We start from the raw sequence: 50,910 nt of genomic DNA, 5'->3' as shown, positions 1-50,910 counted from the left end.
TCCGGCAGGGTCCAGCTGGCGGGCTCGCCCCGGTCGGGATCGGGGCCCCGCAGGACGTGGTGGACCAGCACCGCCTGCTCGCCCTCGCTCAAACGCTCTGGTCGGCGGCCGGGCGGGCGGTCGACCAAGCCGGCCAGCCCCTCGGCGTTGAAGCGCTTGACGGCGTCGCACAGCGCCTGTCGCTCGATGCCAACGGCTCGCGCCGCTTCCGCCCGGCTCATGCCGTCGAGGGCGTTGGCCACCGCCAGCAGGCGCAGAGCTGTCCGCCGACGCGGCTCCCGCTTGGCCTGCCGTCGCAGATCGGCGGCCGTGGCGATGTCGGTCCGGATCTCGACGGCACGCGTCACAGGCTCCTCCCCGGTTCAGGCAAGCAGTGAATCACCTCCACGAACCGGTGAAAACCCTCACGAGTCAAAATATAAGCGCGGCGGTATCAGACGCTTCATGGTTCAATCTCCTGACCGCTCGAACAGCGATCACGGGAACGTTGCTCGAAGCGTTGCGCTTAGCCCGACCGCCCCGCACGGCAGAACGGAGGGCTGTATTTGCGGCATCATACTTTGTGTTGACTGCTCGACTTGATCGTACGAGACGGGCTCATCGGGCGCAGACCTGTCCGGTGGCGCTTGCGGACGGCCATATCCTTATGGAGAGAACCGGTTTTTCAGCTTCGAAAGGCGTTGTCCTGGTTCGGAGCACGGCGGTCGCGACGATAGTGCGCACGTGCGTTTCGCCCCTGGCGCCCACATCGCCCGATAGCCGTTCGTGACCGTGCGCTGGAGCAGCGCCGGACGCAGGTCGCGCTCGCAGGCGTTGTTGGTCACCGCGACCTGTCGAGGGAAGGCGACGAAAGCCAGGAACTGGTCGCGCGCCCGGCGCATCTGGTTCACCGATGCCTATGACGCCGCTTGCGAGGAGCATGAGCCTTGGGCGCAATTGCTGTGCGACACTCTGGGCTCAGGCTCGCTCTCCTGCTCAGGAGACACGCTCTGACCCGCCCGGGATCCGGGATGAAAGCACCGCAGAAGCTCATTGCGTCGGGCGTGCAGGCTTGTTGCTGCTCCGGTGTCCCCCTGTCCAGAGACATCGCCAAACATTCGAGTGTCAGGACAGTCAGCCCGATGCAGGTCGCGATGGACTTGATGATCATTGTCCCTCCTCGCTCGCGCCCTCGACGGTTCGGGGCAGGATACGAAGCTTGAACCTGCGAGCGCAATGCCCGATCGTTGCCCCCGCGGTGGGGGGAACCTCGGTCCTCCTGAAGCGCGGCCTGCACCACCACCGGAACTCGACCACGATCGCCTCCTCGGCCGGAGTCGGGACCGTGCTCCTGGGCGTCTTCGGCCCGATCGGCGCAACGGTCGTCACCGTCCGCTTGCGCCATTTCGCGACCGTCTTCGGGTTCAATCCGTATCGGGCGGCAAGGGCGCGGCTCCTGTCTTGCGACGCTTGGAGCTCGCCGCGACCACGCGGCATCGTGCGGGCGCTGCGGTGAAAAACCCCGCCATCATGCATCCTCCGACTGACGCGTCAGGCGGAGGATGCACCATCACACTCCGGAACTGCACTTAGGGCGCCGCCGCTCCCGATCGTCGTTATGCGCACATGCTGAGATCAGGAGCATGCAGGACATGAGGAATCATCGACCTGCCCACGCCCCGTGACCGAGACGCAACTCCATAACGCCGGCCAATCAGATCTCCGGCTAATGCTTGAGCCAGAAGCGGATCATCATGCTCACCGCAAGAACGGCGCCGACGCTCGCGGCCCAGAGGCCGACGAACCAGAGCCAGCGATGCAGCGTCGAGCCGGTACGCATGTCATCGCTCCTCAGTGGTAACCCTCATGGCCGGTCTTGCCGCGAAATACCCAGTAAGAGTACCCAGTGTAGGCCAGGATGATCGGGATCAGAACGCTCGCGCCAACGAGCATGAACAACAGGCTCGAGGGCGGAGCAGCGGCCTGATGGATGGTCACGGCGTTGGGCACCACGTCGGGGAAGATGCTCACGCCAAGGCCGAGCAGACTGAGAGCAAACAGGCCGAGCGTGAGCAGGAAGGGCCAGCGCTCCCGACCGCGGGACAAGGCGAGCAGCAGCAGCGCGGCGCAGATGCACACCAGCAGCGGCACCTGGGCGGTGAACAGCACCTGTGGCCACGCGAACCAGCGCGTGTAGTAGGCGCCGCTGAGGAGGGGGGTCACCGCGCTCACGGAACCGATGCAGAGGATCAGCCCGATCGCCAGTGGGCGCGCCAGCCGGTAACTGTGCTCCTGCAGAGGCCCTTCGGACTTCATGATCAGCCAGGTGGCACCAAGGAGCGCGTAGCCGACAACGAGACTGGCCCCGACCAGCAGGCTGAACGGCGTCAGCCAGTCCCACCATCCGCCGGCATAGGACCGCCCCTCCACCACAATGCCTTGAAGCAGAGCACCCAGGGTGATCCCCTGCGCCAGCGTGGCGACCATTGAGCCGGTCGTGAAAGCCAGATCCCAGTAGCGGCGGTGGGCCGGATCACGCCAGCGGAACTCGAAGGCGACCCCCCGCAACACGAGTGCCAGCACCATCGCGATCAGCGGCGCGTAGAGGGCCGGCAGGATGATCGCGTAGGCCAGCGGAAAGGCGGCCATCAGCCCGCCACCGCCGAGAACCAGCCACGTCTCGTTGCCGTCCCAGACGGGAGCCACCGAGTTCATCGCACTGTCCCGCTCCGGCCCCGGTCGGAAGAACGGGAACAGCAGGCCGATGCCGAGATCGAAGCCGTCCATCACCACGTAGGCGAACACCGCGAACGCGATGATGAAAGCCCAGAGCGTCGGCAGATCGAGGAAGGGGGGCATGGCTCAGACCTCCGCTCCGAGAGTGCGGGCCGGATTGACGGCTGGGGCCGGTGTGATGCCCGCCGTCCGGATCAGCCCGTCCGGGCCTGCCTCCGGGCCGCTCTCACCGGAATGCGGGGCATGCCTCATCAGCTTGAGAATGTAGCCGGTCCCGGCCCCGAACACGATGAAGTAGACCACGATGAACGCCAGGAGCGAGGCTGCAACCGCCGGCGCCTCCAGCGGCGATGCGGAAGCCGCAGTACGCAAGAGGCCGTAGACGGTGAAGGGCTGGCGACCGGCTTCTGTCGTCACCCAGCCGGCGATCACGGCCACGAACCCGGCAGGAGCCATGGCCAGGGCAAACCAGTGCAGCGGGCGCCACGTATAGAGCCCGCCACGGAATCGTGCGAGCAGACTGAGCGTCCCCAAGGCCAGCATCAGCATGCCGAGACCGACCATGATGCGGAACGACCAGAACACCACCGGCACATAGGGCCAGTTGGCCCGATCGATCGTGTCCAGGCCCTTCATCGGCGCGTTGAGCTCGTGCCTGAGGATCAGGGAGGAAACCTTGGGGATCGAGATCGCGTCACGGACGGTTCCGGCCTGCTGATCGGGAATGCCGAACAGGATCAGCGGCGCGCCCTCCGGGTGGCTCTCGAAGTGTCCCTCCATGGCCATGACCTTGGTGGGCTGGTGCTCCAGGGTGTTGAGGCCGTGCATGTCGCCGGCCAGGATCTGAAGCGGCGCGACCAGGGCGATCATGCCCATGGCCATCGAGAACATGACCCTGGCACCGGGATTGGACCGCTCCCGCAGCAGGTGCCAGGCGCCGACCCCCCCGACCACCAGCGCCGTGGTGAGATAGGCAGCGAACACCGTATGGACGAGCCGGTAGGGGAACGAGGGGTTGAAGATGATCGTCAGCCAGTTCTCCGGCACGAACTGGCCGGCCGCGTTGACCGCGTAGCCGACCGGCGTCTGCATCCAGGAATTGGCCGAGAGGATCCAGAACGCCGAGATGAAGGTGCCGGTAGCCACCGCGAGCGTGGCGACAAAGTGCAGCCGAGGACCAACGCGGGTCATGCCGAACAGCATCACCCCGAGGAACCCGGCCTCCAGGAAGAAGGCGGTCATCACCTCATAGGCCATGAGTGGGCCGATGACGGGGCCGACCTTGTCGGAGAACACCGACCAGTTCGTACCGAACTGGTAGGACATGACAATTCCGGAGACCACGCCCATGGCGAAGGCCAGCGCGAAGATCTTCAGCCAGTACTTGAACAGGTTCAGGTAGACCTCGTGCTTGGTCCACAGCCACAGGCCCTCGAGCACGGCAAGATAACTCGCGAGCCCGATCGAGAACGCGGGGAAAATGAAGTGGAACGAGACGGTGAAGGCAAACTGGAAGCGGGCCAGCAGCAGGGCGTCATATTGATCAAACACGACACGCATCTCCCACGGTGAAGCCGGCCTTCACGTCTCTTGGTGTGGTTTTTCGCGCGCTCATCGAGGGAGGTTCATAGGCTTTGCTGCCGGTCCAACCCCCGACTGACGGCCGAGGCTGAGGCTTCTGCAGCCTGAACCGGGTCTCTTCGGCTTGTTGGGCGTACCGACTGGCGATCAGCATGCCTTTGAGGGGCCGGACCTGCGTGATGCAGAACAACAGCAGGAATTGCCGGGTCGTCACCAGATGGACCCGGAAGGCGGGTTCATAGCCGAACAGGCTGGTGGTGGTGTGGCCGAAGACCTTGTCGGCGAGTTGCCTCTTGCGGTTGCTTCTCTGGCAGACGGAAGAGTCGCCGCGCTTGGCCTGATCGCCCTCGCCGCAGAGGTGAACGGCACCACGACGCGGTCGCCCTTCTCCAGCTCGCCATTGAGCCCGCGCCGCGTTTCGACGACCTCGCCCATGGTCTCGTGACCCACGACGTCGCCGGGGAGCATGGCGGGGATGAAGTTGTGGAACAGGTGCAGGTCCGAGCCGCAGATCGCGCAGCTCGTGAGCGTGATGACGTGGCGGCCATCCTCGATGTCCGGATCGGCGACGGTGTCGCAGCGGATGTCTTCCTTCCCATGTCAAACCAGGGCTCGCATCGCCTTCTTCTCCCGTCGGCTGAGGTGCGAGAGCCGGCCTCGAAGCGGGACAGCCCTGCCGGCCTCACGCTCTCGCGGTGATGATGGTCGGGACTGCGATGAGGCGAACCGGGACGACAAAGGCCGCGTTCCCGCGGATGAATCCGTAGGACACTTCCGATGGCGCGGCGACATGGTGCTGGCCCTGGTGGAAGCTGGCGGGCGGGCGAGCAGCAGGAGGCAGTGAGGGGACTCATCGGGCGATATTCGAGCGCACCGGCGAACCAGGCAACGCCACGACTGGGTGCTATCAGGTGCTCTCAACTCCGAGCAGACGGAGCGGTGGCAATCCGCCTGCATTCGAGCCTCGTGTGTGCTCGCGTCTCTCACGCTCGCGTCTCTCGCTCGGAGAAGCTCGGCCCCTCCGCGGTGGTCGTCGTCGATCACGTCCGGGCCTTCGACGCGGAGGCGGTCCCATCCCTCGGCCGCGAACTCCCGGGCGGGCGAGCGCGACGCCGGAGCTGGCCCCACAATCGCCAAGGTCTCACCGCCCGTGACGCAAGAGATGTGATCGATCGAGAACTGTCGTAAAAACCGGGCGACAGGACTGGTGAAAAGTGGTATTCATTCATCAGCCACGCTCGAAAGCTCGACAGCAGACCTGAAATCGAAGCGAATTCAGGTGAGATTGCGCGTCGGGTCTTCCCTTTCGGAGGATGCGCGATGGCACTATCCCATGCTGCGTCCACACGCTTGGTGGTGGCGCGACCGAACCTACGAAGGATCGAGGTCACCGACCTCAAGGCAGCCTTGCTGAAGGGGGTCGAGGACTTCATGGTCCTGCCGACGCACGTGCTGTTCCTGATCGCGATCTACCCGGTTGCCGGCGTCATCATCGCGGCGGCAACCTTCGAAAGCGACCTCCTCCCGATCATCTTCCCGCTGGCCTCCGGTTTCGCGCTGATAGGCCCGTTCGCGGCGATCGGCCTCTACGAGTTGAGCCGGCAGCGGGAGCGAGGCCTTCCTCTGGCTGGAACCCGGCCCTTCGCCCTGCTGACCGGTCGCCACGCGAGGTCGATCCTTGCGGTCGGACTTGTCCTGATGCTGATCTTTGTCGCCTGGATCATCGCCGCCATGGAGCTGTACTGGGCGCTGTTCGGATCGGAGACATATCATTCCGCATTTGCCTTCGCCGAGGCGGTACTGACCACGCCGCGCGGATGGATGCTGATCGTGATCGGCAACCTGGTGGGCGCGGCCTTCTCGCTGATCGCGCTCGCGGTGAGCGCCGTGTCCTTCCCGCTGATCATCGACCGCGGCGTCGATGCCGGGACGGCGATCGAGACGTCGGCGGCGCTGCTCCGTGAGAACCCGCGCACCATGATCACCTGGGGGCTCGTCGTCGCGGGTCTCCTGGTGCTCGGGATGGTGCCGCTCTTCGTCGGCCTCGCGCTCGTGTTGCCGATCCTCGGCCACGCGACCTGGCATCTCTATCGGCGGGCGGTCGCGCCCTGACGCCGCCGATTGCGTCTCACCCCTGCGCGCAGGAGACGACAGATGGCGCTCATCCTCGTGCTGATCGCCCTCGGCTCGATCGCTTTCCATCTCCTGAGCCCGTGGTGGTGGACCCCGATCGCATCGAACTGGGGTTACATCGACACGACGCTGATCATCACGTTCTGGATCACCGGCGCGGTCTTCACGATCCTGGTTCTGTTCGTCGCCTACTGCGTCGCCCGCTTCCGGCACCGTCCCGGGCAGCAGGCCGCCTACGAGCCGGAGAGCCGGCGGCTGGAGGGCTGGCTCACGGCCGTCACCGCAATCGGCGTCGCCGCGATGCTGGCCCCGGGCCTCGCCGTCTGGGCGCAGTTCGTGCAGGTCCCGGCCGATGCCGCGGAGGTTGAGATCGTCGCCCAGCAATGGCGCTGGAGCTACCGCCTACCGGGCGCCGACGGGCGCCTCGGAGCCGCCGCAACGGAGTTCGTCAGTGACGAGAACCCGCTGGGTCTCGCCCCGCACGACCCGGCGGGCAAAGACGACGTCATCATCGATGGCGATGACCTGCACCTGCCCCTGGGGCGGCCGGTGAAAGCCCTGCTGCGCTCCTTCGACGTGGTGCACGACTTCTACGTTCCCGAGTTCCGGGCCAAGATGGACATCATCCCGGGGGTGGTGACCTACTTCTGGTTCACGCCGACCCGGACCGGCACCTTCGAGGCGATTTGCAACGAAGTGTGCGGCGTCAACCACTACGCGATGCGGGGCCGCGTCGTCGTGGAGCCGGAGCCCCAGTACCGGTCCTGGCTCGACCAGCAGAGAACTTTCTCGAACTTCGCCGCCCGCCCGGAGCGGGCGCCCCGCGACGCTGCCCTTCGCCGTCACGTCGCCGACGACCGCTGAGAGGACGGTGCCATGGTCGACACGCCGATCGGGGCCGCCGGCCCCTTCCCAGGTTCGGAGCCGGACGAGGCAGAACTCTACCATCCGCACAGCTGGCTGACGCGCTACGTCTTCAGCCAGGACGCCAAGGTCATCGCCATCCAGTACTCCGGCACCGCCCTGGCGATCGGCTTCGTTGCCCTCATCCTGTCCTGGCTGATCCGGCTCCAGCTCGGATTTCCGGGCCTCTTTTCGTTCATCGGGCCGGCCGAATACTATCAGATCATTACCATGCACGGGATGATCATGGTGGTTTATCTCCTCACCGCCGTATTCCTCGGAGGCTTCGGCAATTACCTCATCCCGCTGATGATCGGCGCGCGGGATATGGTGTTTCCGTATGTGAACATGCTGAGCTACTGGATCTATCTTCTCGCCGTGCTGGTGCTGGTGGCGAGCTTCTTCGCGCCGGGAGGGCCGACCGGGGCCGGCTGGACCCTCTATCCGCCGCAGGCCATCCTCTCGGGCACCCCGGGCCAGGGATGGGGCATCGTGCTGATGCTCGCCTCGCTCATCCTGTTCATCATCGGCTTCACCATGGGGGGCGTGAACTACGTGGTGACCGTGCTGCAGGCGCGCGCGCCCGGCATGACGCTGATGCGCATGCCCCTCACGATCTGGGGCATCTTCACCGCGACGGTCCTGGCGCTGCTCGCCTTCCCGGCCCTGTTCGTCGGTGCCGTCATGATGCTCCTCGACCGGCTGCTCGGCACCAGCTTCTTCATGCCGATGATCATCGAGGCTGGCCAGCGCCTGCACTACGGCGGCGGCACGCCGATCCTGTTCCAGCACCTGTTCTGGTTCTTCGGTCATCCCGAGGTCTACATCGTCGCGCTTCCCGCCTTCGGCATCGTCTCCGATCTGATCAGCACCCATGCGCGCAAGAACATATTCGGGTACCGCATGATGGTCTGGGCGATCATCGCCATCGGCGCGCTCAGCTTCGTCGTCTGGGCGCACCATATGTACGTGAGCGGCATGAATCCGTATTTCGGATTTTTCTTTGCAACCACGACATTGATCATCGCAGTTCCGACCGCCATCAAGGTTTACAATTGGGTGTTGACGCTCTGGCGCGGGGACATCCACCTGACCGTTCCGATGCTGTTCGCGATCGCCTTCATCGTCACCTTCCTGAACGGGGGACTGACTGGCCTCTTTCTCGGCAACGTGGTGGTCGATGTGCCGTTGTCGGACACGCTGTTCGTCGTCGCCCATTTCCACATGGTCATGGGGGTCGCCCCGATCCTCGTGATCTTCGGTGGGATCTATCACTGGTACCCCAAGGTGACCGGCCGGATGCTCGACGAGCGGCTCGGCCGGTTGCACTTCTGGGTGACGTTCCTGGGCGCCTACCTGATCTTCTTCCCGATGCACTATCTCGGACTGCTCGGCGTTCCGCGGCGGTACTTCGAGATCACAGGGCTCGGCTTCATCCCGGCCTCGGCCGCGTCCCTCAACGCCTTCATCAGCGTGGTGGCCCTCGTCGTCGGCGCGGCCCAGGTGGTGTTCGTGGTGAACCTGATCCGCAGCCTCTGGCATGGCGTGCCGGCCGGCGGCAATCCGTGGCACGCCACCACCCTGGAGTGGCAAACTCCCGACACGCCGCCGCGGCACGGCAACTGGGGCGCTCGCCTGCCGGTCGTCTATCGCTGGCCCTACGATTACAGCGTGCCGGGGGCAGCGGAGGACTTCGTGCCCCAGAATCAGCCGAGCCACACCGCGGGAGTTGCGCCGTGAGTCTCGTCCTCCTCTACCTCGCGGGCCTCGGCGCCGTTTCGGGGCGCTGGCTCGCCCGGCAGCACCTGGCCGCCAAGCCCTGGCTGAGCGCGGGCCCGTCCCTCACCCTGCCGCCGGATGGAGGGACCGAGCTGGCGGCGAAGCTAGCCCTCGGGATCTTTCTTGCGGTAGTCGGCCTGCTCTTCGCGCTGCTCGTCGCGGCCTACGGCATGCGCGTGCCGCCGGGCAGCACCGGAATCCCTCTCGATCCGCGGCTCCTCTGGCTCACGACCGGCTTTCTCGGGCTGGCGAGCCTTCTGCTTCATCGGGCCGGCCGGGCGGCGCGCCGTGGGGCGGAGGACGAGGCGCACGCGACTCTGCTCGCCGCCGTGGCGGCAAGCCTCGTCTTCCTCGGCGGGCAGGGCCTCGCCTGGAGGCTGATCTGGGAGGCGGAGGCCGGCCGTACGGCCGATGCGGCCGGCTCCTTCTTCGTCTTGATCACGCTGCTGCATGGGCTGCACCTCGCGGGCGGGCTCGCGGCCCTCGCGCGGATCGCCGTCGGCGCGGCGTGGACGGGGTCGCCCGCGCGCCTAGCCCGGAGCATCGGGCTGTGTACCCTCTACTGGGATGCCCTGCTGGTGATCTGGCTCGTTGCCTTCGGCATCCTGTTCCGGACGCCGTGGTCGGGTCTGATCGATGTCCTGTGCCGGCCGCCGGCCTGACAGAATCGGGACGACGCATCATGACAGAGACCGTTCTCCGCCCCCTCTCGACCGCCAATGGCCCGCCGAGCCGATGGCGGCGCTTCTCCGGCGAATGGGCGGCCGACCGTCAGGCCTTCGCGGGGGCCTCGTGGCGCAAGGCCATGATGTGGATCTTCCTGCTCAGCGACACCTTCGTGTTCGGCTGCTTCCTGGTCGGCTACATGACCGTGCGCATGTCGACCACGGTGCCCTGGCCGAACCCCAGCAAGGTCTTCGCCTTGGAGATCGGCGGCACCGAGCTGCCCCTGATCCTGATCGCGATCATGACCTTCGTTCTCATCTCGAGCAGCGGCACGATGGCGATGGCGGTCGCCCACGGCTACAGGCGGAACCGCCGCGCCACGGCCCTGCTGATGCTCGTGACAGCTTTCCTCGGCGCGACCTTCGTCGGCATGCAGGCCTTCGAGTGGACGAAGCTGATCCACGAGGGCGTCCGGCCCTGGACGAACCCCTGGGGGGCACACCAGTTCGGCTCGACCTTCTTCATGATCACCGGCTTCCACGGAACCCACGTCACCATCGGCGTCATCGTCCTGATCACCATCGCCCGCAAGGTGTGGCGGGGCGATTTCGACGTGGGACGGCGCGGTTTCTTCACCAGCCAACGCGGACGATACGAGAATGTCGAGATCGCTGGCCTCTATTGGCACTTCGTCGATCTTGTCTGGGTTTTTATCTTTGCGCTGTTCTATCTTTGGTAGGAGGACGGCATGCACCCCGTCGCGGGCCACGGGACCGATCACGGCCACTCGATCCGGCTCTACCTGCTCGTCTGGGGCTGGTTGTTCGTGCTGAGTGCCTGCTCCTATCTCATTGACTATTTTCACGTTCAAGGCGCCGTGCGCTGGTCTCTGATCCTGCTTTTCATGTTCGTGAAAGCGGGATTGATCGTGGCGGTGTTCATGCATCTCGCCTGGGAGCGGCTGGCGCTGATCTACGCGATCCTGGTTCCGCCGACGGCGATCCTGATCTTCGTCGCGATCATGACCGCGGAGGCGAGCTACACGCTGCTCACCCGATTGAGCTTGCTCGCGGGCCCTTGATCCGCTTCGCCGAGGCCTGTCCCGCCGACCGTGAGGACGACGATCTCCGGATCCTGAACCGCTCCGGGTTTCTCGAGGATTGCTTGTCCTGGGTCAGACGGCCAGGGCTTGGTCGCCGAGGTTGGCCCGATAACGCGCTTCGGCCACGGCGGGAGGGACGATTGCCGATCGGCGCGAGCAGGCGATGGTGGTTGGGCCCGTCGACCCCCTCCACGGTGGCATACTCGACCGCCTCGAAGGAGAGCCACGGCCCGCGCGATGGATCGCTTGCGCCTCGAGCAGGCCGTCGATCGTTTCCGCGAGGGCATTGTCGTAGCTGCCGGCGGACGGCTCGATGCCTGCTCGGGCTGGCGTACCCAGTTCCTCAACGTCTCGCCCGAGCAACCGATCGTGGCCGAGATCGACTGGATCGCCGACCATTACGAGCCGTGCTCGCTCTCATGGTGATGCACCGCATGGTTCTGGCCGCCTGATCCACGCAGAGTGAGCAAGACCCACGGAAACGGGGCAATCCCACTCCCATCACGATCGAGCAATCCTTGCGGCCGCGGCATCCCGCAATCGGTTATACCCTCGCGCCTTCGCATCGACACGGTCGATGCGAAGGCGACCGGCGCATCAGCGCCGGCGCCCGTTCGGGCTTGCCTGGCGCCTTCGAACGCGTCCGTTCGAAGGTGCGGCGGTATTATTGCGGCTTTGCCTCCCATGGCCGAGGTCCCGCCGCTCACGCGTGATCCGCGACCCAGACCCGCGTGTCCTCCAAGGCCTGTGCGAAGCGTGCGACGACCACGTCGACCTCGTCCTCGGTGATGATCATCGGCGGGCAGAAGGCGATCGTGTCCTGGATCGCCCGGACGATCAGGCCGTGCTCCTGCGCGCGCTCGAACAGGTGGAACGCGACCCGGCCGGGCGGATCGAACTTGCGCTTCGTCGCCTTGTCGGCGACGAGCTCGACCGCGGCGATCAGCCCGACGCCGCGGACCTCGCCGACGAGCGGGTGGTCGGCGAAGGGAGCGAGCCGCTCCTGGAGCCGGGCCCCGGAGCGGGCCGCGTTGGCGACGAGGCCGCGCTCCTCGATGATCGCCAGGTTCTCGAGGGCCACCGCCGTCGCCACCGGGTGTCCGCTGCCGGTGAAGCCGTGGCCGAAATTGCCGAGCGCCTCGGTGTGGTCGGCGAGCCCCTGGTAGATCGCGTCGCTGAACAGGACCGCGGCGAGGGGCTGGTAGGACGAGGTGATCTGCTTCGAGACCACCATCAGGTCGGGGCGGATACCGTAATGCTCGCACGCGAACAGGGTGCCGAGGCGCCCGAAGCCGTTGATGACCTCGTCGGCGACGACCAGCACGTCGTGGCGCCGGCACACCGCCTGCACCTTCTCCCAGTAGGTGCGGGGCGGCGGCAGCACGCCGCCGGCGCCCATCAGCGGCTCGCCGATGAAGGCCGCCACCGTCTCCGGCCCCTCCTCGAGGATCGCCGCCTCCAGCTCCGCCGCCAGCCGGTCGGCGAAGGCCTCCTCGGTCTCGCCGGGAAGCGCGTTGCGGTAATGATGCGGGCAGGTGACGTGGCGCACGAAGGGCAGCGGCAGGTCGAAGCCGCGCTGGTTGGTCGGCAAGCCCGTCAAGCTCGCCGCCGCGATGGTGATGCCGTGATAGCCGCCCTGGCGTGCGATGAATTTCTTTTTCTCCGGCCGGCCACGCCCGTTATTGTAATACCAGACGAGCTTCACCACCGTGTCGTTGGCCTCCGACCCCGAATTGGTGAAGAACACGTGGTCGAGGCCGTCCGGCGACATCTGGACGAGCTTTTCGGCGAGCAGGATCGCGGGCTCGTTCGCCTTGTGGGTGAAGGTGTGGTAGTAGGGCAACCGGCTCATCTGCCGGGCTGCCGCCTCGACCAGGCGAGGCTCCGCAAAGCCGACCCCGACGCTCCACAGACCGGCCATCGCCTCGATATAGGCCCGGCCCTGGTCGTCATAGACGTGGATGCCCTCGCCGCGCTCGATGATCATCGGCCCGACCCGCTCGTGCCGGCGGGCATTGGTGTAGGGGTGGAAGTGATAGGCGACGTCGCGTGCCTGGAGGGAGTTCGGCAGCAGGGTCATCGGGGCGTCTTTCCGAGGGGGTGTGAGGGGAGCGGCGTTCAGCCGGCCGCGTAGACGGTGCGGGCCTGCTCGGGCGTGATGAATCCGTCGAGGAGGTCGTCGCGGACCCGTTCCGGGTCACGCGCCTCCGGTGGACCCCAGCCGCCACCGGCCGGGGAGCTGATGCGGATACGGTCGCCGGGGACGATCGGCACGTTGGCGAACTTGCTCGGCGAGACCTTGCCGAAGGCCTGCGCGACGGTGAGCCACTCCCCGCTGCCCGCCCGCATCATCAGGAGCTCGGCCTTCGCGCCTTCGTGCCCGCCGTGGAGGCCCCAGGGGCTGACCTTCTGGCGGTCGCTCATGTAGCTGAAGGTCATCGGCGTGCCGGTGCTGCGCACGGTCTTCGACAGGGCGAGGCCGCCCCGGAAGGTGCCGGGCCCCCCTGAGCCGTCGACGAGGCGGAACTCCTCGACGTGCCAGGGGAAGCGGTACTCGAACACCTCGACCGGAATGTGCGGGCAGTTGCCGTTGATGCCGCCGACCGCGTCGTTGCCGTCCGCGAAGCTGCGGCCGCCCCAGCCGACCGGGGTGAGGTCGTAGCAGCAGAAGAATTCGCCGGTCGCCGGGTCGGTGCCACCGAACAGGAAGTTGCTGTGCGTCGCCCCGTCCGTCGCCGCCGAGCGCTCCTTGAGGCCGGGCGCCAGCGCGCCCATCACGCAATTGGCGATCCGGCAATGGGTCTCGGTGTTGCCACCGACCGAGGGGCCGGGGAAGTTCACGTTCACCACCGTGCCGGGCGGGGCGAGCACCCGGATCGGCCGGAAGCAGCCGGAATTCTTCGGGATCGTCGAATCGGTGAGCTGGAGGATCGCGTTGTAGGCCGCCCCGTAGGCGACCCCGAGGGTGCCGTTGATCGGCCCCTTCGCCTGGGGCGAGGAGCCGTGATAGTCGACCACGATGTCGGAGCCCGCCACCGTCACCTCGGCCTGGATGGTGAAGGCCCGGTCCTCGATGCCGTCATCCTCCATGCAATCCGAAAAGACGTAGCGGCCATCCGGGATTTTCTGGATCTCCGCCCGCATCCGGCGCTCGGAATAGTCCATCAGCGCCGCGACGTGCTCGCGGAAGGCTGCGACGCCGTGCTTGCGCACGAGGTCGGCCATGCGTCGCTCGCCGAGATCGATGGCGGCGATGAGGGCGCGGAAATCGCCGTAATTGTAGCGCGGCGTGCGGACATTCGCGAGGAGTAGGCGCCAGACGTCGTCGACGTCGCGGCCGGCCCGCTTGATCTTCACCGGCGGCACCCGCAGGCCCTCGTGGAAGACTTCCGTCGCCTCGCCGGCGAAGCCCGCCGGTGCCATGCCGCCGACCTCGCAGACGTGGCCGATCGCGACCGCGAAGCCGATCAGCGTGCCCTCGACGAAGACCGGCTTGAAGAAGGTGTGCTCCGGCGTGTGCAGGCCGCCCCTGTAGGGGTCGTTGTGGACGAGGACGTCGCCCTCCTCGAGGTCGGACAACGCGATCTCCTGCACGCAGGAGCGCAGCAGGAGCGGCATGCCGCCGATCATCGAGGGACAGAAATCGCCGGTGGCGACGAGCTCGCCGGTCGGCAGGGCGAGGCCGCAGGTGAAATCGAGGGATTCCGAGAAGATCGTCGAGTAGGAGGTGCGCATCAGCGTCACCCCCATGTCGCGGCAGATCGAGACCAGAATGCCGCCGACGATGTTGAGCGAGACCATGTCCATGGCGGAGGCTCCCGTGTTCAGGCGGTGATCAGGAGGTTGCCGGTGCGGTCGACGGTCAGGCTCTTGCCCGGGTCGAGCACCGTGACGGAGGCCGCCTCCTCGACGAGGGCGGGTCCGGCGAAGGCGTGGCCGGCCCGCAGGTCGCCGCGGGCATAGACCGGCGTGTCGAGGAAGCCGTCGCCGAACCAGACCGGACGCCGCCCGCACGGCACCGCCGGGCCGTCCGCCTCCGGAATCGCCGGGAATGCGAGGTCGCCGGTGCGGGCCGTGCCGGTGACCAGGAAGTTGACGATCTCCATCGGGTCGTCGAGGCGGAAGCCGAAGCGGGCCTCGTGCTGGGCATGGAAGGTCGCGAGCAGGCCTTCGACCTCGTCCGGCGTGAAGGCCTCGGCCTCGGTCGGGATCTCCAGCTCGTAGTTCTGTCCAAGATAGCGCATCTCGACGCTGCGCCGGATCGCGACCTCTGGATGGCCTTGCGCCGCGAGCTCGGCCCGGCACTCGGCGACGAGGTCGCCCATCGCGGCAGTCGCGCGGGCGCGGTCGAAGGCCCGGGAAGTGAGCTGGACCGTGCGGGCGCGGTCGACCCGCGCATCCGCCATCGTGAAGCCGAAGGCAGAGAACTGGCCCGGAAAATTCGGCACCAGGCCGCGGGGAATCGCGGCCTCGCTCATCAGATCGCTGACATGCGGCGGGCCGGCGCCCCCGAAGGCGACGAGGACGAAGTCGCGCGGGTCGAGGCCCTGCTCGGTCAGCACCGTGTGCAGCGCCCCCACCATGTTGTTGTTGGCGATCCGCACGATGGCGAGCGCCGCCTGCTCGACCGAGAGGCCGAGCGCCTGCCCGATCGGGCCGACCGCCGCGCGGGCGGCCTCCGCGTCGAGCGCCATGGTGCCGCCGAGGAAGCTGCCGGCGCCGATGCGGCCGAGCACGACGTTGGCGTCGGTGACGGTGGGCAGGCCGCCGCCGCGGCCGTAGCAGGCCGGCCCCGGATCGGCTCCGGCGCTCTCGGGACCCACCACCAGCATGCCGCCGGCATCGATCCGGGCGATCGAGCCGCCGCCGGCCCCGATGGTGCGGATGTCGATCATCGGGACCTGGATCGGCCGGCCCCAGGAGATTTCGAAATCGGTGGTGAACTTCTCCTGCCCGTCCACCACCGTCGAGACGTCGGTCGAGGTGCCGCCCATGTCGAGGGTGACGAGGTTCGGCAGGCCGAGATGCGCGGCGACGCGCTTGGCGGCGATCACCCCGCCGGTCGGCCCCGAGACGGCGATCTGGATCGGCTGCGCGACGGCGGCGTCGAGGCTCATCTCGCCGCCGTTCGAGCGCATCACCACGATGCCCGCCGCGACGCCCTGCTCGTCGAGCTGCCGGCGCATCGCCCCGAGCTGGCGGCCGACCACCGGCTTGATGAAGGCGTCGCAGATCGTGGTCGAGGCGCGGAAATGCTCCTTCCACTTCGGCAAGACCTCGTAGGAGATCGAGACCGGCAGGCCGGGCAGGCGCTCGGCGAAGATCGCCTTGATCCGCCGCTCGTGCTCGGGCGCGAGGTAGGAGTGCAGCAGCACCACCGCGACCGCTTCGACCGCGCCCTCTTCCTTGAGCCGGTCGGCGAGGTCGGCTACCGCCGCCTCGTCGAGGGGCTGGAGCACCGCGCCGTCGGCGCCGACCCGCTCGTCGACCTCGTGGGCATCGCGGCGCTTCACGAACGGCTTCGGCTTGACCCAGGCGAGGTCGTAATGGTGGCGCCGGTTGCCGCGGCCGATGAACGGCACGTCGCGAAAGCCGCGCGTCGTCACGTAGGCGACCCTGGCGCCCTTGCCCTCCAGGAGCGCGTTCGTCGCCACCGTGGTGCCGAGCCGGATGGCCCGGATCGCCGGGATGTCGCCGAAAGCGCGCAGACCCGTCATGATGCCCTGGATCGGGTCGTGGGGCGTCGAGAGGTTCTTCCACGCCCGGAGCGCCCGGCCGGATTCGTCGTAGGCGACGAAATCCGTGAAGGTGCCGCCGATGTCGATGCCGAGGCGGTAGGCCATGGAGCGTCCTCCTATCGTCAGGCTTCGGCCGAGGCGTAGTCGACCGGGGTGGCGTGCCAGCCGGCGGCGCGCTTGTCCCAGAAGGCGTCGTACAGGCGCCGGAAGACCGGGCCGGGCCGGTCGTTGCTCATGATCCGCCCGTCGATGCGCGAGGCCGGCATGATCCCTCCGGCGGTGGTGACGAGCAGGATCTCGTCGGCGTCGCGCAGCTCCGCCACGGTCACGGGCCGGACTGCGACGGCGAGATTCATCTCGCGGGCGAGCTCGATCACCGACTGGCGCGTCAGCCCCTCGAGCACGCCGGCATCCGGGGTCGCGAGGTGCCCGTCGGCGACGACGAACAGGTTGAAGCCCGGACCTTCCGTGACGTGGCCGTCCTCGTCGAGGAGGACGCAGAAATCGGCGCCGCGATCGTGGGCCTCGAACTGGCCCCGGGTCAGGTCGGCCCAGTGGAAGTTCTTCGCCCGCGGATCGACCGAGCGGGTCGGGATGCGCAGGGTCTCGGCCACCACCAGATGGGCGCCGCGCTCCATCACGTCCGGCCGCACGAGGGAGATCCACGGCAGGGCGAAGGCCGCCAGGTAGTTGCGGGCATGAGCCGGGTGATAGGGCGCACCGGCGGGCGGGCGCCCGCGCAGGCAATCCATCGCCACGTAGGCGTCGCGGAGCCCGGCGAGCGCGACGCAGCGGTGCAGCACCCGCATGATCGCCGCGTCGTCCTCCGGCGGCTTCAGGCGGAAAGTCTCCATCGAGGCGCGGAAGCGCCGGATGTGATCGTCGAGACGGAAGAAGGCGCCATCGCGTACACCGACCACGTCGTAGGTCACGTCGGAGCGGCGGTAGCCCCAGTCTGTGATCGGGATCGCCGCCTCGGCTACCGGCATGAAGCGGCCGTCGATATAGGCGGCGCCGGCCGACCAGGGAATCGGGGTCTCCGTGGGTGTCTCGGTCACGGGCGTCCTCCGGGGTTTCAGGAAGCCGCCTTCGGGCGGGCGGCGAGGTCGACCGTGGCGGCTGGCGCCGCCCTGGCCGAAGGTAGGACGAGCTCGCGCCCGCGGCTGAGGCCGTTCGGGCGGAAGATCAGAATCAGCGCCATGACGAGGCCGAGCCCGATCTCCTGGCTGCCGGCGGGCAGCGCCAGGTTCTGGCCGCCGACCACGATCCCGCGCTCGAAGACGCGCAGCACCTCGACCACCGCGGTCACCGCGACGACCCCGATCACGGCGCCGGTGAGGCTCGCCTGGCCGCCGACCACCAGCATGGCGATCGTGATGAAGGACAGGCTGAGGTAGAACGGATCGACCGTCAGGATGCCGAGGAACTGGGCGTAGAGCCCGCCGCCCATGCCGGTGACCGCGGCGCTGAGCACGAAGGCGACGAGCCGCATCCGCACCACCTTCACCGCCGAGGCGCTCGCCGCGACCTCGTCGTCGCGGGAGGCCCGCAGCATCAGGCCGAAGCGCGAGACCTGGAACCCGTAGGCCGCGAGGATCGCCAGGCCCGCGAAGGCATAGGCCGTCCAGGGGCCGACCACCGTCGGGATGCCGACGATCGAGCTGACGCCGGCGGTGACCGAATCCCAGTTGGCGTAGACGCTGTTGACGATGATGAGGAATGCGAAGGTGGCGATCGAGGCGGCGGTGCCGGAGAGCCGCATGATCGCGAGGCCGAGCCCGAACGCGACGATGGCCGGCAGGAGGATCGCACCCAGGATCGCGGCCCAGAACGGCAGCTGGTTCTCCTGGAGCAGCACGGGCAGGCCCTGCAGCATGATCTGCTTGAACGACGGCTCGGCGGTGGCCCAGGCCGCCGCATAGGCGCCGATGCACATGAAGCCGACCTGTCCGAAGGAGATGATGCCGGAATTGCCGATGAAGACGAACAGGCCGACCACCACGACGACCCGGATGAACATCTCGGTCAGCGTCACCTGCACGGCGTCGCCGCCGACGAGGCTGAGGGCCGCGACCAGCCCGAGGAGCCCGATCAGCAGCAGGGGCGTCTGATGGCGGGCGAGAAGGCGCATGGCGACACCCATCAGACGCGCTCGACCGTGCTGCTGGCCGGCACAAGGCCGCTCGGGCGCACCAGCAGGACCAGGATCACGAAGGCGAAGGCGAAGGCGTCGCGGAAGGCGCGCAGGTCCGGCGGCAGGTAGGCCTGGAGCATCGTGACGATGAGCCCGATGGTGAAGCCGCCGACCACCGCCCCGACGAGGCTGCCCATGCCGCCGACCACCACCGCAACGAAGGCGAACAGCGCCAGCGGCACGCCCATCGTGTGGCTGAGCGAGCCGGACTGCGTCGTGGTGAGGAGCGACACCACGCCGGCGAGGACGCCGCTGATCGCGAAGGCGAGCCCGATCACCACGTTGCCGCGCACGCCGAGATACTGCGCCATGCGGAAGTCTTCCGCGGCCGCCCGCATCTGGATGCCGTAAGGCGTTTTCTTGAGGAACAGCGTCAGGCCGCCCATCAGCGCGAGCGTCACCACCAGGGTGACGAGCTGGAGCATCGGCACCCTGAGCTCGCCGATCAGGATCTGGCTGTTGGCGCCGCTCCATAGGTCGACGGCCTTCGGCCGTGCGCCGTAGGCCATCAGCACGCCATTCTGGATGATGTAGCTCACCGCGAAGGAGGCGATCATCAGGGTGGGCGAGGAGGCGCGGCGCAAGGGGCGGAATACCAGGGCGTCGGTGAGGAGCGCCGCGACGATCACGATGAGGCAGATCGTCGGGATCATCACCGGCCAGGGCCAGCCGCCGATGAGGAGGCGCGCGGTCACGTCGGCCGAGGGCACGATCAGCGCGTAGGCGCCGACCGTGATGAAGTCGCCATGGGCGAAATTGATGAGCCGGAGGATGCCGAACAGGAGCCCGATGCCGAGCGCCACGAGGGCGTAGATACTCCCCAAGCTCACGGCATCGATGAGGTTCTACAGGAACGGGATCACGCGCTGGCCTCCGCCGGTTGGGCTGCCCGCTCGCCGAAGCCGAAATAGGCTCGGGCGATCGCCTCGCCGTCCTGCAGGTCGGCCGCACGGCCCTCGAGCTGGATGCGCCCGCCGCGCAGGACGGAGATGCGGTCGGCGTGCTTGAGGATGCGATTCGAGCTCTGCTCGTTGATGAGCAGGGTGAGGGAGGCCTGGCGGCGCAGGTCGAGCAGGATCTCGTAGATCTGGTCGATGATCTTCGGGGCGAGCCCGAGGGAGGGCTCGTCGACGAGGAGCAGGCGCGGCCGGGTCATCACCGCGCGGGCCACCGCCAGCATCTGCTGCTCGCCGCCGGACAGCCGACCGGCCGGGCTGTGCAGCCGCTCTCCGAGGCGCGGCAGCAGCGACAGGATTCGGTTGCGGTCGGCCCGCGCCGCGGCGCGGTCGCCCCGGAGCTGGCCGCCGATGGCGAGATTCTCGTCCACCGTCAGGGTGCCGAAGACGTGCCGACCTTCCGGCACCAGGGAGATTCCGAGCCGGGCGATCTTTTCCGGCCGCTCGCCGCGGATGCTGGCGCCGTCGAGCCGGATGTCGCCGGCATGCGGGACGACGCCGCCGGCGATGGCGGCGAGCGTCGTCGACTTGCCGGCGCCGTTCGGCCCGATGATGCAGACGACCTCGCCCTCGGCGACCGAGAGCGAGACCCCGCGCAGGGCCACGAGATCGCCGTAGCGGACGTGGATGTTCTCGACGGAGAGGAGCGGCGGCATCCTCAAGCCTCCATGCCCAGATAGGCGGCGAGCACCGCCTCGTGACGCTGGATCTCCTCGGGAGTGCCCTCCGCCAGGGTCCGGCCGCCATCGAGGACGTGGATGCGCTGGCTGATCCCCATCACCACCCGCATGTTGTGCTCGATCAGCAGGACGCCGCAGGTGAAGGTCGCGGGGATCGAGGCGACGAGCTCCATCAGCTCCTCGCACTCGGCGTCCGACATGCCGGCGGCGGGCTCGTCGAGGAGCACGAAGGCCGGCGACAGGACGAGGGCGCGGGCGATGCCGAGGCGGCGCTGGTCGGTATAGGCGAGCGCGCCGGCGGACAGCTCCGCCTTGTCGGCGAGCCCGATCCAGTCGAGCATCGCCCGGGCGTGCTCGCGGGCGGCGCGGAGCGACAGGCCGAGCCCCGCCCCCGTCACCTCGACGTTCTCGATCACGCTCATGTCGCGGAAGAGCCGGCCGGCCTGGAAGGTGCGGGCGACGCCGCGGGCGCGGAACTCCGCCGCGCTCCAGCCCGCCGTGTCGGTCTCGCCCAGAACCACCCTCCCCTCGGTCGGACGCTGGAAGCCGGTGAGGCAATTGACGAGGGTGGTCTTGCCGGCGCCGTTCGGGCCGATCAGGCCGAAGACCTCGTGGCGGTGCAGGGACAGGCTGACGTTCGAGATCGCCGCGAGGCCCTGGAAGCGCACCACGAGCCCGTCCGCGGACAGCACCGAGGCGTTGGTCAGGCCGCGATCGACGCCCCGTGCCTCCGGTTCGACGTATGCATGCTGCATGGGAGGACCACCCCTGGTCGGAGGAGCCGGCTACTTCTTCAGCCGGTAGAGGACGGCGTCCGGAATGGTGTCCTTGATGGTCCATTCCTCGACCGGGCTCTCCTTGCCGTCGGCGTAGGAGACGACGATCATCGGCATCTTGGTCTGGATGTGGAGCTTCGGCGTGAAGGTGCGCGGGCCCAAGATGGTCGGGGCGTTGTCGGCCTTGTTCAGCTCGGCCACGACCTTGGCGGCGTCGGTGGTGCCGGTCGTCGTCACCGCCTTCGCCCAGAGCTCGAGAAAGGCGTAGATCGGGTAGGCGTACTGGGTCGTCGGCGGCTTGCCGTACTTCTTGGCGTAGGCCGCTGTGAGCGCGTTCACCGGGGGCCGCGGGTCGTCGACCGTGAGCGCCTGGACCGGGAGATAGAAGTCCTTCAGGCCCGGCGTCGAGTTGAGCCAGTAGGTGCCGTCCATCGCGGTGGCGCTGAACACCGGGAGGTTCACCCCGGCGGCGCGCAGCTGGCGCACCGCGCTCGCCGCGCCCGGATTGGTCGAGCACAGCATCACGTGATCGACGCCGCCGGTCCGGATCGCGTCGTTGAGGCGGGTGATCTGCGAGTTGATGGTGGGATCAAGACCCTTGAAGGTGTCCTGGCCGACGATCTTGCCGCCGACGGTCGGGAAGTTCCATTCGTAGCCGGCGCAGACCGACTTGTTGTACTCGATGGTCTCGTCGACCAGCATGTAGCCCTTTCGGACGTTCTTCTTGGCGTAGCCCCAGCCCGCCATCACGGCGCCCTCGAGCTGGCCGGCATTGTTGGCGGTGAACGAGTAGGGCCCGACGCCGATCACGCCGGCCTTCGGGTCCGAGGCGCCCATGAAGACCGAGACCACCCCGGCCTTCTGGGCCTGGAGGGCGGCCGGGGCGCCGTAATCGTAATCGGCCGAGACCAGGAGCAGGTTGGCGCCCTGGTCGATCAGCTGCTTGCCGACCTTGGCGCCCTCGACCCGGTCGGTCTTCGTGTCGGCGGTGACGACCTTGATCGGCTTGCCGAGGAGGCCGCCCTTCTGGTTCGTCTGCTCGATCCAGAGCTGGGCCATCTTGGCCGCTTCGCCGTCATAGGCCTCCATCCAGCCCGAGAAGGCGACCGCGAGCCCGATGGTGATGCCGTCGGCCGCCGCCGCTGGCCGTGCCCCGAGGGCGAAAGCCGTGGCCAGCACCGCGCCGATGATCCGCTTGCTCATCATGGTGGTCCTCCTGCCGTCGTGGCCGGCGCGGGGCAGCCGCGCTCGGTCGCGGACCTGGGTGCAGGGCCGCGGTGGATGTCTCGTTTCGGTTTCCGCGTGATGCGTCAGTCAAACAAAGAAGCGCGGGATCCTCCCTACCGCTCAGGCGAGGAGAGATGCGGCATCTTCTATAAAAACAGTACGAAACACGCCGATTATTTATATGTTTCCGCTACTCTCTTCGACGACGATTGCGGGGTTGCGTCGCGTCCCGGTCTCGGCCACCTCCCGCCGCCGCTCCTCCCGCTCCGCCTCCCAGGTGACGCACCAGGCGGAGCAGTAGATCTGGCCGTTCGCCTGCGTCGTGTCCGGCGCCTCGTTGGCCGGGTTCTCGTAGAGGAGGATGCCGCAATTCGGGCACTTGGCGTAGCTCTCGACGTAGAGCCGGTTCGGTGCGAACTTCATTCCCGTATCCTCCGACTCTGGCTCGGCGGTGCGTCCTCGGCAGCGACCAGCGGCTCGCCGCGGCTGGTCCGGCCGTACATCCGGTGGACGAAGGCCCAGGTGGTCTCGAGGTGGTGCTGCATCGCCGACACCGAGCGCTCGACGTCGCCGGAGGCCAGGGCCTCGATGATCGGCAGGTGGGCGAGTGCCGATTGCAGCGGCGGCTCGCGCTCGAGATCGACATAGGCGATCAGCATCTGCACCTCGGTGTCGATGCCCTCATGGGCCCGCAAGGTCTGGCGATTGCCGGACAATTCGCAGATCCGCCGGTGCAGGACCATGTCGGCCTGGTGCAGCTCGGCGAGGCGCCCCACCCGGGCTGCGGCCACCATGCGCTCGACGAGGCGCGCGAGGTCGTCGTGATCGGCCGGCCGCATCCGCGGCAGGGCCTGGCGGATCGCGAAGGATTCGACGCAGATCCGGAATGAGAACACGTCGTCGACATCCTGCGGCGTGAACCGGCGCAGGTAGTGGCCGCGCCGCGGCGCAGAGACTAGGAAGCCGCGCTGGGCCAGCCCCGAGACCGCCTCCCGCACCGGGTTTCGGCTGATGCCGAGGGTCCGGGCCAATTCCGCCTCGTTGATGCGGTCGCCCGGGCGTAGGCGCCCGGAGGTCAGCGCATCCAGCAAGTAGTGGCGCACCTGATCGGACAAGCTCAGCGTGTCGATCAGCCTCTGCACGGCGCTCGTCTCCGGCGTTCGGGACATGGGCGGTCTTCCTCCTGCGGGCGGCGCGGGCCGGAGCGGATCGAAAACCAACTGCCTGCTTTCGAATACATCAACTGCAGACAGTGGACAGTTTAAGAATCTGATATCGACTGTCAACGCAAGGACTTGCGGGAATGTTGAGCGGCGCCTGCCCGCTGCGTAAGCAGGCGCCGCTTGAGCCTCAGGCGTCGCGCCACCCGGCGGCGGAGCGCTTGGCGAATTGCTCGCGGAACTGCGCGGTCGAGCGCGGCAGGAGGGTGCCCTTGTCCCAGTCGAGGAGCACGCCGTAGCGGCGCACCACGTCGAGGGTGTCGAGGCGCCCGGCCCGGTACGCCTCCGCCACGTGCTCGGGATCGGTCTCGAGCCAGCCCCGGCGCTGCTCCCGGATCTCGGCCCGCAGCGCCTCGGTCGCCGCGGCATCGACTTCGTAACGGCACAGTTCGGCGTCGATCACACGGATCACCACGCCGTAATCCTTCGCGGCCCGGGCGACCGAAACGTAGTCGTCGGCGACGTCCTCGACGACCTTGGCCGGGTCACGCTCCAGGGGATCGCCGAAGCCTCCGCCGCCGGCGGTCGGCCGGCTGAACGTGTCGCCGGGGCCGATCGGCACGTCGGAGAAGACCGAGCCGAGCCACTCCTCCGACTGGCCGGCCCGGGTGAGGGAGAGCCCGTGCGGCATCGAGGGCAGGCCGCCCTCGATGCCCCAGACCACCGCCCGCTCGCGGTCGCAGATGTAGGAGATGACGCTATCCTCGGCCTCCAGCATCACCGACGTCTTGCGTACCCCGGCGCCGCCGCGCCAGCGCCCGGGCCCGGCGGAATCGGTCAGGATCTCGTACTCGGTGGTCAGGATCGGGTTCGCCCGCTCCTGGCCCTCGACCGGCTGCGACATCAGCCCGGTGCCGAAGCAGGCGGTGGTGACGTTGCTGCCGTCCTTGCCGTTGCGGCCGCCCCAGCCGCCGGGCAACCAGTCATAGAACATGTAGATCGGCTTGTCGGCCCGGCGCCCGTCGCGGCCGCCGGTCAGCAGGTATTCGAGGTTGAACGCGCAGGCGATCGCCCGCTCGGGCATGATCCGCGACCACATCTCGTAGATCGCGTTCATGATCTTCTCGAACGGCATCAGGAAGCCGGTGACGGCGACCGGCCACCTGGCGTCGACGATCGAGCCCTCCGGCGCGACGATGGAGAAGGCGCGGTAGAAGCCGCTGTTGAGCGGCAGATCGGGGAAGAAGGTCTTCATGCCCGCCGCCACCGCCGAGAAGGTGGCGCCGAAGGCCGAGTTGTAGATCGACCCGATGGTCGGGTGGCTGCCGGTGAAGTCGTAGGTGACGGTATCGCCCCGGATCGTCATCTTGATGCGGATCGGGATCATCCCTTCCGGCCCGCTCGGGTCGCGATCGATGAAGTCGACCGTCTCCCACTCGCCGTCGGGCAGCGCCGCGAGGCGCTGGCGCACCGCGCGCTCGACGTAATCCTGCACCGCCGCCAATCCGGTCTCGACGGTGTCGCGGCCGTATTTCTCCACGAGGCGCAGGATCTCGCGCTCGCAGACCTGGGTCGCCTCGGCCTGGGCCTGGATGTCGCCGATGATCGAGGCCGGATCGCGGGTGTTGGCGGCGATCAGGCAGGCGACGTCGGCGCAGAAGCGGCCCTTCGAGAACAGCCGCACCGGGGTGATGCGCAGCCCCTCGCGGAACATGTCCCGGGCGGTGACGTCGAACGAGCCCGGCACGCTGCCGCCGACATCGGACCAGTGCCCGTTCGACTGGCTGAAGGCGATGATCTTGCCGTCGGCGAAGATCGGCCGGATGAGCCGCACGTCGCAGAAATGGGTCCCGCCGGCGTAAGGGTCGTTGATGGCGTAGACGTCGCCGGGATGCATGTCGCCGGCAAAGGCCCGCATCACGTCCTGGCAGGTAAAGTGCAGGGTGCCGACATGGACCGCGATGTCCTGGTTGCCCTGCGCCGCCGAGTGGCCGTGGGCGTCGTGCAGCGCGCTCGAGAAGTCGCGGTTGTAGATCACGAAGGAGTAGCAGGTCCGCAGGATCTGCTCGCCCATCTGGTCGACGCTGGTGATGAAGGCGTTCTTCAGCACCTCGAAGGTGACGGGGTCGAGGGTCTCGGCCATGGCGCTCACTCCTTCACCCGGATCAGGATGTTGAGGTACGGATCGACCTCCGCGCGGGTGCCGGGCGGCACCAGGACGGTGGAATCGACCTGCTCGACCACTGCCGGTCCGGCGAGGCGGAAGCCCGCCGGCAGGCTGGTGCGATCGTAGACGGGGGTGTCGTGGGCGGTGCCGTCGAACCAGACCGGGCGGCGCCTCGACGGCTCCGGCGTCGCGCCGGTGGGTTCGTGGGTGGCGAGCGCGGCCTTCGGCACCACGCCGACCGCCTTGAGGTTGAGGCGGAAGAAGCCGACCGGCGCGTCGTCGCGGCGGAAATTGTACTCGCGCTCGTGGTGGCGGTGGAACGCCTCGGTCAGGTCGGCGATCGCCCCGATCGGCCGCGGGGCCGGCACGGCGAGCGAGCGCCACTGGCCCTGGTACATCATGTCGATGCTGCGCTGGAGCACGATGTCGGCGTCGGCCACGCCCTCGTGGGCGAGGCGGGCGAGCGCCTCCGCCTCGAGGCGACCGAACTCGGCCTCGATCTCACCGGGATCTGCCTCGGCGGCGCCGACGAGGTAGCTCTCCGAGAAGTCGTGCTGGATGTCGACGAGGAGGCAGCCGAGCGCCGAGGTGACGCCCGGATTGGGCGGCACGATCACGACGGGGATCGCGAGTTCGCGGGCGATGTCGACCCCGTGCAGGGCGCCCGCCCCCCCGAAGGCGACGAGGGCGAAGTCGCGCGGGTCGTAGCCGCGGCTGATCGAGATCAGCCGCACCGCGTCCGACATGTTGGCGTTGGCGACCCGCAGGATCGCGTCGGCGGCCTCCGGCACGGAGAGGCCGAAGGGCTCGGCGACGCCCTCGCGCACGGCCTGCGCCGCCAGTCCCTCGTCGAGGGTGATCTTGCCGCCGGCCAGGCTGGTGCCGAGGCGGCCGAGCACCACGTTGGCGTCGCTGTTGGTGGGCTGGCGGTTGCCGTTGCCGTAGCAGGCCGGTCCCGGATAGGCGCCGGCCGATTGCGGTCCGTTGCGGAGCGACCCCGCCTCGTCGGTCCAGGCGAGCGAGCCGCCGCCGGCCCCGATGGTCAGGACCTCGATCGAGGCGAAGCGGATCGGATAGCCGAACTCGATGTGCCAGTCCTTGGTCACCCGTGACTGGCCATCATAGGCCAGCGACACGTCAGTCGAGGTTCCGCCCATGTCGAGGCCGATCGAGTTCGGGTAGCCGCACAGGCCGGCGATGTGGCGGCTGGCGATGGCGCCCGCCGCGATGCCCGAACCGGCCAGCCGCGCCGCGAAGTCCTTGACGCTGCCCGGCGTCATCACGCCGCCGCCGGTGTGGAGCAGCAGGAGGTCGCGGTCGTAGCCGCCCTCGCGCAGGCGCTCGCCGAGGCGGGTGGTGTAGTCGACGACAACGGGGCTGAGCGCCGCGTTGACCACGGTGGTCGAGAAGCGCTCGTGCTCGAAGATTTCCGGCAGCACGCCCGAGGAGATCGAGACCGGCACCCCGGGCATCTCCTCCTCCAGGATCGCCTTCATGCGGCGCTCGTGGGCGCCGTTGACGTAGGCGTTCATGAAGCAGACCGCGACCGCCGCGACCTCGCGGCGGCGTAAGATGCGGGCGACCCGGCGCGCCTCCGCCTCGTCGAGGGGGGTAACCACGTTGCCCTGCGCGTCGATCCGCTCCGGCACGGTGAGGCGGTCGCGCCGGGGCACGTAGGGGCGCACCACGTCCTTGTAGGTGTCCCAGAGGTCCTCCTTGTTGGCGCGCCGGATCTCGATCACGTCGCGAAATCCCGCGGTGCAGATCATCGCGGTGCGTGGCAGGCGCCGGGTGATCAGGGCGTTGGTGGCCACCGTGGTGCCGTGGGAGAACAGCGCGACCCGGGTCAGGTCGATGCCGGCCTTGTCGACGCCGGCCAGGATGCCGTCGATCGGATCGCGCGACGAGGCGGTCTTCTCGATCCGGATCAGCCCGGTCGCCTCGTCCATGATGCAGATATCAGTGAAGGTGCCGCCGACATCGACGGCCACGCGCAGGCTCTGCACGATGGGGTCTCCTTGCTGCGAAGATTGTCTCTCGGCTGACAGGCTTGTCGGCACGATCTCAAACATTCCCCGTCATTCCGGGGCCGCACATTGGAGCCCGGAATGACTCTGTGAAGCATCGACCGAGCCGCGCGGGCTTCCGATCTCGTTGAAGACCTGATTCCGACGCGCCTGCCGCCCCCTTACCCCCTGGCCGCCGCCCGCGCCTCCCGCGGGGTGCGGCCGAACTCGGCCCGATACTGGCGGCTGAACTGGGCCTGATCGCCGAAACCCCAGCGATAGGCGATCTCGGAGAGCGAACTCCGGCAGGCCGGGTCGCGCAGGGATTCGTCGCACATCACCAGCCGCTGGCGGCGGATGAAGCCGCAGACGCTGGTGCCTTGCGTCTCGAACAGCTGGTGCAGGTAGCGCACCGACAGGCCGCATGCCTCGGCGATGCCCTGCGGCCCGAGTTCGGCGCGGGCGAGGTTGGCGCGGATGTAGCGCTCGACCCGGTGCAGGTGCGCGCCCTGGACCGAGGAGGCCTGGCTGCCCAGCGTGCGCGGGTCGGCCTCGACCGCGAGCGCCAGGAGATCGACGAGATGGCGCCCGGCTATTCGCCGGGCCGCCTCGTCCAGCTCCTCGACCCGCGGCGCGGTGAGGCGCAGCAGGTCGACGAACAGGGCGCCGACGCCCTGCGTGGCATCGAAGCTCAGGGTCGCGAGGCGCTCGGGCGCCCCGATCCGGGCGCGCAGGATGGGGCTCGGCACCTTGAGCACCCAGAGGGAGTTCGGCTCGGCATGGGCGAACTCGTAGGGCAGGTGGCTGCGCTCGATCAGGAAGGCACCGGGCCGGCAGCGCACGTCCCTCCCGTCCTGACGGAAGCTCACCTCCGCGCGTTCCGGCACGGTGATGAGGAAGCTCTCGTCATGGTCCTGGAGCAGGTGGCGGGCGTGGCGACGGTAGACGAGGCCGTCCGAGACGTTGCGGGAGATCGCCACGTCGCCGAGGCTCCAGGCCTCCAGCGCGCCGGAGAAGTCCGGGCCGGGGCGGAAATCGAGTTCGAGCGGGAAGTAGGTCCGGCTGACCGCCTCGCTCCAGGCGCGCTTGCGCTGCGCCGGCTCGGCGTGCGTGGTCGAGAACGCGGTTCGCATCACCCGATCCTCCTCTTGCACGGTCCGGATCGCTGTCCGCCGCCGGTTTGCCGGCTCAGGCCAGCGCAGTAGACGGTATCCCGTCGCCCCGTTCTTGCTCGTGAGTGCGCGAAGACTTGACTCCCAGTGCAGTGAGCTTCACGCGAAGGTGTGCAGCAGCGATGGCCCGGAGACCAAGTCTCCGGGTTGCTGCGTGACCATCGAATCCCCCGCTCACGCGAGAGCGTCCCGGATGCGGGCGAGCCGCCCCGTCATCTCGCGGCGCGCCGCGAGCGCCCCCGCCATGTCGGTGCGGGCGAAGCGCACGGGCTGGTGCGGCTGGAGCTGCCCGATCAGGTCCATGTCCGCTGCAATCACCGTGCCGATCATGAAGTAGCCGCCGCCCGACACCGCATCGCGGTGCAGCACGATCGGCTCGGTGCCGCCCGGCACCTGGACCGAGCCGTAGGGATAGCAGCTGTCGACGATGTTCGAGGGGTCGGAGCCGGCGCCGAAGGGCGACTCGCGGGGCACGAAGTCGAGGGCGTGCCCGCCGCGGAAGCGGTAGCCGATCCGGTCGGCCTCGGGCGCCACTTTCCAGGTGTCGGAGAGGAACCGCTCGGCGGCGTCCGCGGTGACCCGGTGGTCGTAGAGGCCGGGCAGCATCCGCAGAACCGGCTCGGGCTTGCGACGCAAGGCCGCCGGGAGGCTGCGCCCCTCCCCCACCGGGCGCCCGGGTCCGATCGTGAGCCGATCGTTGGCCTTCAGCGCCCTCCCCTCGTGGCCGCCGAGCGCGCCGAGGGCGTAGGTTGCCCGCGAGCCCAAGACCACCGGCACGTCGAGGCCCCCCGATACCGCGATATAGGCCCGCGCCCCGGCCTTGAGAAAGCCGAAGGACAGGACCTGCCCGGCTCGGACCGGGAAGGCGGTCCAGCCCTGCTGCTCGACCCCGTCGACCTTCGGGGGCATCTCGGCACCGGTCACCGCGACGACGGCATCGGCGTGGAAGCGGATCTCCGGCCCGAGGAACACCGCCTCGAGCGCCGCCGCACCCTCGTCGTTGCCGACGAGGAGGTTGGCGGCGATCAGGGCCTCCCGGTCCATCGCCCCGGAGAGAGGAATGCCGAGATGATAGTAGCCGGGCCGACCGAGGTCCTGGACCGTGGTCGACAGGCCGGGCTTGACGATCTCGATCATAGATGCGGCCTCAGCCATGGAGCACCCCCAGGAGCGCGGCGTTGGTGCCGGTAGGATCGGCCTGGAACGCGGCGAGGGAGAAATCGACCTCCCGGATCAGCGGGCTGAACCGTCCGGCCTCGACCTCCTCCACTGCGGCGTCGTACTCGTCCCGCCCGACCGGCCGGAACTTCACGATGTCGCCCGGCCGGAACAGGATCATGAAGTCGCGCAGGTAGCTGATTTCTTGCGCCGGATCGTAGATCGGCATCGGGGTGATGCCGAACATCTGGTAGCCGCCGGCACCCCGCACCGAGTAGATCGCGCCGAAGCAGCCGCCATGGCCGACCGTCAGTTTCGGCGTGTCGGTGCGGGGGCGGAGATACTTCGGCGCCTGGATCTGCTTGTCGCGCTCGACCATCTGGGTGAGGAACGGCAGGCCCGCCACGAAGCCGACCATCGAGACGAACCACGGCGAACCCGCATGGGCGGCGATCAGGGACGGAACGTCCGGGTAGCCATTGATCCGCGCGGTGTATTCGAGGTCGGTCGCGCCCGGGTCCTGGTGACGCTCGCGGAAGCGCATCAGGGTCTCGCGGGTCCAGGGATCGTCGTAGAAGACCGGCATCTCGATGATCCGGGTCTTCAGCTCGGCCCCGCCGGATCCCGCGCCCTCCAGGCCCTTCAATTCTCGGAGCAGGTCGTCGGGAGCGATGACGTCGGGATCGAACTTGATCTGGAACGAGGCATTGGCCGGGCAGATCTCGGTGACGCCGCGGATGCGGCTGTCGCGCACCGCATTGGTGATCGAGAGGCTGCGGAAGAAGGCTTCGAGGGACATCGCCTCGTCGACCTCGACGAAGACGTGCTCGTCGCCACCGAACGTGTAGCGCATGATCGCGAGGCTTCCTTCTCAGGGGGTGAGCGGATGGGATTCGAGCCAGGCTTCGAGCCAGCGGGTGTGCACGTCGCCCGCCCGCACGGCCGGATCGGCGACGAGCGCCCGGTGCAGCGCGGCGGTGGTCGGCAGGCCCTCGACGGCGAGTTCGCCGAGCGCCCGGCCGAGGCGGGCGAGCGCCGCCTCCCGGCTCTCGTCGTGGATGACGAGCTTGGCCAGCAGCGAATCGTAGAAGGGCGGGACCGCGTAGCCGGGATAGAGCATCGTATCGACGCGCACGCCCGGCCCGCCGGGCAGGCTCAGAGCCGTGATGGTTCCGGGCGCCGGCCGGAAGGCGCTGGCCGGGTCCTCGGCATTGATCCTGACCTCGATCGCGTGGCCCCGCGGCCGCACGTCGGCTTGCGACAGGCGCAAGGGCTCGCCCCCGGCGATCCGGATCATCTCGCGCACGAGATCGATGCCGGTGATCATCTCGGTGACGGGGTGCTCCACCTGGATGCGCGTGTTCATCTCGATGAAGAAGAACGCGCCGGTCTCGGCATCGTACAGGTATTCGAGGGTACCGGCGCCGCGATAGCCGACGGTCTTCGCTAGCCGCACCGCGGAGGCGCACAGGGCCTCGCTCGCCTCCGGGGAGAGGCAGGCGGCGGGCGCCTCCTCCCACACCTTCTGGCGCCGGCGCTGGAGCGAGCATTCGCGCTCGAAGAGGTGGATCGCGTCCCGCCCGTCGCCGAGCACCTGGACCTCGACGTGGCGGGCGCGTGCGACGAAGCGCTCGAGGTAGAGGCCGCCGTCGCCGAACGCGGCCTTGGCCTCGGCGGTCGCCTGCGGGATCAGGGTCGCGAGCTCGTCCGGGTCCCGCGCCACCCGGATGCCGCGCCCGCCGCCGCCGGCCGCCGCCTTGATCATCACGGGAAAGCCGATCGTGGCCGCCGCCGCACGAGCCGCATCCAGCCCCTCGACCCGGCCCTCGCTGCCCGGCACTGTCGGGACTCCGGCCTCTGCGGCGATCGACCGGGCGGTGGCCTTGTCGCCCATCCGGCGGATCGTCTCGGGACGGGGGCCGATGAATGTGAGACCCGCCTCCTCGACCATCTGGGCGAAGTCGGCGTTCTCCGACAGGAAGCCGTAGCCCGGATGGACCGCGTCGCAGCCGCTCTCGATCGCGGCGTGCAGGACCGCACCCTTGTTGAGGTAGGACTTGCCGGCCTGGGCCGGGCCGATCTCCGCGACGGCATCGGCGAGGCGAGCGGGGAGCATCTCCCGGTCGGCGGCGCTGACCCCCTGAACGGTGGCGATCCCGAGCTCGCGGGCGGCGCGGATGATGCGAAGGGCGATCTCGCCCCGGTTGGCGACGAAGATCCGGCGGATCGCCATGGCGCTCAGCCCTCTAGGTCGTAGAGCGGCTGGCCGGCCATGACCGCGTCCTCGTTCTCGACGTGGAAGACCTTCAGGGTGCCGGCCTCCTCGGCGACGACTGGCGTGAAGGTCTTCATCACCTCGATCAGCCCGATCGTGTCGCCGACCGCGACCGGGTCGTTCTCGGCCTTGAACGGCGGGTCGCCCGGATTGGCCGCGCGGTAGAAGGTGCCCGGGATCGGGGCCTGGATGGTCTTGAGAGCCATGGATGGTCCTACCGTCGATGAGGGATCAGGCGGCGTGCTCCAGCCCCTCCCGGCGGAGGGCCTGGCGCAGGGTGCGGGCGAGGTCGGCCGCCCCCGGCGTGTCGGAATGGATGCAGATGCTCTCATGGCCGACCGGCACGTCGCGCCCGCCCACCGTCGCCACCACCCCCTCGCGAAGCGCACGCAAGCAACGGGCGGTGCCGGCCTCGGCCTCGACCGGCGGGTGCTCGCGGGTGATGATCAGGCTGCCGTCGTCGGCGTAGTCGAGGTCGGCGTAGAACTCCGCCACCATGGTGTGGCCTCGCGCGGGATAGACGCTCTCGTGCAGCGTGCCGCGCATCCCGAGGATCGGCACCCGGAAGATGTCGGCGGCGTCGCAGATCGCCTCGGCGATGTCGGGCTGGCGTGCCGCCATGCCGTAGAGCGAGCCGTGCGGCTTGATGTGGTTGAGGATCATGCCCTCGGCGTCGAGGAAGCCCTTGAGCGCGCCGATCTGGTAGATCAGGCAGTTCGCCAGCTCCTCGCGGCCGATCTTCATCTCGCGCCGGCCGAAGCCCTGAAGGTCGGGCAGCGAGGGATGCGCGCCGACCAGGACGCCGTGCGCCTTGGCCAGCCGCACCGTCGCCCGCATGTGGTTGAAGTCGGAGCCGTGGAAGCCGCAGGCGACGTTGGCGATGTGGATGTGGGGTATCAGGGCGGCGTCGTCGCCGAGGCGCCAGATGCCGAAGCCCTCGCCCATGTCGCAGTTGATCGAGACCATCGGGTTGTCTCCGGCTGGATCGCGGACCGGAGAGTTGCAAGCGTTCACACCATTGTAAAATCGGAAATCTGCGTGCCGGCTTTCGAAAAATCCGATACCTGTCGCCGTGTTGGGGGTCCGGCATGTCGATCTCGCTCAAGCAGATCCGCTACTTCATCGCGGCGGCGGAATCCGGCCGCATCTCGCAGGCCGCGGTGGAGCTGAACGTGTCGCAATCCGCCGTGACAGCGGCGGTGCAGCAGCTCGAGGCGGCTCTCGGCGTGCGCCTGTTCGAGCGCCATGCGGCCGGCGTCGCGCTGACGCGGGAGGGCAACCGCTTCCTGCTCCACGGCCGCAACATCATGGCGGCGGTTGCCGAGGCGGTGCGCGAGCCGCGGGCGGTGGGCGCCGCCGTCACCGGCACGGTCCGGGTCGGGGTGACCTACACGGTGGCGGGCTACTTCCTGCCGCGCCACCACGCCCGCTTCGCCGCCAGCTTCCCGGGCGTGACGCTGAACCTGTTCGAGGCGCCGCGCGACGTGATCGAGCAGGCGCTCCTCGACGGCGCCCTCGACATCGCGGTCATGCTGGTCTCGAACCTCCAGGCGCGCGACGCGCTCGCCGCCGAGACCCTGATCCGCTCGCGGCGCCGACTGTGGCTGCCCGCCGAGCATCCGCTCCTGCGCCAAGGCCGGGTGGGCCTGAGCGACGTCGCCCGCCACCCCTACATCATGCTCACCGTCGACGAGGCCGGCCATACCGCCGGGCGTTACTGGGCACTGACCCCCTTCCGCCCCGAGGTGATCTTCAAGACGTCCTCCGTCGAGTCGGTGCGCAGCATGGTGGCGGCGGGCATGGGGGTCACGATCCTCTCCGACCTCGTCTACCGGCCCTGGTCGCTGGAGGGCCAGCGCCTGGAGCGGCGCCAGATCGAGGACGAGATCCCGACCATGGATGTCGGTCTCGCCTGGCGGGCCGGTACGGCACTCACCCCTGCCGCCAGGACATTCCGCGAGTTCGTCAACCTCGCCTGCGCGGGTCAGGGCTGACGCCTCCCCCCGTTGAGGCACCGCCGTCCAGGCGCGGGCCGGCTCGGCTGCGGCCCGGATACAACTTCTCGCTCGGCGGTGCTGACGGCTCGTCCCTCGGTGAATGGCCGAACATCGCCTTGTAAGCACGGCTGAACGCGGCTTCGGACTCATAGCCGACGCGGAGCGCGACCTCGCCGACGCGGGCCTCGCGGGCGAGCAGCATGTCCCGGGCAAGCGTGAGCCGCCACTCGTTCTGGTAGCGCAGGGGCGAGCGTCCGACGAGAGCGGTGAACCGCTCGCAGAAGCTCGAACGGGACATGCCGGCCGCGTCGGCCAGGGCCTCGACGCCCCAGCGTGGCAGCGGTCGCTCGTGCATGACCTTCAGCGCTCGGGCGATGCGGGCGTCGGACAGCCCTCCCAGCCATCCGGTGGTGTGCCCACGCTGCACCCAGGTCCGCAGGGTGCGAATGACGATGACATCGATGATCCGTGAGATCATCAGGGCAGCGCCGGGCTCGTCGTCGGTCACCTCGACCATCAGGAAGGGGACGATGCCGTCGAGCCACCCGGCTCCTTCGGCGCGCCGGATGTGGATGCGCCCGGGCAGTGCCGAGATCATGCCACGAAGGCTGTGGGGATCGAACCAGAACCGGCAGGCGATCACCGATGCGTGCGAGGCGGACGCCACCAGCCTGGCTCCTCCGAGCCCGCGGGGCAGAAGAACGAGATCGCCCGTGTCGATCACGATGCGCTCCCCGCTGTCGTCCTCGGCGTCGAGCGAGCCGTCGGCGACCACCAGGACATAGGCGGCCCCGGCTTCCAGGTCCAAGCCCGTCGACCGCGCGACGTCGTGTGACCGGACATGGTCCCCGGTCAGCCGGATCTGCGCCAGCACGTGCGAGAGCAGGTCGCCGGAGACCATGCCCGGTCCACCGTCCGGAAGAACGGTCAAGTTTTCCAGTGATCCGGTCATGGGTGCCATCGGCGTCCGATCGTAAATGCTCCTTCCGAAGCGACGCGTATCTCTCTGAAAAGACGCCGCTGTCACGAAGCCCGGCGTTTGAGTCGCCGCGTCCGCCGCGTGATTGCCCGTCGCCCCGATCCTCTGCCGCGCCGCGCACCCGAAGGGAACGCCGATGACGACCATCCAACAGCCTGGCCGTGACACTTCGCGCTGGCTGAGATCCTATTACTTCCTCCGTGCCGGGGTGTCAGTCGGCTGGGTCGCGGCCGCCTTCACCATCGGCAAGGCCGTGCCGCCGGCCGCGGCGGCGCTCCTGGTCGCCTATCCCGCCTGGGACGCCGTCGCCAACGTCGTCGACGCGCGGCGCAGCGGCGGCTTGGCCGCCAATCCCAGCCAAGCCCTCAACGCGGCTGCCAGCACCGTCGTCACCATCGGGGTGGCGGTCGCGCTCGGATCCGGCCTGCACGCGGTGCTGGCGGTGTTCGGGGTCTGGGCCATCCTCTCCGGCCTGCTGCAGCTTGCGACCGGCGTGCGGCGCTGGCAGGCCGGTGCCCAATGGGCGATGGCGCTGAGCGGAGCCCAATCGGCCCTCGCGGGCACCCACTTCATCGTCAAGGCGAATGGTGCCGCGACGCCCGGGATCACGGACGTCGCACCCTACGCGGCGTTCGGCGCCTTCTACTTCCTGGTCTCGGCCGTATGGTTGACCGTTGCGCAGGCACGGAAGGGAGCGACGCAACGGACCGCATGATCCTGCGCGGCGCCGGCGGCCTCCCACAACCCCGATGGAGGCGATTTCCGAGCGGGACCGCCAGCCGACACCCTCACGCCCGCCCCGGAATTCGCCAACGATGTCCGGTCGTTTTCCTGACAACCGACCTGTGAAGCGGAATGACCGCGTTGGGGTGGCTGCCTGTCCGTTCTGGGATGCGCGCGGCGACGCGGACCTTGTGAGCTGTGGACCGCTTCGTCGTCCGTCGCCTGACGTCGTTCTGTAACCCGGAGACAGCATCCATCCGCCATTCCGGTGGCCGGCCGGTGACCCCGACGTGATGGCGCACACCGATGCCGGCATCATGCGGTCGCGTTCACGAGATGGTCCGATACGGTCGAGATGAACGCGCGGAGACGCTGAAGACGCCGTAGGTCCCGGTGATATCCCATCCAGATGTCTCGCGCCGGCGGCGGCGTCGGCATGTCCAGGTTGCGGATACCCGGGATCTGATTGCCGACCACGCGGGGCAGGACAGCGATGCCGACGCCCTGCCTGCACATGCGTCCCTGGACGTTGCGGTTGTTCGATCGCAGGACCGGTCTCGCGTTGGGGAAACTCTCGATGAGCCACGCGATGTCAGGGAAGTGGCCCGTGGATGTGTCATGCGTGATCAGCCGGAAACCGGTCCCGTCGCCATATTTGGGATCGGCCGCCTCCTCGGCGATGTAGACGCCGTATTCGAGCCTGAACAGCCGCCGCTGCACGACGTCGGCGGTGTTGAACGGAACGATACGAAAAGCGACGTCGGCCTCCCGTTGGGCAAGGTTGAACAGGCGCGTACCGGTCAGGATCTCGACGTCGACATTGGGGTAGGCTTTCGAGAAATCCGCCAGAATAGGAGGGAGGACATAGGCCCCAAACCAGTCGGCTGACGAAATACGCAGACTGCCTTTGAGATTCTGCTCCTGCCCCGCAAGCCGGCGCTGCATGGCCAGCGCGCCTTCTTCCATTTGCTCGGCCAGCGCGATGATCCCATGGCCCTCGTCGGTCAGAACAAGCCCGTCCGCCGTGCGCTGGAAGAGCGTGTGACCGATCGCCTGCTCAAGTGCGCGAAGGCGCCTGCCAACGGTCGGATGGCTTGTGTGAAGAGAACGCGCGGCGCCGCCGAGCGTGCCGGATCGCGCGATAGCGAGAAAAATTCTGACGTCACTCCATTCCATCGCGACCACCCACACAAAACTGAACGCCGAGAGTACATCCATGTCAGTTTCGGTACAAATCTAAGCGCCTAGATTCCCGCCATCGCCTGGGGAAGCGTTGTTCTGCGGGTTCGTCCAACCCAAGAGGGCGACCGCTTGGATTCCCATCAGAACAACAGGAGATAGACCATGCAGGTCGGATTCATCGGTCTCGGCAGTATGGGCTCAGCAATGGCCCTAAACCTGGTGAAGGCAGGCCACGACGTGCGGGCCTGGAACCGGAGCATGGTCGCCCAGGACAGCATTCCCGGGGTAACGCTGGTCGAACACGCGGCAGATGCATTCAAGGCTGACGCAGTGTTCACGATGCTGTCCGACGACCCGGCCATTCGGGAGGTGATCCTTGATGCCGGCTTGCTGGCGAACGCGCGTCCAGGGCTGACCCATGTCGTCACATCGACGATCTCGATCGCTTTCGCACGGGAACTGGAGCTCCTGCACGAAGAGGCGGGCATTGGCTACGTGTCCGCACCAGTCCTCGGTCGACCGAACGTGGCGGCGAGTGGCCAGCTTAACATCCTGGCGGCCGGGAAGTCCGATGCCGTTGCCGCGATTGAACCGCTGCTCGCCCCGCTCAGCAAAAAGGTCTGGAGGTTGGGCGAGAATCCCGCTCGGGCGAATGCGGCAAAGCTCGCCTGCAACATGATGATCGCCATGGCTATAGAAGCCATGGCTGAAGGTGTCGTGCTGACCGAGAGCGTCGGCCTCAACCGTGCGGATTTCTTTGAACTGATCCTGGGCACCCTGTTCTCCGGCCGCGCCTATGAGAGCTACAGCGCGCAGATCACGGAACGATCATTCGAGCCGGGTTTCAAAGCCAAGCTCGCCCTCAAGGACATGCGCCTGGCGACTGAGGCCGGCAACGAGATCGGACGCACGCTCCCGATGCTTGACGCTGTCCGCGAAGGGCTCAGCAGAGCTGTCTCGGCGGGCCTCGGGGAAAAGGACTGGTCGATCATGGCCGATATGACGGTTCGCGGCCGCGACAGCGTGGTGTCGTCGGAAAACGACTTGGAGAAGAATTGATGAAAACTTGGCTCATTACGGGCTGCTCGAGCGGTTTCGGCCAGCGCCTTGCCCTGGCCGCGGCACAGCGCGGCGATCAGGTCATCGCGACCGCTCGCAACGTCAAATCCATCGAAGAGATGGCGGCACCCTTCGCCGGCCGCATGATCACGCTGCCGCTCGACGTGACGGATGCGGCGGCTGCCAGGTCAGCGGTCAACAAGGCCGTCGAGACATTCGGCGGGTTCGACGTGCTCGTGAACAATGCCGGCTACGGACTGTACGGCGCGATCGAGGAAGGCACGCCCGAAGAATATCGGCCGATGTTCGAGGTGAACGTCTTCGGCCTGATCGAAACCACCAGAGCCGCTCTGCCCGTCCTGCGGCGCAAGGGCGGAACGATCGTCACCATGTCCTCCGGCGCCGGCATCGCGGGCGGTGGCGGAGGAGGCTACTACAATGCCGCCAAGTTCGCGGTGGAAGGCATTTCCGAGGCGCTCGCGGGCGAGTTGGAACCCTTCGGTATCCGCGTGCTGATCGTCGAGCCTGGGCCGTTTCGCACCGATTTTCTCGGCCGCTCGATCATCATGGCGGCACAGGAGATGCCGGACTATGCGGCGAGCTCGCGCAAGCACTATCGCGAGACCAACGATGGCAACCAGGCCGGCGATCCCGATAAGGCCATTGCCGTGATCCTGCAGGCAGTCGACGCCGACGACGCTCCGCTTCATTTGCCACTTGGCCCGATCGCGCACGCGATCGCCGAGCGGAAGCTGGCGGCGTTTCGCCGCGATATCGATGCCTGGCGCGATATTTCGATCGCCACGGATTTCGATCGGCCCTGAGCGCCGAGCGCCAGCGCTGTTCCAACGCCACCATCTGACTGGAGTGCGATCATGATCGCAACTTTGCAGGGATTTGCCCAGCAACTCGTGCCGGTGAACGGCATCAAGCTCAACGCCGTCACCGGAGGCGCTGGCCCGCCGATTCTTCTGCTTCATGGCTGGCCTGAAACCTGGTGGGAATGGCACCATGTGATGCCGCTGCTGGCCGCGCATTTCAGCGTGGTGGCCGTCGATCTGCGCGGTGCGGGATTCTCCGACTGTCCGCTCGACGGCTATGACAAGGCAACGATGGCGCGCGATGCGCATGAGGTCATGGTCGCCCTCGGGCATGAGCGCTACGCGGTGTGTGGGCACGACATCGGCGGCATGGTGGCGCTGCCGCAGGCGGCGATCTATCGGGCGGCGATCACGCATCTGGCCGTGCTCGACGTGCCGCTTCCCGGCTGGACCGGATGGGAGGCGACGACCGCGCGACTCTGGCACTTTGGTTTCCATATGAACCGGGATCTGCCCGAGCGCCTGATCCACGGCCGTGAATATGACTATGTTTCGACCTTCATGGCCGAGCGGTTCTACGATCACAGCACCTTCGATCCGGCGGACATTGACATCTACGCGAAGGCGATGGCGCTTCCCGGCCGCACGCGCGGCGGCATGGAATGGTATCGCACCCTCGCCGCCGATCACGCGGCTGCCCTCGAGTACAAGAAGCAGCCGCTCGAGATACCGGTGCTTGGCTTAGGCGGAGACCAGCGGTTCGGGGCGCAGATGGTGCCGATGCTGCAGGAGTTCGCCAGCAACGTGACGGGCGGCTCGATTGCGCGGTGCAGCCACTATGTCGCCGACGAGCGGCCGCACGAAGTCGCGGCCGCTCTGATCGATTTCCTGAAGGCCAACTGAAAGCCGGCGCCCGCACGACATTGCGGGCCAAGCCGGCCGCGGCCCTGCGGGCAAAGCCCGTTCAGGGGATCGCGATCGACCCAGTCAAGGAAGGAGACCGTCATGTCCTCACCGGTCATTCGCGGCGTCAATCATATCGGCATCACGGTACCCGACATCGAAGCGGCGACATCATTCCTGGTGGAAGCCTTCGGCGGCCAGGTGATCTACCAGTCCTTCGGACCGCAGGATCCGCCGCGGCAGGGGCCCGAATTCGAGCGGGCAGTCGGTGCGTTCCCCGGAACCGTCGTTCGTGGCCAGGCGATGGTCAAGATCGGATCCGGACCCGACATCGAGCTGTTCGAGATGCACGGCCCCGAACAGGCCCAGCCGGTCCGGGCCAGCGACTTCGGCATCACGCATTTCGCGCTTTACACCGATGACATCGATGCGTCGGTCGAGCGCTTCGAGAGAGCTGGCGGTACGCCCCTTACCGCGCCGCGCGCCATTCCCTACGCGACTGAAAAAGGTCCGGGAAACAAGGTCTGCTACTGCCGGATGCCCTGGGGCACCACGATCGAGTTCATCACCACACCCGACCGCATGGCCTATCATGACCAGACGGACCTGCGGAGGTGGCAGGACGAAGACTGAACAGGGCGCGAAAGTTAGGCCCGAATCGCCGAGCCGCTCGACGTGGCTGGCGACCTCCTGCCCGCCATGGTGGACGCGCACCCTCGCCCCGCTCACGGTGACGCGCACCGCCTCGCCGATCAGCCGCCACGGCACCGACTTCTTATACCCTCGCGCCTTCGCATCGCCGCGTCCATGCGAAGGCGAGCGGCGCATCAGCGCCGGCGCCCGTTCGGGCTTGCCTGGCACCGTCGAACGCGTCCGTTCGAAGGCGCGGCGGTATTACCCTGAGCCTTCCCGGACGCGACAGCGAAGTTCCGCATCGACGAGGACGCCGGTAAGCGCAGGCTGGTGGAGCGGGCACACGCGCAGATCGCAGGCCGCGAGATGGCAGATCTCGGCCAGGAGCCTTTCCGTTCGCGGCGAGCGGCTGCGCCGGCTCTGGTCGAGCCCGTGGCTCAGGACGAGCTCCGCGCCGGAGGTCCAGGTCAATTCGGTGCCACCGCCGCACGCAGCTGGTCGGTCAATGCGATGAGCCGCTTCTCGCCCTTCGGCGTGCAGATCGACGCGATGTCCTCCGTCACGACGATCGCCACGCCCCGGTCGCCGAACCAACGCCGCCGCGCGACCGCGAGGCTGTCGATGGCACCGACGTCGAACGCCTCGATGGTTCCGGGACCCAGGAAGTTCGCCCAGAACAGGCCGGCGAACATCGGCGCGATTGTGAGCGGGGGCGTGTAGGCGAACATGCGAAGCTCCTCGGCCCGCAGCCGCGGGTGGATCGAGGCGTATTCGCAGCGGTCCGGACGGCAGAGTTCCTCGAAACAGTTCAGCAGTGCGGCGGAGTTCCTCTCGCTCTCGCCGCGAGGCAGGTTGAGGTTGACGATGGAGTAGCCCTCCGTGCGGCCGCCCTGCGTGTCGAAGGCGGCGAGGATGAAGGAGAGCCCCCACGGCCTCGGCTGATCGCCGCGCATGCGGCCGCTGACGCCACCGGCCCTGTTCCTCGGGACGCGCAGGATTGCGTCGGCGAGCGTCTCCGCGTCCTCGACGATCCACGGGTCGTCATCGTCGCCGACCTCGAATTCGCTGGGACGCCCGATCAGGCCGTGCTTCGCCCAGCCTCCGAGCAGCGCCCGCAACGCGTCTCCGCCGAGCCAGTCGTGGACATGCGTGGCGACGCGCCACTGCACCGCGTCGGGGAAGTCGATGTCGATCATAGCGCAGCCATGCCCTTGCCGACGAGATAGCGGACGCCGAAGCCTGCATCCTTGAGGTGCTTGTTGGCCTCGGCGGCAGCCTTGTCCGGGAACAGATAGTTCACGCCCTTCACTTTCTCTCCCCCCGGCGCCACCTGGCCAATGATTTTCTGATAGTCGCGCATCTGGTCCGCCGGGACCTTGTCCCAGGTATGCTTGATCTCCCAGATCTCGCCCGTCGCGGCGACGAAGTTGTCGGCGGTGCGCTGTGTCTTCTCGAGCGCGAGCGTCGCGGTCTGCTTGAAGGTGACCCGTGCAAAGTCCTTGCCGCCGAGTTCCGGAATGTTGAGCTTGGCGAATCCCTCGAACATCGAGCCCTTCATTGCCGATCCCTGGCGGATGATCGCAGTCTTGACCTTCTCGGACATCTTCGCATCGGTCTTCATCATGGCGGCGATGATCTTGTTGAGCTTGGTAATGTCCCCCTCGGCTTTCGCCGGCACCACGGCCGTGAGATACCTCACGAAGGTGCGGTACGACTGCGCCTCGCTGGCGAGATCGCCCGCCGTCGTGAAATGCGCGATCTTCCCGAAATCGTCGGCAGTGAGATCAGCGGATTCGATCAGTTTTGCAAGCGCCGGTCTGGATTTCAACTTCTTCCGGATCATCTTCAGGTTGAGCTTGTCGGCCGGCAGCGCCGCGATGATCTTCTCGACGTCGCCGCCGAGCTTGGCGCCGGCCTTGATGCCCTTGGCAGCGAGGTTCTTCAGAAACCCCTCGATCTCGTGGATGTTGACCCTGCAAGGCGAGGCACAGCCGAGCGCGAGCTTCATCGCGAATGGGTTCAGGAAGCGGAACTTCTCCTTGGCCCAGGCGGACAGGCCCTTGAGCCGTTCCAGGGCCGCGGCGGACGTGTCCTTGATGATCTCCAGCGGGATGCGCAGCGCCGTCTGCGCCCAGTGATGCACCTTCGACAGCGCCTTGGAGCCGAGGCGCAGGGCGTCGGCGGCGGCGCCGGTCACCTTCTCGGCCTTCTTGATCATCTTGGCGATGGTCGGCAGCTTCTCGAGCAGCTTGGCGAACTTGGCGGTCTTCCCGACCCATTTGACCGCCGTCGCGATGCCGTCGCTGAAGATCAGCAGCAGGATCTCGACGATGATGTAGCCGATCAGCCAGCCGCGATTGTACCAGCGCGACCAGGTGCCGTCGGCGAACCACTTCGATTTGAACCACTCGAGGCCGGCGTTGACGATGTCGTCCAGCGTCAGTTTGGAAAGGTCGTCCCAGAGCTTCTTGATGTCCGAGACGATCTCGCCGGTGACGATGCTCTTGATGACGTCCCAGGCGATCTTGATCATGTCCCAGATGCCGACGAAGACGTCGACGACAGATTCGAGTGCCCCCACCAGCAGGCCGGATATGAAGCCCGCGGTGCCGACGAAGATGTTCTTGATGGTCTGCCAGGTCTCGTAGGTGAATGAGCCCGAGGGCACGATCCCCTTCAGGCCGAGCGCGTAGTCGACCCCCGGGATCCAGATCTTGTGGTCGGCCTTGACGACCGTCGCGTCCCAGTCGTCCTCCTTGCCGGCCGGGCGGATGATGCCCTGGTCCTTCTGGGCAGGGAACAGGCTGTTGACGTGGAACAGCACGTTGACGAAGTAGCGCTCGTCCTGGCCCCATTCGGTGGAGTGCTTGCCGTAGAAGCGGCGTGCGATGGTCTGCGCCGTGTCGCCTGCCTTGACGGTGTAGAGCCGGGCATCCGGGTCGGGAAGCTTGGTTTCGACGCGGCTCGAGCTGATCCAGCCTTTCCGGCCGTCCTCCAGCGTCACCTGGCTCCATCCGTTGCGCGTGGTGACGACGACGAGCCGGGTGTTGATCGGGATGTCCTCGAACGGGCCCGCCTCGCTCGGAGCGGGCCTCAGTCGCGCCGGATCCACGCGCGTAATGCCCGGAACGGGCTCCGGCGCGGCCCAGTCCTCGGCGTCGACGTCGAACTCCTTCTCCTCGAACGGGACGTCGGTCTCATCGGGCGGCTGCGGCTTCAGGTCGTCGGGTATCCTCGTCGAGTTGTCCCGGACGAAGCGTTCGGCATGCAGAATCGCGAGATTGGCCTGGAGCACGAGCGTGTACGCGTTGCTCTCATTTTCGGCGTCGTGGGCCTGCTGGGCCGCGAGGGTCGCGGCCTCGAGCTCCGTGTCGGTCAGGGATCGCGCGTAGGCCACGTCGATCGCTCGCCTGACCGGCAGGTTGGTATCCGCGTAGCGCTGGACGGCGCCTGCCGCCGCCGGCGAGGCCGACGCGCCCTCCGCCCCCAGCGCCGGCGCATGGCCTTGCTGCGCCACGTGGGTCAGTTCGTGGGCGAGCAGCCAGCCGCCGGTCTCCGACGCCGGCGAGTATTCGCCGGAGCGGAACACGATGTGGGGGCCCTGCGTGTAGGCCAGCGCGCCGAGCGAGCGCGCCGAGGCGTCGGCCTGCGAACCGGTATGGACGCGCACGGCGCCGAGGTCGCGGCCGAAGCGCGGTTCGAGGAAGGTGCGCTGCTGCGCCGGCAGCGGATGACCGCCCCCGCCGCCAACCACGAACGGCGCGGGGCCGCCGCCTTCCTCGCCGCGCTCTTCGCGACCCTTGGCCTGGATGCCGAACTCGGCGTCAACTGCCTGGCCCTCGGCCTCCTCGGCCTGCTCGTCCTCGGTCGCCCTCTGGACCGCCGCGCCGGCCGACGGGCTGACGCGCTGGATCGACGGGGCCGCGACGTGCGGAGCCGGGCGCATGACGAGGTCTGCGGTGCGGTCCGCCTCGATCTCGAACCGGTCCGACGTCTGGCGCCGGATCGCCCGCCGCTGCACCGCCGCGGCCAGCTGCAGGCACCCCGGATTGCGGCACATGGCCTGTACCAGCGGCGCGTCCTCACCGGACGACGTCATGGCAAACAGCGCGCGGTTGCCGACGCGCGGCGCGCTGTCGGCGACGCCGGAACCCGCCGGGCGTTCCGGCGTCCGGCTCGCCGGCGCCCTGGCGGGAGTGCGGGCCGCGGGTTGCGCCCCCTGAGGGGTGACGGAGGCCATAGCCCACTTCCCTCACTTTCCCGGAATGCGCACGACGTCCGTGTCTTTCAGGTCGAGCTGAAAGCGGAAGTCGTTCCGGATGAGCGCGGCCATCGACTCCGCTTCGGCGGCGGAGAACGCTCCGGACTCACGCGCGGCGCGCACGAGCACCTGCTCGGCCTCGGCAACGGTCGTGTGCGTTCCGGACATCGCCCTGAATTCCCGCTGCCAGAACTGGTCGAACAGCGTGTGGGCGTGCCCCTTTCCGGTCGGCAGGAGCCGCGTGACCATCTTGCCCGGGTCGTAGCCGTGCAGCAGCTTTCCGTTGCGATAGATGAAGAGCGATTGCGGCGCCAAATGCGCCGACTGGTAGCCGGGGCTCGGGTTGATGGCCTCACCCTTCGGCGTCTTGCCGGGCCGCCCCTTGAGCGTCGGGTCTCCCTTGATCCGGCGCAGTTCGTCGAGCGCCTCGGCCCGCTGCTCGTGCACGAAGAGATCGCTGATAAGATCGCCGGCCGGCTTCATCTCGATCTCGGCCAAAGCCTTCTCGATCTCGGCGTCCGACATCCCGGCCAGCGGTCCGGGTTCCCGAGGCGCACCCCCGCCGCCGGACGATCCGCCGCCACCGGACCCCGTCGGGCCGTGAGCCGTCATGGCCAAGGCCTGACTGCCGATGACCGCTCCCTCGGCGGCGAGGCGGGGAGCGATTGTCGGAACCGCCGCCGTCGCCACGCCCAGCTGCACCGATCCGTCGGCGAGAGCGGCGAGTCTGGGAACCGGGACCGTCAGCCTCAGGCCGCCGGCCTTCGCGCCCGAGACGGAGAAGGTCGCGATGAAGGCCTCGATCTGACCGAGAAGTTCGCCGCCCATGATCACCTGCTCCTCGGGCGTCGCCTTTCGCCATTTCTCCAGCCACGCGTCGATCGCGGCCTTCAGGGCGCCCGGCAGGGCCCGCAACGCTCTGACGAGGCCGTCGACGTCTTTCCGGAAGGCGTCGGGCCTGCCGGCGAGCGCCAGCACGAGGTCCGCGGCCATCGCGAGCGCCTTGTAGGCGAGCGTGACGAGGCCGCTGATCATGCCGGCGATGCCCTCGACGAAGCCGACGACCATGCCGATCACCGCGAGCAGCAGCGCGATGACCATGTCGAGGATGCCATCGAGCACATCGACGAGGATCTCGGCGGCCGGCCGCAAATCCGCCGAAACGCCGGTGAGGAGAGTCCGGAGCTTGCTGATCCCGGTCCCCTTCGCGCCCCTGAGCGCGGCGATCATGGCGCGGTAGACGTTCCACTTCTCGCGGTCGTACCATTCGGAGGCCTGCGCCTTCTTCTCGGCGGCCCATTCTTCCGCCGCATCGCGCCAGGACGAGGCAAGGGCGGGCGCGGGCGCTCCCGCGGGCAACCGCCGCGCCTGAACGACGTGCGCCGCCTCGTGGGCGATCAGGGCGAGACCCTGCGGCGCGTCCGGGTCGTATTGCCCCTCCGCGAAATAGATGTCCGAGCTGACCGTCACCGCCCGCGCCTCATGAGCGCGCGCGACGGTGTCCGCCCGAGGGCCCGTGTGAATGCGCGCGGCGGCGAGGGACGATCCGAGCGCCGGTTCCAGACGGGCCCTGAGCGCCGCGCTCATCGGCGCTCCGGTGCGCGGCGCGCCGCCGCCCAAGGCCTCGGCCGCGGCCGGTCCGGGCGCGATCGCCCCGAGGGTGGCCGGCCGCGCCCTGTCCAGCACCGCGCGCGAGGATCGGCGCGCCTCCGCTTCCAGCGGTTGCGACGCGCGGGACGGAGGCGGAGCCGCGACCTCGGGAGAATGGTTGCCCGACGGCGCCTGCGCCGGAAGGGCGGAGCGGAGCGCGTAGTAGAGCGCGCGGTTTCCTGGCCGGCCGGCAGGTTCGTGCGGCTTCGGGCGCTCCGCGCCGACCCCGTCCGTCCGTGCGCGGTCGGCCGGTGCGCGACCCGGCCTGACCGTCCGGATGTGCCCTGGCGTCCGCATGGCTCAGCCGTCCTGTGCCTCCTGGCAGGCCCACCATTCGCCTGCATGGCTGACGACGTGCCTGCGACAGGCGCATGTCTCGACCGTCAGGCTCCCGTCGCGGCCCGCGGCGACGCGCGCGAGCACGACCCACGGGTCGGTCGGGCATTCGCAGACCGGGGGCTTGTTCGACCGGGAGCCCCCTTCGCCCTGGCCGTCGGCGCGGACGTGCGAGGGCGGGCACTCGTCCAGTACGCAGATCTCGTAGCCGTCGCGCCAGCGACTGTACTCGCACTCGTCCCCGCCGCAGCCGCAGCCGGAGGACCGTACCGGCCGGGCCGGGAACTCGGCGTAGCGGACGGCGACGAACAGCGCCTGGCCCTCGGTCGGCGCGGGGTCCGCCACGTCGTTGCACCATGGATCGGCGGAGGGAGGGCATCCGCCGCTCTCCTGGACAGGCTTGCAGCGCAGCCGGACGTCGAAGGTGACCGGGTGGTCGATGCTGATCTCGTCGCCGTAGGGGCCGAGCACGAAGCCAGGCGAGATGACCACGGTCCAGGGATCCTTGCCCGGATGGACGATCGCGCCGCAGACGACGCCCCAGCCGTGCAGCAATCGGTTGTGCCGGCGCATCCGGTTGCGGACGTAGTCCTGCGCGAGGTTCATGTCGTCCGGTGTGATCAGCTGGCGCGGAAAGTAGCGCGGGCGCTCGAACGCGCGGCTCGTCCCCTTCAGCGACGTGGCGGAATCGGTCGTGTCGGTCATCGTCCGCCTCCTCAGCGCTTGCCGCCGCGCGGCCGGCTCTGCTCGTCGTTCGTGTTGACCAGCCCGCAGATCAGCTCGAACAGCAGGTCGGCGCCGTAGACGATCGGGCGGACGTTGATGTCGATCGAGCCGTTGTCGATGCCCCCGCCCTCCGGGGGGCGCAGGACGTTCGCGAGCGGGATGCAAGCGTCGGCCGGGACCTCGAGCCCGCGGGTCGTTACCCAGTTGACGAGCTCCTCGTAGCGGATGCGCGAGCCGATCACGGCGTCGCGGATCGAGCATTCGAGGTCCGGCCCCCTGGCGCGGCCCTCCTCGATGCGGATCTCGAAGCGCTCGCGGACGGCCGCGTGCTCGCACTCGGTGTCGCAGTCGCAGGCGCCGACAAAGCTCTTTTCCGGCGCGGACAGGCATTCGTGGAAGCACAGCACCACGTGCACCCAGTCGCCATCGTCCTGGCATCGCTCCTCGGGTCTCGGCTGGCCGTCCTCGCCGTTCGGACGCGGCGCGATCTCTTCGGACAGCGTCGCGCGCGGCACGACGATCTCGCGTCCGGCCTTGTCCAGCGCGAAGCCGGGCGAGACCACGACCTTCACGCCGGACGGGTCGACCGCGACGTTCAGCCCGGCGACGACCCCGTAACCGTTGACGAGCCGGTTGATCAGCCGCCGCTTGCCGTTGAGGTAGGACTGCTCGTCCTCGAGGTGGTGCGCTTCCAGAAGCTGCCCGTGGAAGAAGCGGGTGCGGGTGAAGGATACGAGCGCGCCTCCCCCGCCGTTGTCCTTGAGCCGCATGGTCATCGCGCCCTCCTGCTCCCATTCACAAGGTCGCCGCCCGTCCGAGCGCGAGGCCCTGGCCGACGCGGCCGCGCGGCGCGCCGCCGAGCGCCGCGGGCGGCGGCGGTCCGCCGAGGACCGTCTCGACGCCGAGCATCGCGAGACCGAGGCGGCCTCCGGTCGCGGCGGAATGAATCTCGAAGCTCACATGCGCCGGGCCCTCCCGCGCCAGCACGGCCCGGATCGCCGCCTCGCGCTCCTCGGTCAGCGCGCCGGGCGGCAGCCGGATCGACACGCGGCTCGCGGTCTCCGCGAATAGCGGCTCGAACACCCTGTCCTCGTCGATGAGATGCGTGTGGTCGAGCGTCGCGGAGACGTCGAGCACGGCGCCGTAGGGCTCGACCGCCGCCAGGTAGGTCGTGAAGCCGAGCCGCGCGTCGTCGCTGTCGATCCATGTCCGCTCACCATCCACGGTGCAGCCACAGGCCCTGTCACACCCGCAGCTCCCGCCGCAGCAGCGACCGGCATCGTCCGGAGAGGCCGCGCCCGGCGCGATCCAGATCCCGGCGCCGGCGCCGTCCTCGATGACAGGCGCGACGCCGCCGATGGCCTCGATGAGGGAGCTTCGCAGCCCGGCCGCCGTGCCCCGCAGGGCGTCGGCGGCGCTCGCTCCGGCGACGGCGCGCCTCAGCTTCGCGACGCTCCAGTCTTCGGCGGGCGCGAGCCCGAGCAGTTCGGCGAGCCAGGGCAGGGCCTCGGGCGGGGCGCCCTCCTCCGCGAACAGCCGGTCGAGCGACGCGATCGCCCCGCTCGCGTCGTCCATGAAGCTCTCGACCAGCGACAGGAAGCGCAGCAGGAAGTCGTCGCGGTTCGTCTCCCGCAGCGACGGCTCCCGGTAGATCCGGGGCAGAAGCGGCAGGTAGCTGAGCTGGTTGTACTCGACGCGCAGCTGCGAGAGCTGCGGTGAGCCGCGCCCGTCGCCGGACAGCACGATCCCGACCCACAGGTTCGGCGCCGGCTCGGCGCCGATGTAGCCGGCCGGAACATTGGGGGCGAGTGCATGCCAGGGAGGGCCGAAGGGCTCGGGCGCGGCCGGATCGACCGGAGGAGCGTCCGTGCCGCGGCTCGTCGCGACGTAGATCCGGAAGGCGGAATGCTCACCGAGCGAGTCGATCTTCGACCTCAGCCGGCTCCAGACCAGCTGCGGCTCGCGGGCGCTCACCGGCCCGGTCCACATCGCGCCGCGGGTCCCGAAGCCGCCGGAGGCTGCGAGGCGGACCGGCGTCCCGCCCGCGCCGAGGACCCAGACGTCACCGTCCGCACAGGCTGAAAGCGCCGATGCCGGTCCGGCATAGCCGGGGACGGTTCCGGCAAAGGCCGGTTCGCCGCCGTCGAGCCGGAAGGCGAGGATGGCGTTGCGCGCGGCGTCGCCGACGTAGAGCAGCCGGCCCGCCGCGCAGATCGCGGTTGAAGCACCCGCCGCGCCGAGGTCGAGCGGTCGGCCGTCGCCGCCGATCGGGGCGCCGGTCTCGTCGAAGGCGAAGACCGCGCGCGCGGCGCCGTCCAGCACCAGCAGCTCGAAGCCGTCCTGTCCGGCGCGGGAGGTGATCGCCCGCGGGTCGCGGACCAGTCCGTCGACGCGCATCCGGCGCCAGAAGGCGCTCCGGACCTGGCCCGTCGGCGAGAACTTCTGGATCCGCGCGTTCGGCGGATCGAGGACGTAGACCGCGCCGCGCGCGTCCGTCTCGACATCGGATGGACCCGACAGCGTCCCTGGCGGCGCGTCGGGGCCTCCGGGCGCGCCGGGCGCGCCGATCGCCTGCACGAGCGAGCCGTCGGAGCGAAGCAGCAGAACCCGGGACAGGCCCGGATCGGCGAGCCAGACGAGCCCTCTCTCCCGCGCCGCGGCGAGGCCTCGCGGCTCGACCAGCTCCGGGCCGGCGCAGGCCGTGTCGTCATCTCCGCAGGGGCCGATCCGGCACAGCGTTCCGGTCGCCGGCGAGCTCCACCACAACGCGCCGCTTCCGCTCTTGAGAACGCCCGCGGGCGCCGGCGCCTCCCCGGCCGGCACCGCCACACCCGGCCCCGCCGCGAGCGGCGTCAGCGTTGCCCGGCCGTCGCCGTCGACCGTCACGTTGCTGAAGCGCCAGCCGAGCCATCGGCCGTCGCGGTTGAGGTGGCGGAAGTCGGCCTGGCCCATCAGTTCTCGACCCCCACCCATTCGATGCGCCATGGCAGCCTGCCGCGGATGCGCCCGAGGACCTCCGCCGCCCCGGCACCGGAGGCCGCGATCAGCATCGTCGGCAGCAGCACCGAGAGCGTGAAGCCCGTCGCATTCGCCTTGGAGACGCTCGGAAAGCCGTCGAGCAGGACGGACACGCCGTCGATGTCGATCCTGCGGTCCCCGGCCACGCTGACGAGATAGTGGGGCGTCCCGCGGAAGCCGGCCGCGCCGGCATCCACCTCGGCGGTCAGTTCGATGCCGAAAGCCGTCGGCGCG

The 50,910-nt window shown here is 68.5% G+C and carries 44 protein-coding genes and 5 pseudogenes (1 of these 49 running past the window's edge); 13 read left to right on the top strand and 36 right to left on the bottom strand.

Features of this window, described 5'->3' with window-relative positions; translation table 11 throughout:
- From MFF64_RS22865 to MFF64_RS22840, 6 genes and pseudogenes are all read right to left on the bottom strand, one after another.
- The coding region (locus MFF64_RS22865; RefSeq protein ID WP_238192496.1) for a helix-turn-helix domain-containing protein at positions 1–347 on the bottom strand (347 nt) is incomplete at its 3' end.
- A 250-nt stretch (positions 348–597) separates the two neighbouring features.
- Positions 598–875, bottom strand: a pseudogene (locus MFF64_RS22860) (hypothetical protein); the annotation flags it as partial.
- A gap of 367 nt (positions 876–1,242) precedes the next feature.
- Positions 1,243–1,515, bottom strand: a pseudogene (locus MFF64_RS22855) (hypothetical protein); the annotation flags it as partial.
- Positions 1,516–1,830: 315 nt separating this feature from the next.
- A complete protein-coding gene (gene cydB, locus MFF64_RS22850) occupies positions 1,831–2,838 on the bottom strand; it encodes a cytochrome d ubiquinol oxidase subunit II (RefSeq protein ID WP_238192495.1) in 1,008 nt (335 codons plus the stop codon).
- A gap of 3 nt (positions 2,839–2,841) precedes the next feature.
- The gene (locus tag MFF64_RS22845; protein WP_238192494.1) at positions 2,842–4,266 is read right to left on the bottom strand and encodes a cytochrome ubiquinol oxidase subunit I; all 1,425 of its coding nucleotides are present in this window, start codon (positions 4,264–4,266) and stop codon (positions 2,842–2,844) included.
- 268 nt (positions 4,267–4,534) lie between these two features.
- Positions 4,535–4,881, bottom strand: a pseudogene (locus tag MFF64_RS22840) (alcohol dehydrogenase catalytic domain-containing protein); the annotation flags it as partial.
- A 735-nt stretch (positions 4,882–5,616) separates the two neighbouring features.
- Here MFF64_RS22840 and MFF64_RS22835 point away from each other — a divergent pair.
- The 6 genes from MFF64_RS22835 to MFF64_RS22810 are packed head-to-tail and all read left to right on the top strand — an operon-like array spanning position 5,617 to position 10,858.
- Entirely contained in the window at positions 5,617–6,408 is a 792-nt protein-coding gene (locus MFF64_RS22835; protein WP_238192493.1) for a DUF2189 domain-containing protein, read from the top strand.
- Between the two features lie 42 nt (positions 6,409–6,450).
- Positions 6,451–7,293: a cytochrome c oxidase subunit II gene (locus MFF64_RS22830; protein ID WP_238192492.1), complete on the top strand. Its 843-nt coding sequence runs from the start codon at positions 6,451–6,453 to the stop codon at positions 7,291–7,293.
- A 12-nt stretch (positions 7,294–7,305) separates the two neighbouring features.
- A complete protein-coding gene (locus MFF64_RS22825) occupies positions 7,306–9,072 on the top strand; it encodes a cytochrome c oxidase subunit I (RefSeq protein WP_238192491.1) in 1,767 nt (588 codons plus the stop codon).
- The gene (locus tag MFF64_RS22820) at positions 9,069–9,773 is read left to right on the top strand and encodes a cytochrome c oxidase subunit 3 family protein (protein ID WP_238192490.1); all 705 of its coding nucleotides are present in this window, start codon (positions 9,069–9,071) and stop codon (positions 9,771–9,773) included. The genes MFF64_RS22825 and MFF64_RS22820 overlap by 4 nt, the downstream gene beginning before the upstream one ends.
- A gap of 20 nt (positions 9,774–9,793) precedes the next feature.
- Complete coding sequence (locus tag MFF64_RS22815; protein WP_238192489.1) at positions 9,794–10,516, top strand: heme-copper oxidase subunit III family protein; 723 nt, start codon at positions 9,794–9,796, stop codon at positions 10,514–10,516.
- A gap of 9 nt (positions 10,517–10,525) precedes the next feature.
- Positions 10,526–10,858, top strand: a complete 333-nt coding sequence (locus MFF64_RS22810) for a cytochrome C oxidase subunit IV family protein (protein WP_238192488.1) — start codon at positions 10,526–10,528, stop codon at positions 10,856–10,858.
- Positions 10,859–10,951: 93 nt separating this feature from the next.
- Here MFF64_RS22810 and MFF64_RS22805 read toward each other — a convergent pair.
- Positions 10,952–11,206, bottom strand: a pseudogene (locus MFF64_RS22805) (IS3 family transposase); the annotation flags it as partial.
- On the opposite strand from MFF64_RS22805, the gene MFF64_RS22800 reads away from it, so the two are divergent.
- Positions 11,126–11,305: a hypothetical protein gene (locus tag MFF64_RS22800; protein ID WP_238192498.1), complete on the top strand. Its 180-nt coding sequence runs from the start codon at positions 11,126–11,128 to the stop codon at positions 11,303–11,305. The pseudogene MFF64_RS22805 and the gene MFF64_RS22800 sit on opposite strands and share 81 nt — an antisense overlap.
- A 277-nt stretch (positions 11,306–11,582) precedes the next feature.
- Here the strand turns inward: MFF64_RS22800 and MFF64_RS22795 are convergent, their stop codons facing one another.
- The 19 genes from MFF64_RS22795 to pxpA form a co-directional block, all read right to left on the bottom strand.
- Entirely contained in the window at positions 11,583–12,959 is a 1,377-nt protein-coding gene (locus MFF64_RS22795) for an aspartate aminotransferase family protein (protein ID WP_238192487.1), read from the bottom strand.
- A 38-nt stretch (positions 12,960–12,997) separates the two neighbouring features.
- On the bottom strand, positions 12,998–14,686 hold the full coding sequence (locus tag MFF64_RS22790; RefSeq protein WP_238192486.1) for a hydantoinase B/oxoprolinase family protein: 1,689 nt from the start codon (positions 14,684–14,686) through the stop codon (positions 12,998–13,000).
- Between the two features lie 17 nt (positions 14,687–14,703).
- Positions 14,704–16,722, bottom strand: a complete 2,019-nt coding sequence (locus MFF64_RS22785; RefSeq protein WP_099907091.1) for a hydantoinase/oxoprolinase family protein — start codon at positions 16,720–16,722, stop codon at positions 14,704–14,706.
- Positions 16,723–16,739: 17 nt separating this feature from the next.
- The gene (locus tag MFF64_RS22780) at positions 16,740–17,675 is read right to left on the bottom strand and encodes an aminotransferase class IV (protein ID WP_238192485.1); all 936 of its coding nucleotides are present in this window, start codon (positions 17,673–17,675) and stop codon (positions 16,740–16,742) included.
- Positions 17,676–17,692: 17 nt separating this feature from the next.
- A complete protein-coding gene (locus MFF64_RS22775) occupies positions 17,693–18,760 on the bottom strand; it encodes a branched-chain amino acid ABC transporter permease (protein ID WP_099907093.1) in 1,068 nt (355 codons plus the stop codon).
- Positions 18,760–19,641 (bottom strand): branched-chain amino acid ABC transporter permease, encoded by an 882-nt coding sequence (locus MFF64_RS22770; protein ID WP_238192484.1) that lies wholly within the window; start codon positions 19,639–19,641, stop codon positions 18,760–18,762. The genes MFF64_RS22775 and MFF64_RS22770 overlap by 1 nt, the downstream gene beginning before the upstream one ends.
- Before the next feature lie 29 nt (positions 19,642–19,670).
- Positions 19,671–20,423: an ABC transporter ATP-binding protein gene (locus MFF64_RS22765; protein ID WP_099907096.1), complete on the bottom strand. Its 753-nt coding sequence runs from the start codon at positions 20,421–20,423 to the stop codon at positions 19,671–19,673.
- 2 nt (positions 20,424–20,425) lie between these two features.
- On the bottom strand, positions 20,426–21,202 hold the full coding sequence (locus MFF64_RS22760) for an ABC transporter ATP-binding protein (RefSeq protein ID WP_099907099.1): 777 nt from the start codon (positions 21,200–21,202) through the stop codon (positions 20,426–20,428).
- 30 nt (positions 21,203–21,232) lie between these two features.
- Positions 21,233–22,429 carry an ABC transporter substrate-binding protein gene (locus MFF64_RS22755; RefSeq protein ID WP_099907102.1) on the bottom strand — a complete coding sequence of 399 codons (1,197 nt, stop codon included), beginning with the start codon at positions 22,427–22,429 and terminating at the stop codon, positions 21,233–21,235.
- 198 nt (positions 22,430–22,627) lie between these two features.
- Entirely contained in the window at positions 22,628–22,873 is a 246-nt protein-coding gene (locus MFF64_RS22750) for a hypothetical protein (RefSeq protein WP_099907104.1), read from the bottom strand.
- The gene (locus tag MFF64_RS22745) at positions 22,870–23,619 is read right to left on the bottom strand and encodes a GntR family transcriptional regulator (protein ID WP_238192483.1); all 750 of its coding nucleotides are present in this window, start codon (positions 23,617–23,619) and stop codon (positions 22,870–22,872) included. Before MFF64_RS22745 ends, MFF64_RS22750 begins: the two co-directional genes overlap by 4 nt.
- Before the next feature lie 181 nt (positions 23,620–23,800).
- Positions 23,801–25,753, bottom strand: a complete 1,953-nt coding sequence (locus tag MFF64_RS22740) for a hydantoinase B/oxoprolinase family protein (protein WP_165795780.1) — start codon at positions 25,751–25,753, stop codon at positions 23,801–23,803.
- A gap of 5 nt (positions 25,754–25,758) precedes the next feature.
- The gene (locus MFF64_RS22735; protein ID WP_099904666.1) at positions 25,759–27,783 is read right to left on the bottom strand and encodes a hydantoinase/oxoprolinase family protein; all 2,025 of its coding nucleotides are present in this window, start codon (positions 27,781–27,783) and stop codon (positions 25,759–25,761) included.
- Positions 27,784–27,965: 182 nt separating this feature from the next.
- Positions 27,966–28,916, bottom strand: coding sequence for an AraC-like ligand-binding domain-containing protein (locus MFF64_RS22730; protein ID WP_099900983.1), 951 nt, complete (start codon positions 28,914–28,916; stop codon positions 27,966–27,968).
- A gap of 213 nt (positions 28,917–29,129) precedes the next feature.
- The gene (locus MFF64_RS22725) at positions 29,130–30,092 is read right to left on the bottom strand and encodes a 5-oxoprolinase subunit C family protein (RefSeq protein WP_238192482.1); all 963 of its coding nucleotides are present in this window, start codon (positions 30,090–30,092) and stop codon (positions 29,130–29,132) included.
- Between the two features lie 10 nt (positions 30,093–30,102).
- On the bottom strand, positions 30,103–30,966 hold the full coding sequence (locus tag MFF64_RS22720) for a 5-oxoprolinase subunit B family protein (protein WP_099904410.1): 864 nt from the start codon (positions 30,964–30,966) through the stop codon (positions 30,103–30,105).
- A gap of 18 nt (positions 30,967–30,984) precedes the next feature.
- Positions 30,985–32,346 (bottom strand): acetyl-CoA carboxylase biotin carboxylase subunit, encoded by a 1,362-nt coding sequence (locus MFF64_RS22715; protein ID WP_099904412.1) that lies wholly within the window; start codon positions 32,344–32,346, stop codon positions 30,985–30,987.
- Between the two features lie 5 nt (positions 32,347–32,351).
- Positions 32,352–32,594, bottom strand: coding sequence for an acetyl-CoA carboxylase (locus MFF64_RS22710; RefSeq protein WP_099904414.1), 243 nt, complete (start codon positions 32,592–32,594; stop codon positions 32,352–32,354).
- 25 nt (positions 32,595–32,619) lie between these two features.
- Positions 32,620–33,354 (bottom strand): 5-oxoprolinase subunit PxpA, encoded by a 735-nt coding sequence (gene pxpA / locus MFF64_RS22705; protein WP_099904416.1) that lies wholly within the window; start codon positions 33,352–33,354, stop codon positions 32,620–32,622.
- Positions 33,355–33,476: 122 nt separating this feature from the next.
- Between pxpA and MFF64_RS22700 the strand changes: the two genes are divergently transcribed.
- Positions 33,477–34,382, top strand: coding sequence for a LysR family transcriptional regulator (locus MFF64_RS22700; RefSeq protein ID WP_238192481.1), 906 nt, complete (start codon positions 33,477–33,479; stop codon positions 34,380–34,382).
- Here MFF64_RS22700 and MFF64_RS22695 read toward each other — a convergent pair.
- A complete protein-coding gene (locus MFF64_RS22695) occupies positions 34,354–35,337 on the bottom strand; it encodes an AraC family transcriptional regulator (RefSeq protein ID WP_238192480.1) in 984 nt (327 codons plus the stop codon). The two genes, MFF64_RS22700 and MFF64_RS22695, sit on opposite strands and share 29 nt — an antisense overlap.
- Before the next feature lie 163 nt (positions 35,338–35,500).
- Here MFF64_RS22695 and MFF64_RS22690 point away from each other — a divergent pair, with 163 nt between their 5' ends.
- Positions 35,501–36,079 carry a DUF308 domain-containing protein gene (locus MFF64_RS22690; RefSeq protein WP_238192479.1) on the top strand — a complete coding sequence of 193 codons (579 nt, stop codon included), beginning with the start codon at positions 35,501–35,503 and terminating at the stop codon, positions 36,077–36,079.
- 323 nt (positions 36,080–36,402) lie between these two features.
- Here MFF64_RS22690 and MFF64_RS22685 read toward each other — a convergent pair whose 3' ends face one another.
- Entirely contained in the window at positions 36,403–37,263 is an 861-nt protein-coding gene (locus MFF64_RS22685) for a LysR family transcriptional regulator (protein WP_238192497.1), read from the bottom strand.
- Positions 37,264–37,431: 168 nt separating this feature from the next.
- Here MFF64_RS22685 and MFF64_RS22680 point away from each other — a divergent pair, with 168 nt between their 5' ends.
- The 4 genes from MFF64_RS22680 (at position 37,432) to MFF64_RS22665 (ending at position 40,685) form a co-directional block, all read left to right on the top strand.
- Complete coding sequence (locus tag MFF64_RS22680; protein WP_238192478.1) at positions 37,432–38,328, top strand: NAD(P)-dependent oxidoreductase; 897 nt, start codon at positions 37,432–37,434, stop codon at positions 38,326–38,328.
- The gene (locus MFF64_RS22675) at positions 38,328–39,152 is read left to right on the top strand and encodes an oxidoreductase (protein ID WP_238192477.1); all 825 of its coding nucleotides are present in this window, start codon (positions 38,328–38,330) and stop codon (positions 39,150–39,152) included. The genes MFF64_RS22680 and MFF64_RS22675 overlap by 1 nt, the downstream gene beginning before the upstream one ends.
- Positions 39,153–39,203: 51 nt before the next feature.
- The gene (locus MFF64_RS22670; RefSeq protein WP_238192476.1) at positions 39,204–40,052 is read left to right on the top strand and encodes an alpha/beta fold hydrolase; all 849 of its coding nucleotides are present in this window, start codon (positions 39,204–39,206) and stop codon (positions 40,050–40,052) included.
- A gap of 102 nt (positions 40,053–40,154) precedes the next feature.
- On the top strand, positions 40,155–40,685 hold the full coding sequence (locus tag MFF64_RS22665; protein ID WP_099901546.1) for a VOC family protein: 531 nt from the start codon (positions 40,155–40,157) through the stop codon (positions 40,683–40,685).
- 39 nt (positions 40,686–40,724) lie between these two features.
- Here the strand turns inward: MFF64_RS22665 and MFF64_RS38630 are convergent.
- From MFF64_RS38630 to MFF64_RS22630, 8 genes and pseudogenes are all read right to left on the bottom strand, one after another.
- Positions 40,725–40,880, bottom strand: a pseudogene (locus MFF64_RS38630) (Mu transposase domain-containing protein); the annotation flags it as partial.
- A gap of 272 nt (positions 40,881–41,152) precedes the next feature.
- The gene (locus MFF64_RS22660; protein ID WP_099901544.1) at positions 41,153–41,881 is read right to left on the bottom strand and encodes a hypothetical protein; all 729 of its coding nucleotides are present in this window, start codon (positions 41,879–41,881) and stop codon (positions 41,153–41,155) included.
- On the bottom strand, positions 41,878–44,925 hold the full coding sequence (locus MFF64_RS22655) for an eCIS core domain-containing protein (RefSeq protein WP_238192475.1): 3,048 nt from the start codon (positions 44,923–44,925) through the stop codon (positions 41,878–41,880). Before MFF64_RS22655 ends, MFF64_RS22660 begins: the two co-directional genes overlap by 4 nt.
- A gap of 12 nt (positions 44,926–44,937) precedes the next feature.
- A complete protein-coding gene (locus MFF64_RS22650) occupies positions 44,938–46,533 on the bottom strand; it encodes an eCIS core domain-containing protein (protein WP_238192474.1) in 1,596 nt (531 codons plus the stop codon).
- Between the two features lie 363 nt (positions 46,534–46,896).
- On the bottom strand, positions 46,897–47,637 hold the full coding sequence (locus MFF64_RS22645) for a hypothetical protein (RefSeq protein ID WP_238192473.1): 741 nt from the start codon (positions 47,635–47,637) through the stop codon (positions 46,897–46,899).
- 11 nt (positions 47,638–47,648) lie between these two features.
- On the bottom strand, positions 47,649–48,434 hold the full coding sequence (locus MFF64_RS22640; RefSeq protein ID WP_238192472.1) for a hypothetical protein: 786 nt from the start codon (positions 48,432–48,434) through the stop codon (positions 47,649–47,651).
- Positions 48,435–48,453: 19 nt separating this feature from the next.
- Positions 48,454–50,610 (bottom strand): phage tail protein, encoded by a 2,157-nt coding sequence (locus tag MFF64_RS22635; RefSeq protein ID WP_238192471.1) that lies wholly within the window; start codon positions 50,608–50,610, stop codon positions 48,454–48,456.
- On the bottom strand, positions 50,610–50,910 hold the 3' portion of the coding sequence (locus MFF64_RS22630; protein ID WP_099901629.1) for a hypothetical protein. The gene runs 617 nt beyond the window's last position; the window shows 301 of its 918 coding nt (coding positions 618–918); the start codon falls outside the window, past its right edge — the gene reads right to left on this strand; it ends in the stop codon at positions 50,610–50,612. Before MFF64_RS22630 ends, MFF64_RS22635 begins: the two co-directional genes overlap by 1 nt.

This window comes from Methylobacterium frigidaeris (assembly GCF_022179185.1).
Lineage (GTDB): Bacteria > Pseudomonadota > Alphaproteobacteria > Rhizobiales > Beijerinckiaceae > Methylobacterium > Methylobacterium frigidaeris.
Note: the sequence above shows the minus strand (reverse complement) of the source record. Positions and strands in the feature narration are given on the sequence as shown.

Excerpts from the sequence above, each read along its gene's own strand:
- cydB (WP_238192495.1), bottom strand. The coding sequence starts at position 2,838 with ATGCCCCCCTTCCTCGATCTGCCGACGCTCTGGGCTTTCATCATCGCG.
- MFF64_RS22835 (WP_238192493.1), top strand. The coding sequence starts at position 5,617 with ATGGCACTATCCCATGCTGCGTCCACACGCTTGGTGGTGGCGCGACCG.
- MFF64_RS22830 (WP_238192492.1), top strand. The coding sequence starts at position 6,451 with ATGGCGCTCATCCTCGTGCTGATCGCCCTCGGCTCGATCGCTTTCCAT.
- MFF64_RS22825 (WP_238192491.1), top strand. The coding sequence starts at position 7,306 with ATGGTCGACACGCCGATCGGGGCCGCCGGCCCCTTCCCAGGTTCGGAG.
- MFF64_RS22815 (WP_238192489.1), top strand. The coding sequence starts at position 9,794 with ATGACAGAGACCGTTCTCCGCCCCCTCTCGACCGCCAATGGCCCGCCG.
- MFF64_RS22810 (WP_238192488.1), top strand. The coding sequence starts at position 10,526 with ATGCACCCCGTCGCGGGCCACGGGACCGATCACGGCCACTCGATCCGG.
- MFF64_RS22795 (WP_238192487.1), bottom strand. The coding sequence starts at position 12,959 with ATGACCCTGCTGCCGAACTCCCTCCAGGCACGCGACGTCGCCTATCAC.
- MFF64_RS22790 (WP_238192486.1), bottom strand. The coding sequence starts at position 14,686 with ATGGACATGGTCTCGCTCAACATCGTCGGCGGCATTCTGGTCTCGATC.
- MFF64_RS22785 (WP_099907091.1), bottom strand. The coding sequence starts at position 16,722 with ATGGCCTACCGCCTCGGCATCGACATCGGCGGCACCTTCACGGATTTC.
- MFF64_RS22775 (WP_099907093.1), bottom strand. The coding sequence starts at position 18,760 with ATGGGTGTCGCCATGCGCCTTCTCGCCCGCCATCAGACGCCCCTGCTG.
- MFF64_RS22765 (WP_099907096.1), bottom strand. The coding sequence starts at position 20,423 with ATGCCGCCGCTCCTCTCCGTCGAGAACATCCACGTCCGCTACGGCGAT.
- MFF64_RS22760 (WP_099907099.1), bottom strand. The coding sequence starts at position 21,202 with ATGCAGCATGCATACGTCGAACCGGAGGCACGGGGCGTCGATCGCGGC.
- MFF64_RS22755 (WP_099907102.1), bottom strand. The coding sequence starts at position 22,429 with ATGATGAGCAAGCGGATCATCGGCGCGGTGCTGGCCACGGCTTTCGCC.
- MFF64_RS22750 (WP_099907104.1), bottom strand. The coding sequence starts at position 22,873 with ATGAAGTTCGCACCGAACCGGCTCTACGTCGAGAGCTACGCCAAGTGC.
- MFF64_RS22745 (WP_238192483.1), bottom strand. The coding sequence starts at position 23,619 with ATGTCCCGAACGCCGGAGACGAGCGCCGTGCAGAGGCTGATCGACACG.
- MFF64_RS22740 (WP_165795780.1), bottom strand. The coding sequence starts at position 25,753 with ATGGCCGAGACCCTCGACCCCGTCACCTTCGAGGTGCTGAAGAACGCC.
- MFF64_RS22730 (WP_099900983.1), bottom strand. The coding sequence starts at position 28,916 with ATGCGAACCGCGTTCTCGACCACGCACGCCGAGCCGGCGCAGCGCAAG.
- MFF64_RS22725 (WP_238192482.1), bottom strand. The coding sequence starts at position 30,092 with ATGATCGAGATCGTCAAGCCCGGCCTGTCGACCACGGTCCAGGACCTC.
- MFF64_RS22720 (WP_099904410.1), bottom strand. The coding sequence starts at position 30,966 with ATGCGCTACACGTTCGGTGGCGACGAGCACGTCTTCGTCGAGGTCGAC.
- MFF64_RS22715 (WP_099904412.1), bottom strand. The coding sequence starts at position 32,346 with ATGGCGATCCGCCGGATCTTCGTCGCCAACCGGGGCGAGATCGCCCTT.
- MFF64_RS22710 (WP_099904414.1), bottom strand. The coding sequence starts at position 32,594 with ATGGCTCTCAAGACCATCCAGGCCCCGATCCCGGGCACCTTCTACCGC.
- pxpA (WP_099904416.1), bottom strand. The coding sequence starts at position 33,354 with ATGGTCTCGATCAACTGCGACATGGGCGAGGGCTTCGGCATCTGGCGC.
- MFF64_RS22700 (WP_238192481.1), top strand. The coding sequence starts at position 33,477 with ATGTCGATCTCGCTCAAGCAGATCCGCTACTTCATCGCGGCGGCGGAA.
- MFF64_RS22695 (WP_238192480.1), bottom strand. The coding sequence starts at position 35,337 with ATGACCGGATCACTGGAAAACTTGACCGTTCTTCCGGACGGTGGACCG.
- MFF64_RS22690 (WP_238192479.1), top strand. The coding sequence starts at position 35,501 with ATGACGACCATCCAACAGCCTGGCCGTGACACTTCGCGCTGGCTGAGA.
- MFF64_RS22685 (WP_238192497.1), bottom strand. The coding sequence starts at position 37,263 with ATGGAATGGAGTGACGTCAGAATTTTTCTCGCTATCGCGCGATCCGGC.
- MFF64_RS22680 (WP_238192478.1), top strand. The coding sequence starts at position 37,432 with ATGCAGGTCGGATTCATCGGTCTCGGCAGTATGGGCTCAGCAATGGCC.
- MFF64_RS22675 (WP_238192477.1), top strand. The coding sequence starts at position 38,328 with ATGAAAACTTGGCTCATTACGGGCTGCTCGAGCGGTTTCGGCCAGCGC.
- MFF64_RS22670 (WP_238192476.1), top strand. The coding sequence starts at position 39,204 with ATGATCGCAACTTTGCAGGGATTTGCCCAGCAACTCGTGCCGGTGAAC.
- MFF64_RS22665 (WP_099901546.1), top strand. The coding sequence starts at position 40,155 with ATGTCCTCACCGGTCATTCGCGGCGTCAATCATATCGGCATCACGGTA.
- MFF64_RS22660 (WP_099901544.1), bottom strand. The coding sequence starts at position 41,881 with ATGATCGACATCGACTTCCCCGACGCGGTGCAGTGGCGCGTCGCCACG.
- MFF64_RS22655 (WP_238192475.1), bottom strand. The coding sequence starts at position 44,925 with ATGGCCTCCGTCACCCCTCAGGGGGCGCAACCCGCGGCCCGCACTCCC.
- MFF64_RS22650 (WP_238192474.1), bottom strand. The coding sequence starts at position 46,533 with ATGAGCGCGGCGCTCAGGGCCCGTCTGGAACCGGCGCTCGGATCGTCC.
- MFF64_RS22645 (WP_238192473.1), bottom strand. The coding sequence starts at position 47,637 with ATGACCGACACGACCGATTCCGCCACGTCGCTGAAGGGGACGAGCCGC.
- MFF64_RS22640 (WP_238192472.1), bottom strand. The coding sequence starts at position 48,434 with ATGACCATGCGGCTCAAGGACAACGGCGGGGGAGGCGCGCTCGTATCC.
- MFF64_RS22635 (WP_238192471.1), bottom strand. The coding sequence starts at position 50,610 with ATGGGCCAGGCCGACTTCCGCCACCTCAACCGCGACGGCCGATGGCTC.